The organism is Bradyrhizobium sp. AZCC 1678 (assembly GCF_036924765.1).
Taxonomy (GTDB): Bacteria; Pseudomonadota; Alphaproteobacteria; order Rhizobiales; family Xanthobacteraceae; genus Bradyrhizobium; species Bradyrhizobium algeriense.
The window spans coordinates 3,239,083-3,296,753 of sequence record NZ_JAZHSE010000001.1; the positions used below are offsets into that span (position 1 = coordinate 3,239,083).

Annotated in this window: 47 protein-coding genes (2 of these 47 only partly in view); 27 read left to right on the top strand and 20 right to left on the bottom strand. The window is 63.5% G+C overall.

The window, feature by feature from the left end; translation table 11 throughout:
• A protein-coding gene (locus tag V1294_RS15350; RefSeq protein WP_334498279.1) for a hypothetical protein crosses the window boundary here: on the top strand, window positions 1–24 show its final stretch. The gene continues 303 nt to the left of window position 1, outside the view; the window shows 24 of its 327 coding nt (coding positions 304–327); its start codon lies off the left edge, out of view; its stop codon occupies window positions 22–24.
• A 116-nt stretch (window positions 25–140) separates the two neighbouring features.
• Here V1294_RS15350 and V1294_RS15355 read toward each other — a convergent pair whose 3' ends face one another.
• The 4 genes from V1294_RS15355 to V1294_RS15370 form a co-directional block, all read right to left on the bottom strand.
• Window positions 141–761 carry a flavin reductase family protein gene (locus V1294_RS15355; RefSeq protein WP_334498281.1) on the bottom strand — a complete coding sequence of 207 codons (621 nt, stop codon included), beginning with the start codon at window positions 759–761 and terminating at the stop codon, window positions 141–143.
• A gap of 196 nt (window positions 762–957) precedes the next feature.
• Complete coding sequence (locus V1294_RS15360) at window positions 958–2,232, bottom strand: acyl-CoA dehydrogenase family protein (protein ID WP_108519806.1); 1,275 nt, start codon at window positions 2,230–2,232, stop codon at window positions 958–960.
• 180 nt (window positions 2,233–2,412) lie between these two features.
• Entirely contained in the window at window positions 2,413–3,753 is a 1,341-nt protein-coding gene (locus V1294_RS15365) for an amidohydrolase (RefSeq protein ID WP_334498285.1), read from the bottom strand.
• 58 nt (window positions 3,754–3,811) lie between these two features.
• Complete coding sequence (locus V1294_RS15370) at window positions 3,812–4,192, bottom strand: VOC family protein (RefSeq protein WP_334498288.1); 381 nt, start codon at window positions 4,190–4,192, stop codon at window positions 3,812–3,814.
• Window positions 4,193–4,516: 324 nt separating this feature from the next.
• On the opposite strand from V1294_RS15370, the gene htpX reads away from it, so the two are divergent.
• Window positions 4,517–5,455: a zinc metalloprotease HtpX gene (htpX, locus tag V1294_RS15375; protein ID WP_334498291.1), complete on the top strand. Its 939-nt coding sequence runs from the start codon at window positions 4,517–4,519 to the stop codon at window positions 5,453–5,455.
• Window positions 5,456–5,760: 305 nt separating this feature from the next.
• On the opposite strand, the gene V1294_RS15380 is transcribed toward htpX, so the two are convergent.
• Window positions 5,761–6,540 (bottom strand): SDR family NAD(P)-dependent oxidoreductase, encoded by a 780-nt coding sequence (locus V1294_RS15380; protein ID WP_334498294.1) that lies wholly within the window; start codon window positions 6,538–6,540, stop codon window positions 5,761–5,763.
• Window positions 6,541–6,707: 167 nt separating this feature from the next.
• Between V1294_RS15380 and V1294_RS15385 the strand changes: the two genes are divergently transcribed.
• From V1294_RS15385 to V1294_RS15395, 3 genes are read left to right on the top strand one after another with little or no spacing between them, the layout of a single operon-like run.
• Entirely contained in the window at window positions 6,708–7,499 is a 792-nt protein-coding gene (locus V1294_RS15385; protein ID WP_334498297.1) for an enoyl-CoA hydratase/isomerase, read from the top strand.
• Window positions 7,496–8,485, top strand: coding sequence for a phosphotransferase family protein (locus V1294_RS15390; RefSeq protein WP_334498300.1), 990 nt, complete (start codon window positions 7,496–7,498; stop codon window positions 8,483–8,485). Before V1294_RS15385 ends, V1294_RS15390 begins: the two co-directional genes overlap by 4 nt.
• A 58-nt stretch (window positions 8,486–8,543) precedes the next feature.
• Window positions 8,544–8,918: a DUF6285 domain-containing protein gene (locus tag V1294_RS15395; RefSeq protein WP_334498302.1), complete on the top strand. Its 375-nt coding sequence runs from the start codon at window positions 8,544–8,546 to the stop codon at window positions 8,916–8,918.
• A 124-nt stretch (window positions 8,919–9,042) separates the two neighbouring features.
• Here V1294_RS15395 and V1294_RS15400 read toward each other — a convergent pair whose 3' ends face one another.
• Complete coding sequence (locus V1294_RS15400; protein ID WP_334498304.1) at window positions 9,043–9,822, bottom strand: enoyl-CoA hydratase-related protein; 780 nt, start codon at window positions 9,820–9,822, stop codon at window positions 9,043–9,045.
• A gap of 223 nt (window positions 9,823–10,045) precedes the next feature.
• On the opposite strand from V1294_RS15400, the gene V1294_RS15405 reads away from it, so the two are divergent.
• Window positions 10,046–11,320, top strand: a complete 1,275-nt coding sequence (locus V1294_RS15405) for an acyl-CoA dehydrogenase family protein (protein ID WP_334498306.1) — start codon at window positions 10,046–10,048, stop codon at window positions 11,318–11,320.
• 201 nt (window positions 11,321–11,521) lie between these two features.
• Here V1294_RS15405 and V1294_RS15410 read toward each other — a convergent pair whose 3' ends face one another.
• Both V1294_RS15410 and V1294_RS15415 read right to left on the bottom strand, forming a co-directional pair.
• On the bottom strand, window positions 11,522–13,102 hold the full coding sequence (locus tag V1294_RS15410; RefSeq protein WP_334498309.1) for a fatty acid--CoA ligase: 1,581 nt from the start codon (window positions 13,100–13,102) through the stop codon (window positions 11,522–11,524).
• A 156-nt stretch (window positions 13,103–13,258) separates the two neighbouring features.
• Window positions 13,259–14,131, bottom strand: a complete 873-nt coding sequence (locus V1294_RS15415; RefSeq protein ID WP_334498312.1) for an SDR family oxidoreductase — start codon at window positions 14,129–14,131, stop codon at window positions 13,259–13,261.
• 101 nt (window positions 14,132–14,232) lie between these two features.
• Here V1294_RS15415 and V1294_RS15420 point away from each other — a divergent pair, with 101 nt between their 5' ends.
• The 3 genes from V1294_RS15420 (at window position 14,233) to ppc (ending at window position 19,742) form a co-directional block, all read left to right on the top strand.
• Window positions 14,233–15,048, top strand: coding sequence for a crotonase/enoyl-CoA hydratase family protein (locus V1294_RS15420; RefSeq protein ID WP_334498314.1), 816 nt, complete (start codon window positions 14,233–14,235; stop codon window positions 15,046–15,048).
• 173 nt (window positions 15,049–15,221) lie between these two features.
• A complete protein-coding gene (locus tag V1294_RS15425; protein WP_334498316.1) occupies window positions 15,222–16,763 on the top strand; it encodes an acyl-CoA synthetase in 1,542 nt (513 codons plus the stop codon).
• Window positions 16,764–16,949: 186 nt separating this feature from the next.
• Entirely contained in the window at window positions 16,950–19,742 is a 2,793-nt protein-coding gene (gene ppc / locus V1294_RS15430; RefSeq protein ID WP_334504653.1) for a phosphoenolpyruvate carboxylase, read from the top strand.
• A 126-nt stretch (window positions 19,743–19,868) separates the two neighbouring features.
• Here the strand turns inward: ppc and V1294_RS15435 are convergent, their stop codons facing one another.
• The 4 genes from V1294_RS15435 to V1294_RS15450 all read right to left on the bottom strand — a co-directional run bounded on the left by V1294_RS15435 (window position 19,869) and on the right by V1294_RS15450 (window position 23,750).
• Complete coding sequence (locus V1294_RS15435) at window positions 19,869–20,804, bottom strand: SMP-30/gluconolactonase/LRE family protein (protein ID WP_442895445.1); 936 nt, start codon at window positions 20,802–20,804, stop codon at window positions 19,869–19,871.
• 362 nt (window positions 20,805–21,166) lie between these two features.
• On the bottom strand, window positions 21,167–22,081 hold the full coding sequence (locus tag V1294_RS15440; protein WP_334498321.1) for an SDR family oxidoreductase: 915 nt from the start codon (window positions 22,079–22,081) through the stop codon (window positions 21,167–21,169).
• A gap of 110 nt (window positions 22,082–22,191) precedes the next feature.
• A complete protein-coding gene (locus V1294_RS15445; RefSeq protein ID WP_334498324.1) occupies window positions 22,192–23,331 on the bottom strand; it encodes a thiolase C-terminal domain-containing protein in 1,140 nt (379 codons plus the stop codon).
• Window positions 23,332–23,336: 5 nt separating this feature from the next.
• Window positions 23,337–23,750 (bottom strand): Zn-ribbon domain-containing OB-fold protein, encoded by a 414-nt coding sequence (locus tag V1294_RS15450; protein WP_108519790.1) that lies wholly within the window; start codon window positions 23,748–23,750, stop codon window positions 23,337–23,339.
• A gap of 200 nt (window positions 23,751–23,950) precedes the next feature.
• Between V1294_RS15450 and V1294_RS15455 the strand changes: the two genes are divergently transcribed.
• From V1294_RS15455 to V1294_RS15475, 5 genes are all read left to right on the top strand, one after another.
• Complete coding sequence (locus tag V1294_RS15455; protein WP_334498326.1) at window positions 23,951–25,300, top strand: amidase; 1,350 nt, start codon at window positions 23,951–23,953, stop codon at window positions 25,298–25,300.
• On the top strand, window positions 25,293–25,979 hold the full coding sequence (locus V1294_RS15460; protein WP_334498329.1) for a DUF2848 domain-containing protein: 687 nt from the start codon (window positions 25,293–25,295) through the stop codon (window positions 25,977–25,979). The genes V1294_RS15455 and V1294_RS15460 overlap by 8 nt, the downstream gene beginning before the upstream one ends.
• Before the next feature lie 79 nt (window positions 25,980–26,058).
• The gene (locus V1294_RS15465; protein ID WP_334498331.1) at window positions 26,059–26,799 is read left to right on the top strand and encodes a 2OG-Fe(II) oxygenase; all 741 of its coding nucleotides are present in this window, start codon (window positions 26,059–26,061) and stop codon (window positions 26,797–26,799) included.
• A 12-nt stretch (window positions 26,800–26,811) separates the two neighbouring features.
• On the top strand, window positions 26,812–27,465 hold the full coding sequence (gene alkB, locus V1294_RS15470; protein WP_334498334.1) for a DNA oxidative demethylase AlkB: 654 nt from the start codon (window positions 26,812–26,814) through the stop codon (window positions 27,463–27,465).
• Between the two features lie 89 nt (window positions 27,466–27,554).
• Window positions 27,555–28,790, top strand: coding sequence for an MFS transporter (locus tag V1294_RS15475; RefSeq protein ID WP_334498337.1), 1,236 nt, complete (start codon window positions 27,555–27,557; stop codon window positions 28,788–28,790).
• Here V1294_RS15475 and V1294_RS15480 read toward each other — a convergent pair.
• From V1294_RS15480 to hpaH, 6 genes are all read right to left on the bottom strand, one after another.
• Window positions 28,787–30,415 carry a thiamine pyrophosphate-dependent enzyme gene (locus V1294_RS15480; RefSeq protein ID WP_334498339.1) on the bottom strand — a complete coding sequence of 543 codons (1,629 nt, stop codon included), beginning with the start codon at window positions 30,413–30,415 and terminating at the stop codon, window positions 28,787–28,789. The genes V1294_RS15475 and V1294_RS15480 overlap by 4 nt on opposite strands.
• Before the next feature lie 29 nt (window positions 30,416–30,444).
• Entirely contained in the window at window positions 30,445–31,314 is an 870-nt protein-coding gene (locus tag V1294_RS15485) for a fumarylacetoacetate hydrolase family protein (protein ID WP_334498341.1), read from the bottom strand.
• An 11-nt stretch (window positions 31,315–31,325) separates the two neighbouring features.
• On the bottom strand, window positions 31,326–32,309 hold the full coding sequence (gene hpaD, locus V1294_RS15490; protein ID WP_334498343.1) for a 3,4-dihydroxyphenylacetate 2,3-dioxygenase: 984 nt from the start codon (window positions 32,307–32,309) through the stop codon (window positions 31,326–31,328).
• A gap of 108 nt (window positions 32,310–32,417) precedes the next feature.
• Window positions 32,418–33,953, bottom strand: a complete 1,536-nt coding sequence (gene hpaE, locus V1294_RS15495; protein WP_334498345.1) for a 5-carboxymethyl-2-hydroxymuconate semialdehyde dehydrogenase — start codon at window positions 33,951–33,953, stop codon at window positions 32,418–32,420.
• Window positions 33,946–34,344: a 5-carboxymethyl-2-hydroxymuconate Delta-isomerase gene (locus tag V1294_RS15500; protein ID WP_334498348.1), complete on the bottom strand. Its 399-nt coding sequence runs from the start codon at window positions 34,342–34,344 to the stop codon at window positions 33,946–33,948. The genes hpaE and V1294_RS15500 overlap by 8 nt, the downstream gene beginning before the upstream one ends.
• 30 nt (window positions 34,345–34,374) lie before the next feature.
• Window positions 34,375–35,181, bottom strand: a complete 807-nt coding sequence (gene hpaH, locus V1294_RS15505; RefSeq protein WP_334498351.1) for a 2-oxo-hept-4-ene-1,7-dioate hydratase — start codon at window positions 35,179–35,181, stop codon at window positions 34,375–34,377.
• Window positions 35,182–35,401: 220 nt separating this feature from the next.
• On the opposite strand from hpaH, the gene hpaR reads away from it, so the two are divergent.
• The 4 genes from hpaR to V1294_RS15525 all read left to right on the top strand — a co-directional run bounded on the left by hpaR (window position 35,402) and on the right by V1294_RS15525 (window position 39,606).
• Window positions 35,402–35,866 (top strand): homoprotocatechuate degradation operon regulator HpaR, encoded by a 465-nt coding sequence (gene hpaR, locus V1294_RS15510; RefSeq protein WP_334498354.1) that lies wholly within the window; start codon window positions 35,402–35,404, stop codon window positions 35,864–35,866.
• A 213-nt stretch (window positions 35,867–36,079) separates the two neighbouring features.
• Entirely contained in the window at window positions 36,080–37,165 is a 1,086-nt protein-coding gene (locus V1294_RS15515; protein WP_334498356.1) for a malate/lactate/ureidoglycolate dehydrogenase, read from the top strand.
• A gap of 51 nt (window positions 37,166–37,216) precedes the next feature.
• Window positions 37,217–37,996 (top strand): HpcH/HpaI aldolase family protein, encoded by a 780-nt coding sequence (locus tag V1294_RS15520; protein WP_334482361.1) that lies wholly within the window; start codon window positions 37,217–37,219, stop codon window positions 37,994–37,996.
• An 86-nt stretch (window positions 37,997–38,082) separates the two neighbouring features.
• The gene (locus tag V1294_RS15525; protein ID WP_334482359.1) at window positions 38,083–39,606 is read left to right on the top strand and encodes a UxaA family hydrolase; all 1,524 of its coding nucleotides are present in this window, start codon (window positions 38,083–38,085) and stop codon (window positions 39,604–39,606) included.
• Window positions 39,607–39,615: 9 nt separating this feature from the next.
• On the opposite strand, the gene V1294_RS15530 is transcribed toward V1294_RS15525, so the two are convergent.
• Window positions 39,616–40,578, bottom strand: a complete 963-nt coding sequence (locus tag V1294_RS15530; protein ID WP_334498358.1) for an IS481 family transposase — start codon at window positions 40,576–40,578, stop codon at window positions 39,616–39,618.
• A gap of 282 nt (window positions 40,579–40,860) precedes the next feature.
• Between V1294_RS15530 and V1294_RS15535 the strand changes: the two genes are divergently transcribed.
• The 3 genes from V1294_RS15535 to V1294_RS15545 are packed head-to-tail and all read left to right on the top strand — an operon-like array spanning window position 40,861 to window position 47,562.
• Window positions 40,861–44,136, top strand: a complete 3,276-nt coding sequence (locus V1294_RS15535) for a transglutaminase family protein (protein ID WP_334498361.1) — start codon at window positions 40,861–40,863, stop codon at window positions 44,134–44,136.
• Window positions 44,137–44,164: 28 nt separating this feature from the next.
• Entirely contained in the window at window positions 44,165–46,687 is a 2,523-nt protein-coding gene (locus tag V1294_RS15540; RefSeq protein ID WP_334498364.1) for a circularly permuted type 2 ATP-grasp protein, read from the top strand.
• Window positions 46,684–47,562 (top strand): transglutaminase family protein, encoded by an 879-nt coding sequence (locus V1294_RS15545; protein ID WP_334498366.1) that lies wholly within the window; start codon window positions 46,684–46,686, stop codon window positions 47,560–47,562. The genes V1294_RS15540 and V1294_RS15545 overlap by 4 nt, the downstream gene beginning before the upstream one ends.
• A 7-nt stretch (window positions 47,563–47,569) precedes the next feature.
• Here V1294_RS15545 and V1294_RS15550 read toward each other — a convergent pair whose 3' ends face one another.
• Window positions 47,570–49,276 (bottom strand): methyl-accepting chemotaxis protein, encoded by a 1,707-nt coding sequence (locus tag V1294_RS15550; RefSeq protein ID WP_334498368.1) that lies wholly within the window; start codon window positions 49,274–49,276, stop codon window positions 47,570–47,572.
• A gap of 474 nt (window positions 49,277–49,750) precedes the next feature.
• On the opposite strand from V1294_RS15550, the gene V1294_RS15555 reads away from it, so the two are divergent.
• From V1294_RS15555 to V1294_RS15580, 6 genes are all read left to right on the top strand, one after another.
• Window positions 49,751–50,374 carry a hypothetical protein gene (locus V1294_RS15555; protein ID WP_334498370.1) on the top strand — a complete coding sequence of 208 codons (624 nt, stop codon included), beginning with the start codon at window positions 49,751–49,753 and terminating at the stop codon, window positions 50,372–50,374.
• A 110-nt stretch (window positions 50,375–50,484) separates the two neighbouring features.
• The gene (locus V1294_RS15560; protein ID WP_334498372.1) at window positions 50,485–51,864 is read left to right on the top strand and encodes an ethanolamine ammonia-lyase subunit EutB; all 1,380 of its coding nucleotides are present in this window, start codon (window positions 50,485–50,487) and stop codon (window positions 51,862–51,864) included.
• A 162-nt stretch (window positions 51,865–52,026) separates the two neighbouring features.
• Window positions 52,027–53,613, top strand: a complete 1,587-nt coding sequence (locus V1294_RS15565) for a B12-binding domain-containing radical SAM protein (RefSeq protein WP_334498374.1) — start codon at window positions 52,027–52,029, stop codon at window positions 53,611–53,613.
• A 5-nt stretch (window positions 53,614–53,618) separates the two neighbouring features.
• Window positions 53,619–54,392 carry an ethanolamine ammonia-lyase subunit EutC gene (gene eutC, locus V1294_RS15570; protein ID WP_334498376.1) on the top strand — a complete coding sequence of 258 codons (774 nt, stop codon included), beginning with the start codon at window positions 53,619–53,621 and terminating at the stop codon, window positions 54,390–54,392.
• Between the two features lie 406 nt (window positions 54,393–54,798).
• Window positions 54,799–57,174 (top strand): efflux RND transporter permease subunit, encoded by a 2,376-nt coding sequence (locus tag V1294_RS15575; RefSeq protein ID WP_334482343.1) that lies wholly within the window; start codon window positions 54,799–54,801, stop codon window positions 57,172–57,174.
• Between the two features lie 78 nt (window positions 57,175–57,252).
• On the top strand, window positions 57,253–57,671 hold the 5' portion of the coding sequence (locus tag V1294_RS15580; RefSeq protein ID WP_334498378.1) for a hypothetical protein. 640 nt of this gene lie beyond the right edge of the window; 419 of the gene's 1,059 nt are visible here — the first part of the coding sequence; the start codon lies at window positions 57,253–57,255; its stop codon lies off the right edge, out of view.

The following is a 57,671-nucleotide window of genomic DNA, read 5'->3' on the forward strand; positions in this document are numbered from 1 at the left end:
GCGCATCGGCCGGCGGCGAGTTAACCGCGACTGCGTAGGGTGGGCAAAGCGAAGCGTGCCCACCATCTAACGACGTTCACGGATGAAGATGGTGGGCACGGCGCAAGTGCGCCTTTGCCCACCCTACGAACAGCGCCCGCTTAGGCGCTGGTCTTCGCCCCCTCGGCGGGCGGAAACACTACCCTATCATCCGTCCTGCAATAGCGATCCGCGAACATGCGGCCGATCGGATGGTAGCGCTCCATGTGGACGCGCATCGCGGCGTGGTCCCATAATTCGTCGCGGATGTGGAAGTGAATGCCTTCGCCCATCACCAGCAGCCGGTCGCCGTTGACGTCGATTTCCTTCCAGGTCCTGCATTCCATCGCAAACGGCGCATCCGCCAGCCGCGGTACGGCGATTTTCGTCGATGGCGCCAGTTTGAGATTCAAATAATCCGGCTCGCCGATCTCGGGCGGGAAGTCGCCGCTGCTCTCGTGCATCGCATGCGCCAGCGCCTCGTCGGTCATGTTGACCACGAACTCATTGGTCGCCCGGATATTGATCACGGTATCCTTCACCCGGCCGTCGGGACGCAGATTGGCGGCGAACATGCAGAGCGGTGGATCCTCGCAGAACACGTTGAAGAAACTGAACGGCGCCGCGTTGACCACGCCGGCAGGTCCCATCGACGTCACCCACGCGATCGGCCGCGGTAGCACGAAGGATGTAAGCACCTTGTAGCGCTCGCGGGGTTTCAGGTCGCTGGGGTCGTATTGCATGGGCATTCCCGTTTCGGCGGAGGTCCTTGCCTCGCCCCGCTTGCGGGGAGAGGTCGACGCGCTCGGCAGCGCTCTTGCGCGCCTGAGCGCGGCGGGTGAGGGGGACTCTCTGCGAACTCGCTGCTTATTGCATTTGCGGAGGCAGCCCCTCATCCCGACCCTCTCCCCGTGAAGAACGGGAGAGGGAGATCAGTCACTACGGCATGCTCAGCTCATGCCTTCCGACCACCATCCAGTGCACCTCATCCGGACCGTCCGCGAAGCGCAGGTGCCGCACGTCCTGGTACATCTCGCCGAGCGGGCTCCACTGCGATATGCCGGTGGCGCCGTGCATCTGGATCGCCTGGTCGATGATCTTGCAGGTGCGTTCCGGCACCATGGCCTTGACCATGCTGACCCAGATCCGCGCCTCCTTGTTGCCGAGCACGTCCATCGCCTTTGCAGCCTTCAGCACCATCAGCCGCATCGCCTCGATCTCGCAGCGCGCCTGGGCAATGATCTGCAGATTGCCGCCGAGATGGGCGATCTTCTTGCCGAAGGCTTCGCGGGTGAGCCCGCGCGACACCATCAGGTCGAGCGCCTTTTCGGCCTTGCCGATCGTGCGCATGCAGTGATGGATGCGGCCCGGTCCGAGGCGGACCTGCGAGATTTCAAAGCCGCGGCCTTCGCCGAGCAGCATGTTCTCCTTCGGCACCCGGCAATTGTTGAAGCGCAGGTGCATGTGGCCGCGCGGCGCGTGGTCGTGGCCGAACACGTGCATCGGGCCCAAAATCTCGACGCCGGGCGTGTCTGTTGGTACCAGGATCTGCGACTGCTGCTTGCTCGGCGGCGCATCCGGATTGGTCTTCACCATCACGATCATGATCTTGCAGCGCGGATCGCCAGCGCCGGAGATGTAATATTTCTCGCCGTTGATCACCCATTCGTCGCCGACGAGTTTTGCCGTCGTCGAGATGTTCTTGGCATCCGAGGAGGCGACGTTGGGCTCGGTCATCGCGTAAGCCGAGCGGATTTCGCCGGCCAGCAGCGGCTTCAGCCACTTCTCCTTCTGCGCCTTGGTGCCGACGCGCTCCAGCACTTCCATGTTGCCGGTATCCGGCGCCGAGCAATTCATGGTCTCGGAGGCGAGGGGATTCTTCGCCAGCTCCACCGCGATATAGGCATAGTCGAGGTTCTTCAGGCCCTGGCCGGTCTCGTCATCGGGCAGGAAGAAGTTCCACAGGCCTTCCTCCTTGGCCTTGTCCTTGGCCTTCTGCAGCACCGCGAGCTGTTCCGGCGTAAAGCTCCAGCGATCCTTCTTGTCCTGGCCGAGCCGCACGAACTCGACCGACATCGGGTCGACGGTCTCGCGGATGAACTTCTTGACGTGCTCGTACAGCGGACGGACCTCGTCCGACATCCGCAAATCGTTGAGTTCTTCGCCCGGATTGAGGTTGTAGGTCGTCGTTCGCGGGATGTAGGCGTGTTTCATGGATTATTTCCTCCCATTTGCGCAAGAACGTTCATCTTGCGGGCGCACTCGGCTCGTTGGCCGGCAATGTAGACGGCGGGGAGGGGCTTGCACAAGCGCGGGCGAATGCGCGCGATTTTCCGCCTCATGGCAAGCTGAGGTCTGACACACCGAGATTGGCGAATTACGTTCCTGGTCCCATCATTTGTGCTGGACCTTCTGATCGAAGGCACTGAGAACAGCGAGCGTCATCGCGGTAATCCCGGTCTCGATGGTCGGCTTCGGCACCGGCGCGAACAAGGGCGAGTGGTTGGCCGGCAGCTGCGGACCTTCGCCCTCGCGGGCGGCAGCGACGCGCTCCGGCTCGTAGACGCCGATTCTGAAGAACATCGAGGGCACGCCGGCGTTGATGAACTCCGAATAATCTTCGCTGGGCGTGACGGGCGGTATTGGCCTGAGCTTGTCGCCGAACGCCGCTTTCAGCACTTTTTCTGCCGTGGCAACCACGCCGGGATCATTGATCACGGCCTTGGTGCCCTCGGTGATCGTGATCACCGGCTCCGGCGCATTCGACATGGCGGCGACCGCCTTCGCTGTCCGCTCGATACCAGCGAGCATCTTGGCGCGCACCTCCGGCTTGAAGCTGCGGATGGTGCCTGCCAGCACCACATCGTCGGGAATGATGTTTACCGCGGTGCCGCCGTGGATCGTACCGATGCTGACAACGCCAAATTCGGTCGGATCCTTTTCGCGGCTGACCACACTCTGAACATCGACGACAAAGCGCGCGGCCATCATCACGGGGTCAATGGTTGCCTGCGGCACCGCGCCGTGACCCCCACGGCCGCGGAATTTGATGTAGAGGCCGTCGGCAGTCGAGGAGCCGGCCCCGACGGTATAGAGCACGGTGCCATAGGCGAAGGCGCCATATGCGTGCAAAGCAAAGCCGAAATCGGGCTTCGGAAATCGCGTGAACAGGCCGTCCTCCAGCATGGCCTTGGCGCCCGCCACGATTTCTTCCGCCGGCTGGGCGATGAACATCAGCGTGCCGCGCCAGTGCTCTTTCAGGCCCAGCAGCGTCTTCGCCGTTCCAACCCAGCTCGCCATGTGGATGTCGTGGCCGCAGCTATGGGCGACGAACACCTCCCGACCGTTCCAGCTGGTTTTGTCGCGGCTCGCATAATCGAGGCCGGTCTTCTCTTCCATCGGCAGGCCGTCGAGTTCGGTGCGTACCATGATGGTCGGCCCGTCGCCGTTCTTGTAGATGGCGACCAGCCCGGTCTTGCCGACATTCTCGGTGACCTCGAAGCCGAGCGCGCGCATCTCGGCTGCGAGCCTGGCTGCGGTTTTCACTTCCTGAAACGCAAGTTCGGGATGGGCGTGGAGCTCCTTGTAGAGCGCGTCGAGCTTTGGATAGTCGCTCGCGATCGACGTCTCGATTGCCTTCTTGAGATTGATAACGTCGAGCTCTGCGTAGGCCGGCAGCAGGCTGGCTGCGAACAATGCGGCTGATACCGCCAGGGATCTGACACATGGATTCATGACGTGGGCCCCTTGATTGCGTCGGATGGGTATCGCTTCGCTCCACCCATCCTGCGATTTACGTCGCCATCCGATGCATCGCGCAAATCTTGTTGCCGTCGAGATCGCGCAAATAGGCGAGATAGAGTTTGCCCGCGCTGCCTTCGCGTACGCCAGGCGGATTTTCGCAACTGGTGCCGCCATTGGCGAGGCCGGCTGCATGCCATGCATCGGCCTGCTCAGGAGATTCAGCCGCAAAGCCGATGGTGCCACCGTTCGCCGGCGTCGCCGTCTGGCCGTTGATCGGCTTCGTCACCGAGAACACACCGGTCTTGGTGAAGTAGAAAATGCGGTGGCCATCGACCTTGGCCGGCCGGACGCCGAGCGTGCCGAGCAGGGCGTCGTAGAACGCCTTGGCCTTCTCCAGGTCGTTGGTGCCGATCATCACGTGCGAAAACATTTCTTCAATTCCTCCCCAGTTTTTTCAGGACGAACGGACGCCATTGTCCTGCGCCTTATGCGGGCCGCAAATAGTCCTGCGCGCTGCTCGTTGCCAGTCAATGTAGACGGCGGCGCCGGCGTTGTCCAAGCAGGCCCGCCCGTCCCGGCGGTAAGTCCCGCCAGACCCCCCAAATTACGGATCGTTAATCCCACTCGCGCGTTGGTTCCTCCGCTAACGCGGCGCGACGACGCACCCCGGCATATCTTGAAGGGCTGCCAGGGAAATCACTACCTCTGGGATGCCAGGCCCCGACCTTCGGCCGCGGGCGGCAAGGAGACGACAATGAGCTATTTCAAGACTGCCATTCTTCTGGCCGGTCTCACCGGCCTCTTCATGGGCGTCGGTTATCTGATCGGCGGCGCCAGCGGCGCCGTGATCGCGCTCGTGATCGCGGCTGCGACCAATCTGTTCGCCTACTGGAATTCGGATCGCATGGTGCTGTCGATGTACGGCGCCCATGAGGTCGACCAGCGCACCGCGCCTGATCTTTTCAATCTCGTGGCCGAGCTGGCCGGGCGCGCCGGCCTGCCGATGCCGCGCGTGTTTCTGATGGACGAGCCGCAGCCCAACGCGTTTGCCACCGGCCGCAATCCGCAAAACGCGGCGGTCGCCGTCACCACCGGTCTGGTGCAGTCGGTCAGCCGCGAGGAGCTCGCTGGCGTGATCTCGCACGAGCTCGCGCATATCAGGAATCACGATACGTTGCTGATGACCATAACTGCGACGATTGCCGGCGCCATCTCGATGCTGGCGCAATTCGGCATGTTCTTCGGCGGCAACCGCGACAACAACGGCCCCGGCATCATCGGCTCGATCGCCATGATGATCCTGGCGCCGCTCGGCGCCATGCTGGTGCAGATGGCGATCAGCCGGACCCGCGAATACGCCGCCGACGATCTCGGCGCGCGCATCTGCGGCCAGCCGATGTGGCTGGCGTCGGCGCTGTCCAAGATCGCCAATGCCGCGCATGTGGTGCCGAACCCGGAAGCCGAGCGCAATCCGGCAACCGCGCACATGTTCATCATCAACCCGCTGTCGGGTCACGGCATGGACAATCTGTTCACGACACACCCCTCGACCGAGAACCGCATCGCCGCGCTGCAGCAGCTCGCGGCGGAGATGGGCGCGCACGGCGGCACGCTTTCCGTCAACGCCCGCGGCAATTATCCGCGCCGCAGCCCGTGGGGACGGCCTACGGCCTCGCGCGGACCGTGGGGATGAGCTGACGCGTAGAGGGCAAAGGTCGAGTAGGGTGGGCAAAGGCGCGTCAGCGACGTGCCCACCATCTGTCCGCAGCAATCGCCGTGAATGGTGGGCACGCTGTCGCTTTGCCCACCCTACGCTTCTCCGTCATTGCGAGGAGCGTTAGCGACGATGCAATCCATGTCTCCACACGCCGCGCTATGGATTGTTTCGCTGCGCTCGCAATGACGGGAAGAGAGCTAGCTTCGCCCTTCCTCCTCACCTGAGGAGGCCGCGGAGCGGCCGTCTGGAAGGGCGAGGCCACCGGGCTGCCCCACCCAACCTCAAAACGCCGTATAGCCGCCGTCGATCACAAAACAATCCGCCGTATGATACGACGACGCCTTGCTCATGATGTACACCGCGATGCCGCCGAAATCCGTGGGCTCGCCGAAGCGGCGCACCGGAATCCGCGGCATCACGTTGGCGACAAACTTGTCGTTGGCCATGAGGCCGGAGGTCATGTCGCTCTTGATCCAGCCGGGCAGGATCGCATTCGCGGTGACGCCGTGGCGCGCCAGTTCGACTGCAAGCGCGCGGCACAGCGCGTTCAGCGCCGCTTTGGTGCCGGCATAGTGCTCGTTGCGCGCGGTGCCGAAGAGCGACGCCAGGCTGGAGGTTGCGACCAGCCGGCCGAATTTGTCGCCGGCCTCGGCGCGTTCGGTCATGTGGCGGGCGGCGGCCTGAAACACGTGAAAGACGCCGTCGAGATTGGTCGCGAACATGCGCCGCCATTCCTCCTCGGTACGGTCGATGAAGGCCCGCCGTCCGCCGCCGCCGATGCCGGCATTGGCAAAGCAGCCATCGACCCGGCCGAACGTGTCGAGCGTGGCCCGCATCGCGGCTTTCACCGAAGCAGGATCGGAGACGTCGCAAATCTGCGTATCGACCTTGCCGGGACCGGCCGACATGGTTGCGGCTGCGCTCTTGTTCTTGTCGGCGTTGCGGCCCCAGATCGAAACGTTGCAGCCTTGTGCGTTCAGAGCCTGCGCGATGCCAAGGCCGATGCCGCCATTCCCGCCAGTGATGACCGCCGTGCGGCCGGTAAGGTCAAAGATGCTCATTGGGTGTTCCCATTTTGATTGGAGCAAGTTAGTCGTGCGCCCGGTGGCGGGCAGATGTTCTGCGGCAAGCATGGACAAGCGCGCTCGGAAAATCAAATATGGGTCGAGAACCCCTTCAGATCTTCCGCGCAGCGAAATAGCGCGTAAACACAAGTCATGAGGAAGCAATGCAGTTCAAGCACGTCACGCTCGATTTCGATGGCCCGGTCGCCATTCTCAAGCTTGACCATCAGGAGGTCATGAACGCGGTCTCGATGGACATGCTGGGCGGCCTCGGCGAGGCGCTCGACGCGATCGAGGAGAAGCGGGAAGAGGTGCGCTGCCTCGTGCTGACCGGCGCCGGGCGCGCGTTCTGCACCGGCGCCAATCTGCAGGGCCGCAACAACCAGAAGCCCGGCAAGAGCAACGCCGGGCAATCGCTGGAAATCGGCTTTCATCCGTTCCTGCGGCGGCTGCGCCGGCTGCATTGCCCGATCGTCTCAGCCGTCAACGGCCCCGCTGCCGGCGCCGGGATGAGTTTTGCATTGATGGGCGACATGATCGTGTGCGCGCGCTCCTCCTACTTCCTGCAGGCGTTCCGTCGTATCGGCCTAGTGCCGGATTGCGGCTCGACCTGGCTGCTGCCGCGGATGATCGGCAAGGCACGCTCGGTCGAACTGTCGCTGATGGGCGAGCGGCTGCCGGCGGAGAAGGCGCTGGAGTGGGGCCTCGTCAACCGCGTCTATGACGATGCTGCCTTGATGGAAGAGGCGATGAAGCTCGCGCACGACCTCGCCAATGGGCCGACGATCGCGCTGTCGCTGATCCGAAAGCTCTATTGGGACAGCCCGGAAAACTCCTTCGAGGAACAGCTCAATCTCGAATTCGAATCGCAGCGTATCGCGGGCGCGGCGGAAGACTTCAAGGAAGGCGTCACCGCTTTCCTCGAAAAACGCCCCGCCAAGTTTAGGGGCAAATGATCGAGGACCAACTCGGACGTTGCGTCGCCTCCTGGTATCCGGGAGCGACCGGCGTCATTGGCGCCGCCAAACTTTCCGGCGGCGCCAGCCAGGAGACCTGGACGTTCGACGTCGTGCACGCGGGCGGAACCACCGGCGCCATCCTGCGCCGGGCGCCACCGGGCTATGGCGCGTCGCCGGGACGGGCCGCCGGCCTCGATGCCGAGGCTGTCTTGATGCAGCTCGCGCATGACGCCGGCCTGCCGTCGCCGCGCGTGATGCATGTGCTGAAGCCCGAGGACGAACTCGGTATCGGCTTCATCATGCAGCGCATCGAGGGCGAGACCATCGCGCGCAAGATTCTTCGCGATGAGCAATTCGCCAAGGCGCGGCCGATTTTGGCGCGGCAGCTCGGCAAGGTCATCGCCGGCATTCACGGCTTGCCGTCATCCAAACTGCCGAAGCTGCGCGAGATGAGCGCGACAAAGGAGATTGCCGACCTCGAGCGGGAATACCGCAGTTTCGGCTGGCCACGTCCGGTGTTCGAGTTGGCGCTGCGCTGGCTGCGCGAGCGCGATCCCGGGCCGTCGAAAGAGGTGACGCTGGTGCATGGCGACTTCCGCCATGGCAACCTCATCATCGGTCCCGACGGCGTCCGCGCGGTGCTGGACTGGGAGCTGGCACATTTCGGCGACCCGATGGAAGACTTGGGGTGGATCTGCGTCAACTCCTGGCGCTTCGGCGAGATCGACAAGCCGGTCGGCGGTTTTGGTTCACGCGAAGAATTATTCGCGGGCTATGAGGAAGCCGGCCGCAAGGCCGACCCCGATCGCGTGATGTTCTGGGAAGTGATGGGCACGCTGCGCTGGGGCATCATGTGCTGCGGCATGATGCAGCGCTTTCGCTCCGGCCCCGATCACTCGATGGAGCGCGCCATGATCGGCCGGCGCTCGTCGGAGACGGAAATCGATTTGCTGAGATTGCTCGCTCCGAGAGGGAAGGCATGATCCCGAAAAGTGGGAACCGGTTTTCGGATAAGATCATGCCTAAAAAAGAGAGATTAAGATGCAGGACGAACCGACAGCCACCGAACTGATCAAGGCGGTCGCGGATTTCCTCCGCAACGAGATCACTCCCGTCATCAAGGGCCACAACGCCTTCAAGCTCCGCGTCGGCATCAACGCGCTCGATCTCGTCACGCGGCAGCTGGCGCTGGAGCAGGAGGGCGATGCTGCGGAAGCCGCGCGGCTGAAACAGCTGCTCGGCGCGGACGGTTCGTTGATCGAGCTGAATCGCGCGCTGTCGGAAAAAATTGCAAAAGGGGAGGTCGACCTGCAGACGCCGGGGCTGGCCAAGCATCTCTGGCAGACCACGATGGACAAGCTCGCCGTCGATCAGCCGAACTACGCGTCGTACAAAAGGGAGGTGGAGAATAAGTAGACTGGTCGAGAACCCAACCCCGTCATTGCGAGGAGCGCAGCGACGAAGCAATCCATCTCACAGCAAGCGGATAGATGGATTGCTTCGCTTCGCTCGCAATGACGGGGATAGAGCGTCGGGTGCCTCACCGCCCCAGCCATTTCGGCGGACGCTTCTCCGCAAACGCCTTCGGCCCCTCGATGTAATCCTGCGAGGCCGCCATCGCCTTCACGGCCGGGTACTCGCGCTGCTCGGCGATCGCCTGTTCCAGCGATCCGTCAAGCCCGCGCTGGATCGCCTGCTTGGAGGCACGGATCGACATCGGCGAGTTCTTGCAGATCGTCTCCGCCCAGCGCTCGGCCGCCGCCAGCGCTTCGCCGGCCGGAACCACCTCATTCACAAAACCAAGTTCAAGCCCCTCCTTGGCCGAGACGTGGCGGGCGGTGAGGATCATGCCCATGGCACGCTTCAGCCCGATCTGCCGCGGCAGGCGGTGCACGCCGCCGGCGAGCGCGGCGAGGCCGACGCGCGGTTCGGGCAGCGCAAAGGTGGCATTCTCCGAGGCAATGATGAGGTCGCAGGCCAGCGCGATTTCAAAACCGCCGCCCATCGCCACGCCATTGACGGCGGCGATGATCGGCTTGTCGCAGTCGAACCGCGAGGTGAGGCCGGCAAACCCGCCCTTGTCCCAGCCGCGCTTTCCCCCCGCCGCCTGCCATTTCAGGTCGTTGCCGGCGCAAAAGGCCTTGTCGCCGGCGCCGGTGACGATCGCGACCCATTGCGCAGGGTCCGCGGAGAAATCGTCGAACACCTTGTTGAGTTCGAAATGCGCGTCGATATGCAACGCATTGTACACTTCGGGCCGCGACAGCGTGATGATCGTGATCGGGCCCTTGCGCGTTACCTTGGAGAATTTCAGATCCATGTTTGCTCCCGTTTCGATTTTCTGCGGCGAAGAATATTGACCACGATCATAGCGCCAGCGCGGCGTCTGATACCATTCAATTACGCAACGCCGCCGCGCGTGCCAAGCCTCATTCCGTTGCTTGACTTGGACCGGGTCTTCCAACCTAAATCGATCCGAGCAGGAGCGCTGCATAGCGCCTAAACGCAAATCAAAACAAACGACATTTCCGGGAGAGACTGCCTTGGATTTCAACCTGCCTGCAGACCTTGTCGCCTATCTCGATGAGCTCGACCGCTTCATCGCGCGCGAGATCAAGCCGCTGGAGGAGGCCGACGACAACATCCGCTTCTTCGATCATCGCCGCGAATGGGCGCGCACCGATTTCGAGAACGGCGGCCTGCCGCGGCATGAATGGGAAGCGTTGCTGCGTAAGGCCAAGAACCTTGCCGACGCCGCGGGCCATCTGCGCTTCGCGATTCCGAAGCGCTACGGCGGCAAGGACGGTTCCAACCTCTGGATGGCCGTGATCCGTGAGCATTTTGCCTCGAAAGGCCTCGGCCTGCACAATGATTTGCAGAACGAGCATTCGATCGTCGGCAATTTGCCGATCGTCACCATGCTCGACCGCTACGGCACCGACGATCAGAAGGCGATGATCGACGGCTCGATCACAGGCAAGTATCGCATCACGTTTGGTCTCACCGAGCCCGAGCACGGCTCCGACGCGACGCACATGGAAACTAGGGCCGTTCAAGCGACCCGTGACAACGTCAAGGGCTGGATCATCAACGGCCAGAAGATGTGGACCACGGGCATGCATGTGGCGACGCATTGCGCGCTGTTTGCCCGCACGTCCGGCAATGACGGCGACGCGCGGGGCATTACCTGCCTGCTGGTGCCGGCCAAGAGCCCGGGTGTGAAGGTCGAAGAGTACATGTGGACCTTCAACATGCCGACGGATCACCCGCGCGTCAGCTTCACGGACGTGTTCGTGCCCGACGATGCGCTGTTCGGCGAGGTCGGCCGCGGCCTGTCGCTGGCGCAATGTTTTGTGCACGAGAACCGGATCCGGCAGGCGGCAAGTTCACTCGGCGCAGCCGTCTATTGCATCAACGAAAGCGTCAAATATGCGCGCGAACGAAAGCCGTTCGGCAAGGCGCTGGCCGAGAACCAGGCGATCCAGTGGCCGCTGGTCGAACTGGCGACGCAGGCCGAGATGCTGCGATTGCTGATCCGCAAGACCGCCTGGGAGATGGACCAGCTCACGCAGGCGCAGGTCGAGCACACACTCTCCGATCGGGTCTCGATGTGTAACTTCTGGGCCAACCGCCTGTGCTGCGAAGCCGCCGATCGTGCCATGCAGGTGCATGGCGGTATGGGCTATTCGCGCCACAAGCCGTTCGAACACATCTACCGCCACCACCGCCGCTACCGCATCACCGAGGGCAGCGAGGAAATCCAGAAGCGCAAGGTGGCGGGATTCCTGTTCGGCTACATGGGGGCGGGGAAGCATTGAGCCCTGCCGTCATTGCGAGTGAAGCGAAGCAACCCATATCGCGGCATAACGGATCGATGGATTGCTTCGTCGCTTCGCTCCTCGCAATGACGGAAGAGTCGTAGGGTGGGCAAAGGTGCACTTGCGCCGTGCCCACCATCTACCCAGATCACGACAGCGGATGGTGGGCACGCTTGGCTTTGCCCGCCCTACGAAGCGAGCTTAATTCACCTGCCGATCCTTGCCCGCCCAGTACGGCTCGCGCAAACTCCGCCGCAAAATCTTCCCCGACGGGTTGCGCGGCAGCGCTTCCAGAAAGTCGACCGATTTCGGCGTCTTGAATCCCGCGATGCGCTCGCGGGTGTAGTTGATGATGTCGGTGGCGATCGCATGCTTGCCCGGCTTCATCACCACGATCGCCTTCACCGCTTCGCCCCATTTGTCATCGGGGATGCCGATCACGGCGGCTTCGGCGACGTCAGGATGATCGCAGATCGCGCTTTCGACTTCGGCCGGGTAAATGTTCTCACCACCGGAGATGATCATGTCCTTGATGCGGTCGTGGATATAGAGGTAGCCGTCCTCGTCCATGTAGCCGGCATCGCCGGTGCGCAGCCAGCCGTCGCTGCCGAGCGTCCTCGCGGTTGCCTCGGGCAGGTTCCAGTAGCCGGCCATGTTGGAGCCGGAGCGGGTGGCGATTTCGCCGACCTGGCGCGGCGGCAATCGCTTGCCATCAGGGTCGAGGATCGCAAGCTCGATGCCGGGCAGGGCTTTGCCCGCGGAGCGCATCCGCTCCAGCCCCTCGACGTGGTCCTCGGGCGGAAGGGCTACGATGGTGCCTGTCGTCTCGGTCATGCCGTACAATTGCACGAAGCCGCACTTGAACACCTCGATGCACTCCTTCAAAAGCGCAGCAGGAATCGGCGAGGCGCCGTAGAGCATGTATTTCAGGCGGGAGAAATCGACCTGCCGCGCCCGCGGTTGCCGCACCACGAACTGCATCGCGGCCGGCACCATGAACAGTTTTGTAATTCCGGACTGTTCGAAGAAATCCAAAATTCTGGTCGGATCGAACTCGCGCGCGATCACGCCCTTGGCGCCGTGATAGAGGCCCATGACGCCCCAGCCGGAGCCGCCGATATGGAAGATCGGCATCGCCACCAGCGAGACGTCGTCGCTCGTCCATTTGTTCCACTCGGGCTTCTCGGCCTCGCTGCCGGCGTTCACCAGATTAAGAAAGTTGGCATGCGAAAGCATCGCGCCCTTCGGCTTGCCGGTGGTGCCCGAGGTGTAGAGCTGGATCGCGATGTCCTTCGGGCTGATCGCAACCCTCGGGTCATCGCCGCTGGCAGCATCGCGCCAAGCTGTAAAATCCGACCATTCCGGCGTGCCGCCTTCGGTGGTGATCACGTGACGCACATCTGGCAATTGCGCCTTGATGTTGCGGACCTGGGTGATGAACTCGGGGCCTACAAACAGCACCGGCGCCTTGCAGTCGGCGACGATGAAGGCGACCTCCGGCCCGGCGAGCCGCCAGTTCACCGGCGCCATCACCACCTTGGCCTTCATCGCACCCATCAGGAGCTCGAAATAGAAGTCGCTGTTCTTGCCGAGATAGGCGATGCGCTCGCCCGGCTTGACGCCGAGCGCGATCAGCGCATTCGCAACACGGTTGGTGTTGATGTCGAATTCGGCGAAACTTGTCTGGCGTCCCTCGAACTCATAGGCGATCGCGTCGCCGCGCGTTCTGGCGCGGTCGCGCACCATGTCGGCAAGGTTCGTCAATTGCTGCGAAGCGGACATGTCTCTCCCGTAGGTATTATTATTGTTTACCCGGGAGATGATATTGGCTCGGAGCGTTACAGGCAATCGTCCGTCATTGCGAGCGAAGCGAAGCAATCCACGCTTCCTTCGCGGCGGTATGGATTGCTTCGCTTCGCTCGCAATGACGCGGAGAGATCACCCCCTTGCCGCGCGGTCCTTCTCGTTCTGCGCCTTGATCGAGTCGCGCGCCGTGTTCCAGTCGTCGTCGCTCCAGTCGCGCAACTGATAGAAATTACCCCCCATGGCGAGGGCCTGCGCGCCGTCCATGGCGATGGTTTCGCCGTTGATCCAGTCGCAGCCGCCGGAGATCAGGAACACCGCGAGGTTCTGCAACTCCTCCATGGTGCCGACCCGGCCCATCGGGTTCTGCGCCCGGGTGCGCGCGCCAGCCTCGTCGCCGGGCTTGATGCGCTTGCTCATGCCCTCGGTCGGGATTTCGCCGGGCGCAATGGTGTTGAGGCGGATGCCGTGCTTGCCCCATTCGACCGCCAGCGACATCGTCATGGCGTGGATCGCCGACTTGCTCATCGCCGACGGCACCACATAGGGCGAGCCGTTGCGCACCCAGGTCACGGTGATCGACACCACGTTGCCGGGCAGCTTGGCGGCGATCCAGCGCCGTCCGACCGCGTGCGTCACGTAGAAGGTGCCGTGCATCACGATGTTGGCGACGGCATCGAAGCCGCGCGGCGAGAGTTCTTCCGAGCGCGAGATGAAATTGCCGGCCGCGTTATTGATGAGATCGGTGAGGGCACCTTCGGTCCAGATCTGTTCGATCATTTCGTCGACGGCAAGCGCATTGCGGATGTCGACGCCGTGGCTGACCACGCGCCCGCCATGAAGGTCCATCAATTCGGTCGCGGTCTCGTCGCACACGATTTTGCGGCGGCCGCAGATGTGGACCTCGGCTCCCAGTTGGAGAAACCGCGCGGCCATGGACTTGCCGAGGCCGGTGCCGCCTCCGGTCACGAGAATGCGCCGCCCGGCGAGAAGCTGATCGTTGAACATCGTTTCCACCCACGGGAATTGTCTGTTAATTGGTCGATTGACTAAAACCGGCAACAGCCGTTCTGTAAAGCGCCAAGAAGGAAGTGTGGAGGAGAATTATCATGGAGCAACGCGTTTCGATCTCGATTTCGGACGGCATTGCCGATGTCCGGCTGGTGCGGGCCGACAAGATGAACGCGCTCGACGCCGCGATGTTCGAGGCGCTGGTGGCTGCGACCGAACGGCTTGCCCATGAAAAGGCGGTTAGGGTGGTAGTATTGTCCGGGGAGGGGCGGGCGTTCTGCGCCGGTCTCGATATGGGACGTTTTGCGGCCATGAAAGAGAATGGCGGTAATGGGATCGCCGGTGGCGAGAAACGTGACCTCACTGCACGCACACATGGTGTGGCGAACTTTCCGCAAGCTGCGGTCTGGGGCTGGCGGCAGCTTCCCGTGCCTGTCATCGCCGCGATCCAGGGTGTGGCGTTCGGCGGCGGTTTCCAGCTCGCGCTCGGCGCCGACATGCGCTTCCTCACGCCGGACGCGCGGATGTCGATCATGGAAATCAAATGGGGGCTGGTGCCCGACATGGCCGGCACGCCGATCCTTGCGAGTCTCGTCCGTGACGACATCCTGCGCGACCTGACCTATACCGGGCGCATCTTCTCCGCCCAGGAAGCCATGAGCTACGGCCTCGCGACGCGGATCTGCGACGATCCGCTTGCTGCGGCCTTCGAGGTCGCGCGCGAAATCGCCGGCAAGAGTCCCGATGCGATCCGTGCCGCCAAACGGATGCTGAACAAGCTGTCCGTCGACCCGGCTCCGGCGCTAATGGCTGAATCCGTCGAACAGCAGAAGCTGCTCGGCAGCCCCAACCAGACCGAGGCGGTGCGCGCCAATATGGAAAAACGCGCGCCGCGGTTCGCGGACGCGGGGTAGGTAGTTCCGTCATTCCGGGGCGGCGCGAAGCGACGAACTATGATGTGCAATTGCACATCAGAGAATCTCGAGATTCCGCTATGCGCAATTGTGCATCTGAGGTCTGGTGCTTGCGCACCATCCCGGAATGACGGCCTTTCGTTCCAAACCCGGCAACAGATCGGAAAGCGACAATGTCCACCTCTCTCTTCCACGGCATTATCAGCGGCCCCCGCAAGCGCAGCCACGATGAGGTCGCCGAACGTGCCGACCGCATCGCCGGCGGCTTGCAAAAACTCGGCGTCAAACAGGGCGACAGCGTCGCCATGCTGATGCGCAACGACATCGCCTTCATCGAGGCGGCTTATGCCGCGATGCGGCTCGGCGCCTATGGCGTGCCAGTGAATTGGCACTTCAAGCCGGAAGAGATCAATTATGTGCTGAAGGATTCCGGCACTTCGGTGCTGATCGCGCATGCCGACATGCTGCATCAGCTGCGCGAGGCGATACCGCAAGGCGTCACTTCGCTCAGCGTGCCGACGCCGCCGGAAATTATCACCAACTACAAGATTAATCCCGATCACCTCACCACGCCCGACTTTGCGATCGATTTCGAATCCTGGCTGAAACAGCACCCGCGCTATGACGGGCCGGTGGTGCCGCAGCCGCAAAGCATGATCTACACCTCGGGCACCACAGGCCATCCCAAGGGTGTTCGTCGTTTCGCGCCGACGCAGGAACAGAGTGCCAACGCCGAACGCATGCGCAGCCTGATCTACGGCCTCAAGCCGGGCGCCCGTGCACTGCTGCCGGGGCCGCTTTATCATTCCGCGCCGAACTCGTTCGGCCTGCGCGCCGGCCGACTCGGCGGCGCACTGGCGATCATGCCGCGCTTCGATGCGGAAGAATTTTTGCGGGTGGTCGAGACCGAGAAGATCGACACCATCTTCATGGTACCGACCATGTTCATCCGGCTGATGAAGCTGCCGGAAGAGGTCCGCAGAAAATACGACACGTCCTCGCTGCGCCACATCATCCATGCGGCCGCGCCATGTCCCGCCGACGTCAAACGCGCGATGATAGAATGGTGGGGGCCGATCATTTATGAATTCTATGGCTCGACCGAGTCGGGCGCTGTCACCTTTGCCACTTCCGAGGACGCGCTGAAGAAGCCCGGCACCGTCGGCAAGATCGCCCCGGGAGCGGAACTGCGCTTCATCGGTGACGATGGAAGGGAATTGCCGCAGGGCGAGATCGGCGAAATCTATTCGCGCATCGCGGGCAACCCGGATTTCACCTATCACAACAAGCCCGACAAGCGTTCCGAGATCGATCGCGAGGGGTTCATTACCTCGGGCGACGTCGGCTACATCGACGCGGACGGCTATGTCTTCATCTGCGACCGCAAGCGCGACATGGTGATTTCGGGCGGCGTCAACATCTATCCGGCCGAGATCGAGGCCGCGCTGCATGCGATACCGGGCGCGCATGATTGCGCGGTGTTCGGCATTCCCGACACGGAATTCGGCGAGGCGCTGATGGCCGTGGTGGAGCCGCAGCCGGGAGTGACGCTCGACATCGCCTCCGTCCGCGCGCAGCTCAAGATGTCGCTGGCCGACTACAAGGTGCCAAAACACATCGAGATCCAGTCGAACCTGCCGCGGGAAGATTCCGGCAAGATCTTCAAGCGCCGCCTGCGCGATCCCTACTGGGAGCGGGCGGGGCGGAGGATTTAGGTACGTTCAGCGGGTCATGCCCGGCCTTGTGCCGGGCGAAGAACGTGGATGGCCGGGTCAAGCCCGGCCATGACGGAGTAATCGCAATTCTGGCCGCCCCCATCTTTATCTTGCACTGCGGCAAAAAACTTGCACACTCGGAATGCCGGGCAATTTCTGAGGTAGCCAGCCATGTCTTCCCAGATAGTGTCCTCCCAGACCGTGCCTTCCGAGACCGAGGCCCGGTCCAATCGCAGCGATGACGCGCTGGCGCTGGAGGAAGACGCGCGGCTGCGGACCGATATCCGCCTGCTCGGGCGCATTCTCGGCGATACCGTGCGCGACCAGGAGGGCGCGGATGTGTTCGACCTGGTCGAACGCATCCGGCAGACCTCGATCCGGTTCCACCGCGACGAGGACAAGCTGGCGCGGCGGGAACTCGAGACCATGCTCGACGGCATGTCGACCAGCGACACTCTGCGCATCGTTCGCGCCTTCAGCTATTTCTCGCATCTCGCCAACATAGCCGAGGACCAGAACAACATCCGCCAGATGCGCGGTCGTGGTCCCGGCGGGCCGCGGCCGAGCCTACTGACCCAGACGTTGTCACACGCAAAGGCGGCCGGATTCAGCGCCGCCGACCTGCGCCGCTTCTTTGGGGAGGCCCAGGTCAGCCCGGTGCTGACCGCGCATCCCACCGAAGTTCGCCGCAAGAGCACGATCGACCGCGAGATGGAAATCGCTGGATTGCTCGACCAGCGCGAACGCGTCCAGCTCACGGCGGAGGAAGCCGAAGCCAGCGCCGAACAACTGCGCCGCGCCGTGCTGACGCTGTGGCAGACCAATCTGCTGCGCAGGACCAAGCTGACCGTGCTCGATGAAGTCGCCAACGGTCTCTCGTTCTACGACTACACCTTCCTGCACGAGGTTCCGCGGCTGCATTGCGCGCTGGAAGACCGGCTGAACCAGGAGGAAGGTGGCACGCCCGGCGAACTGGCATCGTTCCTGACCATGGGAAGCTGGATCGGCGGCGATCGCGACGGCAACCCGTTCGTGACGGCCGACGTGATGCGCGGCACGCTGCGCCTGCAGTCGAGCCGGGTGATGAACTTCTATCTGGAGGAGTTGCACGTCCTCGGTTCGGAACTGTCGCTGGCGGCGCATCTTGCCGACGTCTCCGACGAATTGCGCGCGCTGGCCGGACGCTCGCCGGATACCTCGCCGCATCGAAGCGGCGAACCGTATCGGCTGGCGGTGTCCGGCATCTATGCCCGGCTGACGGCGACCGCAGTGCGGCTGGAGGTCGAAACCACGCGCCGGCCGGTGGGAGAGGCCGCGCCTTATGCTAGCGTGAAGGAGTTCAAGGCCGATCTCGATGTGCTCGATCGCTCGCTGATCGCGAACAATTCCGGCGTGATCGCGCGCGGCCGGCTGCGGTCGTTGCGCCGGGCCGTGGATTGTTTCGGCTTCCATCTCGCCCGGCTCGACATCCGGCAGAATTCGGCGGTGCATGAACGCACGGTGGCGGAACTGTTCGACGCGGCGATCCCCGGGATGTCCTATTTGGACCTCAACGAAGAAGCCCGCGTCAATCTGCTGCTGAATGAACTGCGCAGCGCAAGGCCGCTCAGTTCGGCGTTCGTCAAGTACAGCGAGGAGACGCTGGGCGAACTCGCGGTGTTCCGCGCGGCTGCCGAAGCGCATGCCAGGTTTGGCACCGACGTGATCCACCAATGCATCATCTCCATGTGCAAGGGGATGTCGGATATGCTGGAGGTGGCGGTGCTGCTGAAGGAGGTCGGTCTCATCAATCCTTCCGGCCGCAGCGCCATCAACATCGTGCCGCTGTTCGAGACCATCGAGGATTTGCAGGCGTCCTCCGGCATCATGGACCGGATGCTGTCGCTGCATGATTACCGCCGGCTGGTGGACAGCCGCGGCGGCGTTCAGGAAGTGATGCTCGGCTATTCCGACAGCAACAAGGATGGCGGCTTCGTCACCTCGGGCTGGGAGCTCTACAAGGCCGAAATCGAACTGGTCGAGGTGTTCGAACGCCACCATGTGCGGTTGCGGCTATTCCATGGCCGCGGCGGTTCGGTCGGCCGCGGCGGTGGTCCGAGCTATGACGCCATCATTGCGCAGCCCGGCGGCGCGGTGAATGGCCAGATCCGCATCACCGAGCAGGGCGAGATCATCTCGAGCAAGTATTCCAACCCGGAAGTCGGCCGCAGCAATCTGGAAATCCTCGCTGCCGCCACGCTGGAGGCGAGCCTGCTGCATCCGCGGCAGAGCGCGCCGCGCAAGGAATATCTGACCGCAATGGAGCAACTTTCCGCACTGGCCTTCAAGGCGTATCGCGGACTGGTCTACGAGACTGAGGGCTTCGCCGATTATTTCTGGGGCTCCACCGTCATCACCGAAATCTCGACGCTCAACATCGGCAGCCGCCCGGCGTCGCGCAAGAAGACCCGCGAGATCGAGGATCTGCGCGCTATCCCATGGGTGTTCAGCTGGGCGCAATGCCGGCTGATGCTGCCGGGCTGGTACGGCTTCGGCTCGGCGGTCGAGACCTGGATCGCGGAGCATCCGGAGCAGGGCATGCCGTTCCTGCAGGAGCTCTACCGCGAATGGCCGTTCTTCCGCACGCTGCTATCTAACATGGACATGGTGCTGGCCAAGAGCTCGATCGCGATCGCCTCGCGCTATGCCGAACTGGTGCCTGATGTGAAATTGCGCGAGAGCATTTTTGGGCGCATCCGACGCGAATGGCATTCCTCAATCGAGACGCTGCTCGACATCATGGGGCACGAGCGCCTCTTGCAGGGAAACCCGCTGCTGGAACGATCGATCCGCAACCGCTTTCCCTATCTCGATCCACTCAACCACGTGCAGGTGGAATTGCTGAAGGAGCATCGCGCGCAGAACCCGGACGAGCAGGTGCTGCGCGGGATTCAGCTGACGATCAACGGCATTTCGGCGGGGTTGCGGAATAGCGGGTGACGCTGAGCCGCGGCCTCACCGCCGTCATTGCGAGCGCAGCGAAGCAATCCATCTCTCCGCATGCGCGGATGCATGGATTGCTTCGTCGCTCCGCTCCTCGCAATGACGGCGAGGCTTTTCAGCCCGTCACGGCTTCATCGCGCCCTGCGCACTGGTGTAGACCGCATACAGCGATGACGAGCCGCAGATATAAAGTCTATTTCGCTGCTGGCCGCCGAAGCACAAATTGGCGACGGTCTCCGGTATGTGGATCTTGCCGAGCAGATCGCCGTCCGCCGTGTAGCAGCGCACGCCGTCCTCATTCGGATCGCCCCAACCGACCGAGCACCAAAGACGCCCGGCGGTGTCGCAGCGCAGCCCGTCGGTAATGCTGGGCTTCGGCATGTCCGCAAAGACCTTGCTGTTCGAAAGCTTTCCGGCCGCGAGATCCACGTCAAACACGCGGATATGCGACGGATTGTCTGGCCCGTCGGTGAAGCCGGTATCGCAGATATAGAGCTTCTTCTCGTCAGGCGAGAAGCAAAGGCCGTTCGGCTCCACGAAGTCATCGACCACCATCTTGATATCGCCGGATTTCGGATCGACCCGGTAGACGTTTTTCTTGTCCTGCTCGGGCTCGGCCTTGATGCCCTCGTAATAGCCGCCGATACCGTAGGCCGGGTCGCAGAACCAGATCGAACCGTCGGCCGCGACGACCGCATCGTTCGGCGAGTTCAGCTTCTTGCCATTGTACTTGTCGGCGATGATCGTGATCGAGCCATCGAGTTCGGTCCGGGTCACCCGTCGGCCGCTATGTTCGCAGGTGATCAGGCGCCCTTCGCGGTCGATGGTGTTGCCGTTCGAGTTCATCGACGGCTGACGGTAGACGCTGAGGTGACCGTCATCTTCCGAGAAGCGCATGATGCGGTTGTTGGGAATGTCGCTAAACAGAACATATCGCCCAGCCGGAAAGTAGACCGGACCTTCGGCCCAGCGGAATCCGGTTGCGACGCGCTCGACTGCCATGGTGCCGGCGAAGGCCGGAAAGCCTGTCGGCCCGAACGAAACCTTCGGCTTCTTCATCGACTCCAGGCGAGCGTCCGGATAGCGGGCGCCGGGAAGCGGACCGAGTGGCAGGGGCGGCGATGCCGTTGTTGGCGCGCCGGTCTGGCCGAGCGGCGCGACGGAAGCCGCAGAGGCCGTCTTCATCGTTACAGCCGAGGCGGCGAGTGCTGCCGCACCGGTCAATATCTTGCGACGGTCAAAACCGCCGCCGTGCTGTTGGGAATCGGGAAAGGTCAGTGAGCTTGTCATGATTTCCTCCCATGTTTTTTATTGGAAGGAAATCATCAGCCCGCATTCCGGCATAAAGCGGGCGGGTACACTTGAGCAATCGAAGATAGTCGTCCCGGCAACCAGCCGGGACGATCATTTTCATAGAGCCGTCAGATCGGATCCCAGGGGAAGATGTCCGCGGAACGATCGAGCTTGTAGAACGATCCCTTGAGCGCCGGCATGCCGTGCTCGGCAATGGTCTGCGGCGTCCAGCCTTCGCTCCGCTGCACCGAGCGCAGGGGCCGATTCTGGCTGAACAGGAATATCTCGTTCATGCGCACCCCGAAAATCTGCCCGGTCACGTCCTTGGCGGCGTCGCTGAGCAGATAGGCGCAGACCGGCGCGATCTTCTCCGGCCCCATCTGCTGGATTTTCGCCACGCGCGCCTTCTCGGCCTCGGTCTCGGTCGGAATGGCACCGATCATGCGGGTCCAGGCGAAGGGCGAGACGCAGTTCGAGCGCACGTTGAAGCGACCCATGTCGAGCGCGATCGACTTCGACAGGCCGACGATGCCGAGCTTGGCGGCGGCGTAATTGGCCTGGCCGAAATTGCCGATCAGGCCCGAGGTCGAGGTGAAGTGCACGAAGGAGCCGCTCTCCTGTTCGCGGTATATCCGCGCCGCGGCGTGAGAGACGTAGAACGAGCCCATCAGGTGCACCTTGATGACGGCCTCGAACGCTTCCACGCTCATTTTGTGGAAGATCATGTCGCGCAAAATGCCGGCGTTGTTGACCACGCCGTCGAGCCGGCCGAAATGATCGGTCGCCGTCTTCACGATCTTGCTGGCGGGGATCGCCTCCGCCACCGACTCGAAATTGGCGACCGCAGTCCCGCCGCGCTTCTTGATCTCCTCGACCACTTCCTCGGCGGGTGCCGCGCTCGATCCGGCGCCGTCAGCGGCGACGCCGGGATCGTTGACCACGACCTTGGCGCCTTCGGCCGCGCAGAGCAGCGCAATCTCGCGCCCGATGCCACGGCCTGCGCCGGTGACGATGATGACTTTGTCTTGCAGTGATTTTGCCATTGGGGATTCTCCTGTGGTTTCTCCGTCATTCCGGGGCGCGCGCAGCGCGAACCCGGAATCTCGAGATTCCGGGCCTGGTCCTTCGGACCATCCCGGAATGACGAAGAGGGTTACTTCTCGTTCGTAAAGACGATCGTGCCTGATGCCGCGAACATGCCGCCGACGCCGTGACAGACCGAGATTTTCGCGTCCTTGACCTGCGCCGGTGCGATGCCGCGCATCTGGCGCACACTCTCCTGCAACGCGTACATGCCGTACATGCCGGAATGCATATAGCTCAATCCGCCGCCATTGGTGTTGAGCGGCAGCTTGCCGCCGGGGCGGGTGTTGCCGTCGGCAATGAACTTGCCGGTCTCCTCATGCGGCATGAAGCCGAGATCGCCGAGGCCGAAAAGTGGCAGATGCGCAAAGGCGTCGTAGATCATCAGATGATCGACGTCCTTGTGGGTGATGCCGGCTTCCCGGAACGCGGTCGGGCCTGCCACCTTGAAGGCGCGCGAGGAGTTGAACGTCTCCATCTGGCTGACCATCGGCGTTTCGACGCTCTCGCCGGTGCCGAGGATGTAGACCGGCTTGTTCGGAAAGTCCTTGGCGCGATCGGCCGAGGTAAGGATCAGCGCGCCGCCGCCGTCGGTGACGAGGCAGCATTGCAGGATGCGAAATGGGTAGGCGATCATCTTCGAGTTCAGCACGTCCTCGACCGTGATCGGCGCCTTCATGGTCGCGCGCGGATTCTTTGCGGCCCATTCCCGCTGCGCCACGGCGACCATGGCGATCTGCTCATGGGTAATACCGTAGGTCTTCATGTAGCGCAGCACGGGAATCGGGAACATGCTGGGCGGGCCATAGACGCCGAATGGCGACTCGAACTGGCCGTTCAAACTGTCGGGCGGCGTCGAGCGCGGCAGCTTGCCGATCATCGACTTGCCGCTCTCGGCGTGGGTGATCAGCACGGTCTTGCAGAGACCGGCCTCGATCGCGGCCGCGGCATGGCGGACATGCAGCATGAACGAGCAGCCGCCGACGGAAGTGCCGTCGACCCAGGTCGGCGTGATGCCGAGGTAATGGGCGATCTGCTGCGGGGTTTCCACCGCGGTGGCGATGCCGTCGATATCTGACAGTTTCAGTCCGGCATCGGCGATGGCGTTGAGCGCCGCATCGGCGTGGAGCTGGATCTGCGACATGTTGGGGATGACGCCGAGCTCGGTGGTCTCGGCTGCGCCGACGACGGCGACTGCATTTTTGCGCATGGTGCTTAGCCCTTCGCCGGACGGAACAAAGGAAGGGTGATCTTGTCGTCGAGCTTCTCGAACGCGACTTCGAGCTTCATGTCTAGCTCGAGCGCCTCCGGCGTCTGCGGGCAATCGATGATGTTGCTCATCATGCGCGGGCCTTCGTCGAGCTCGACGACGGCGATCGCGTAAGGCGGGGTGAAGCCGGGCGCTGCCGGACGGTGGTTGATGACGTAGCTGTAGAGCGTGCCCTTGCCGCTCGCCTTGAATACGCTGACCTTGCGCGAGGCGCAGGAGGGGCAGAACGGACGCGGCGGGAAATAGACATTGGCGCAGGCGTCGCAGCGCTGCAGGCGCAATTCGCCGGCCTGCGTTCCATCCCAGAAATGTTGCGTTTCAGGGGTGGGTTTTGGTTTTGCGCGCGCAGGCTCCGCCATATCGGCTAATCTCCTTGGAATACGGGCGTCGACCCGCTTGTTGCGGTCTTGATGCGACATTGACCGATCTCCGTCAACGGCCCCAGCAGCGGTGCTGTCGCATGGCCGCATTCCCAGCGCGTGAGAGCGCTTGTATGCCAGCCCGTCATCGGAGATAGTCCGCGCCACGGTAAATCGTACAGGAAGTAATCAAGAACACCATGCCGAACCATCCGACACTCGCCAGCCTGGCCGCCGATCTCGACACTGGGCGTATCACCGCGCGCAAACTGGTCGAGGAATGTCTTGCAAGGATTGCGGATCCCGCCGGCGAGGGCGCACGAGCCTTTATCCATGTCGACAAAGATGCGGCCATTGGCGCCGCCGACGCGATGGATCATCTGCGTAAAGCGCGCGCCGCGCCGTCGCCCTATGCCGGCATTCCCGTGTCGATCAAGGATCTCTACGACATCAAGGGGCAAGTGACCCGTGCAGGATCCCGGGCGCTGGAGGATTCTGCGCCGGCGGAAGCCGATGCACCTGTGGTGGCGCGGCTGCGCCGGGCTGGCTTCATCGTGATCGGCCGCACCAACATGACCGAATTCGCCTATTCCGGCATCGGCATCAATCCGCATTACGGCACGCCGAAGAGCGTGTGGAATCGCAGCGTCGGCCACGTGCCCGGCGGCTCGTCCTCAGGCGCCGCGGTCTCGATCGCCGATCGCATGGCCCACGGCGCGCTCGGCACCGATACCGGCGGCTCGTGCCGGATACCGGCGGCTTATAACGGCATCGTTGGCTACAAGCCGACGCAGGCCCGCGTGCCGCTTGACGGTGGCGTGCCGCTGTCGTTCTCGCTCGATAGTTTCGGCCCGCTCGCGCGCAGTGTCGATTGCTGCGCGGTGCTTGATGCCGTGCTCGCCGATGAAGCCGTGCAACCATTGCAGCCGCGCCCGATCAAGGGCATGCGGCTTGCGGTGCCGACCACGATCGCGCTGGACGATCTCGACGACGAGGTCGCGAAGACATTCGAGCGTGCGCTGACGACGTTGTCGCGGCAGGGCGCGTCGATCGAGCGGATCGAGGTGCCGGAATTTCACGATGTCGGTGTCATGAACAGCAAGGGAGGGTTTGCCGCCGCTGAGAGCTACGCCTGGCACCGCTATCTGCTCACCAGCAAAGGCGAGGTCTACGACCCTCGCGTCCGCGTCCGCATCCTGCGCGGCGAAGGCATCAGCGCGGCGGACTATATCGACATCCTCAAGGCGCGCCGTTCGTTCATTGCGCGAACGGAACAGCGCATCGCGCCCTATGACGCGCTGGTGCTGCCGACGACAGCGAATACGCCGCCCAGGATCGCCGACCTCGCCGACGACCAGGCCTTCGCCACGCAGAATTTGCGCTCGTTGCGCAATTGCACGCTGATCAACATGCTCGACGGCTGCGCGATCTCGCTGCCGGCGCATCGCGAAGGCGAGGTTCCGGTCGGGCTGATGCTCGCCGCCGCAGGCGGATCGGATCGCCGCATCTTCGAATTGGCCGCCGGAATGGAGAATATCATCCGTGTTTGACCTGACCTTCAACGTCGACGACAAGGGTATGTTGACGCCGCTGACGCTTGCGATCGATCAGGCCGTCATCGCCGGCTGGACCGGCCGCGATCCGGTGGCGCGCGACAAGCACATCGCCGAACTCGAAGCGATCGGCATCGCGCGGCCCGCCACGACGCCGATCTACTACCGCTGCTCGGCGCGGCGGATCACGCAGGCCGACCGCATCGAAGTCTCAGGTGGCGATTCCAGCGGCGAGGTCGAGTTCGTGCTGATCGGCTGGCAGGGCCGCATCTTCGTCGGCTGCGGCTCCGACCATACCGACCGCAAGGTGGAAGCCTACAGCGTCACGGTCTCAAAACAGATGTGCGATAAGCCGGTGGCGTCCGTGCTGTGGGAACTGGAGGATGTCATCGCGCACTGGGACCGGCTGATCCTCCGCTCCTGGGCCATCATCGACGGCGCGCGGGTGCTGTACCAGGAAGGTACACTCGATGCGATGCTGCCAGTAAAAGATCTCATCGACCGTGGCTTCGGGGCTAAGGGCCTGCCCGACGGCTGCGCCATGTTCGGCGGCACGTTTGCTGCCAAGGGCGGCATCCGTCCGGCCGATCGCTTCGAGTTCGAACTGGAGGATCCCGTGCTGAAGCGGAAGATCAGTCACGGCTATGATGTGATCGAGATGCCGGTGTTGGGCTGACGCTGCGCTCCAGCGACGGGGATGGAACTCGTCGGAAATCGGGTGGTTTCGCCGTGGCCTGAGTGCGAGATTTACCGCCATGAGAGCAACCGCAAGAAATATCGACCATCCGCCAACCATCGCCGCTCGCGTCGATGCCATCGACTGGGTGCAGGCGACCGCCGATCTCGACGCACAGGGCTGCGCGGTACTGAAGGGATTGCTGACGCCGGAAGAATGCGGCGCCCTGGCCGCACTCTATCCGGATGACGCAAACTTCCGCAGCAAGATCGTGATGGGACGCCATGGCTTCGGCCGTGGCGAATACAAGTATTTCGCCTATCCGCTGCCCGACCTGATTGCGGAATTGCGGCCCACGCTCTATGCGCGGCTCCACCCCGTCGCCAATCGCTGGAATGAGACGATGGGGATCGACATCCGCTATCCTGATCGCCACGAGGCGTTCCTGAAACGCTGCCACGACGCCGGGCAGACCCGGCCGACGCCGCTGCTGCTGCAATATGGTGTCGACGATTACAATTGCCTGCACCAGGACCTCTACGGCGAGCACGTGTTTCCGCTGCAGGTCGCGATCCTGCTGTCGGAACCGGGACGCGATTTCGAAGGCGGCGAGTTCGTGCTGACCGAGCAGCGGCCGCGGATGCAGTCGCGGCCCGAGGTGGTTCCGCTCAGGCAGGGCGACGCGGTTGCCTTTGCTGTGCATCACCGGCCAGTGCAGGGGACGCGCGGGTTCTACCGCGTTAATCTGCGCCATGGCGTCAGCCGGATCCGCTCCGGCCACCGCCACACCGTCGGCGTGATCTTTCACGATGCCAAATGAGTGCGGACTGAGTTGACTGCAGATTTGTTCGAGGCTGTTGCGGATGCGCGTCCGTCACGCGAAGTGATGGCGGAGGGCGCCGTGCTGCTGCGCGGTTTTGCGCGACCGTTCGAAGCCGAGCTGCTTCCGGCGCTGCGCGCGATCGTCAAACAGGCGCCGTTCCGGCATCTGATCGCGCCGGGCGGCCATCGCATGTCGGTCGCGATGACCAATTGCGGCAGCGTCGGCTGGGTGTCGGACAGCACCGGTTATCGCTATGACGCCATCGACCCCGAGTCCAGCCAGCCATGGCCGGCGATGCCGACTGTGCTGCGCAGACTAGCGGCCGACGCTGCGTCGGACGCCGGGTTCAACGGCTTCGAGCCGGAGGCCTGCCTCATCAATCGCTATGTGCCCGGCGCGAAGCTGTCGCTGCATCAGGACAAGGACGAACTGGACTTCGCCGCGCCGATCGTCTCGGTATCGCTGGGCCTGCCGGCGATCTTCCTGTTTGGCGGGCTGAAGCGCGCCGACAAGCCGCGGCGCTACCGGCTGGAGCATGGCGACGTCGTGGTCTGGGGCGGCCCGTCGCGGCTATTCTTTCACGGCGTGGCGCCGCTCGCTGACGGTGAGCACGCGCTGATGGGCCGCCAGCGCATCAACCTGACCTTTCGCAAGGCGCGGTGATCTGCCACCTTCTCCTACAAGGCGAGAAGGGAAGAGGGCGTTCCATCCGTGGTTCCTGTGGTCTATGCTTGATAGGCCGGGGGGCCGACATGACCACATCCGAGGCAACGTTCGAGACCAATACCAGCGCCAACCGCACCGGCGTCTATCTTGCCGTGCTGCAGTTGGTGTTCACGCTGGGCTGGACCACTTACGTCATCTATCTGCCAAAGCTGTGCGCCGAGGTCGGCATCGCGCCGTCATATGTGATTCTGATCCTGATGCTGGATCAGGCGATCTTCACCATCACCGACACGGCTATGGGGATTGCCGCCGACAGGATCGCGCCGTTCGTCGGCAAGCTCGGCGTGTTCGTCGGCGTCCTGACCGCGATCTCCTGTGCGGCCTTTGTCGCGCTGCCGTTCGTGGCGGGCACCGGGCCGGGGGCGCAGGTCTGGTTCATCGGACTGATCCTGATCTGGGTCGTGACGTCATCGGCCCTGCGCGCACCGCCGCTGACGCTACTAGGCAAATACGCCGCACGGCCGGCGATCCCGTTTCTGTCGGCGCTGGCAATGCTCGGCTACGGACTGGCGGGCGCGGTGTCGCCCTATCTCGGTGTGGTCCTGCGCAATCACGATCCGCGGCTCCCCTTCGTGATCTCGGGCGTGGTGCTGCTGATCACGACGCTTGCCTTGTCGAAGGTCGAACGCGATCTGGCGCAGGCACCACCGGTCGCGAAACAACCGGCTGCGCCCGCAAAATCGCTCGGCCAGGTGCCGATGTTCTTCATCGCCTCGATGGTCATCCTGTCGCTCGGCTACCAACTGCATTTCTCCATCAACAGCACGCCGTTCTTCCTGCGCTTCGCCAAGCCGGATGAGCTGCCATGGCTGATGCCGGTGTTCTGGATCGGCTTCAACATCGCGATGTTTCCGGCGAGCGTCGTGGTCAAGCACCGCGGCGGGCTGATCGTGATGGGCGCCGCCGGTCTCCTGGGCGCGCTGGCGGTGCTGGGCGCGGAAATGGCCGGCAATCTCAATGTGCTGATCGCCGCGCAGTTCACCGCTGGTGCTGCGTGGGGCTGCATGCTGATGGCCGCGGTCTCGGCCGCGCTGGCGATCGGGGAGACCGGCGCCGAGGGCAAGGTCGTCGGACTGGTGTTTTCCGCGCTGGCGCTCGCGACCTTTGCACGCATGGCGGCGGTTGCCGGCGGCTTACAAAAACTGCCGGAATATGCACCGCTGCTGCAATGGGCGCCGGTGGCGTGCTGGTCGGTGGCCGGCGCGGGCCTGCTGGTGATTGCGGCCTCGCGGATGCAGCGAAGCATGGCGAGGCAGGTTTAGATATTCTTCGCTGGATGAATGAACGCCCACGGGCTCACTTCCGAATCCGTCGGCACCTCCACCGAGATGACGTAAGGCCCGCCATCGGCCAGCGCCTTTTCCAGTGCGGGGCGGAAATGATCCGGCGAGGTGACGCGCGCCGCGCCAACGCCGAAGGATTCCGCAAGCTTGACGAAATCCGGATTGACCAGGTCTGACGCCACCACGCGTCCGTCAAAGTGCTGGCGCTGGTCGCGGCGCACATTGCCATAGGCGTTGTTGTTGAAGACCAGCGTCACCACGCCGATCTTGAACTGCGCGGCGGTCGATAATTCCTGCACGCCGAACATGAAGCCGCCGTCGCCCGTGATCGCGACCACCGGCCGGTCCGGGTTGGCGACCTTGGCGCCGAGCGCAGTGGGGAAGCCCGAGCCGAGCGTGCCCTGATAGCCCGAGGTAATGAAGGTGCGCGGCTCGTAGATCGGAAAGCCGTACCAGGAGGCGAAGCCGACCTGTGACAGCTCGTCGGTGACGATCGCATTTGCCGGCAGCACCTCGCGCAGGATGTTCAGATACGCCATCTGCGGCTGAACTTTTTGAATTTCCTGCCGCGCCGCCGCCGTGGCCTCGCGGATCTCCGCGCGCCGGACGCTGCTCTTGCTGTAGCCGGCCTTTTTCACCGCCGCCGCCAGATCGGCGGTGCCGGCCTTGGCATCCGCGATCACGGCCGCGTCGGGCACGTAGCGCCGCATCTCCACGGGATCGATATCGATGCGAACCGATTTCAGGCCGTCGGGGCGATAGGGCCAGCGCGACATCGTCGGCAATTCCAGCCGGGTGCCGATCCCGATCATCAGATCGGTGGTCGGCCACAGCCTGTAGGCCGCCGCCATGGTCAGCCCGAGCTCGTGCGCATTGGAGACGATGCCGCGGCCGCTGCGGAACGCCACCACGGGCGCGTCGATCATTTCAGCCAGTTCGAGAATTTCCTCGCGCGCATGGATCGCGCCGCTGCCGACAAAGATCATCGGCCGCTTGCTGTCCTTGATCAATGCCGCCGCGGCCTTGATGCGATCAGGGTCGGGCTGCGGTGCGGGCAGGGTATCGAACACTTTGGCGGGTCCGACTTCGGCGCGCTGCGTAAACACGTCCCACGGCATTTCCAGCGAAACCGGACCACGGCGCCCCGACATCATCTCCTGAAACGCACGCGAAACCATCGCGGGCGCGACATCGGGATATTCGATGCGGTCGGCCCATTTTACAAACGTGCGCAGCGTTGCGAGCTGATCCGGCATCTCGTGCAGATGGCCGCGGCCCTTGCCGAGAAATGCCGTCGGCACCTGGCCGGTGAGGCACAGCACCGGCTCGTTCGAGCCGAACGCGGTGAGCAGCGCCGCACCGGCATTGAGCACGCCGGGGCCGGGCACCACGCTGAACACGCCGGGCCGGCCGCTCGAGCGCGCATAGCCAAAGGCCATGTAGCCGCAGGCCTGCTCATGCCGCGCGCCGATCACCTTCAATTGCGCCTGATGGAAGGCGTCGAACAGCCCGTAGATCTGCGCGCCGGGCAGGCCGAATACGGTATCGACGCCATGCGCGACGAGGCCATTGACGATCGCTTCGCCGCCGGAGGTTGAGGTCATTGCACTATCCACTCGCTTCTCAGGATTGATCAGGCTTCGTCGACGACGCCGTTTTTCAGCACGCCGACACCTTGGGTTTCGACCTCGATGATGTCGCCGGGCTTGAGGTAGCGCGGCGGGTCGAAGCGCGCACCGGCGCCGGTTGGCGTTCCCGTCACGATGACGTCGCCGGGCACCAGCGTTGTAAAGGTCGAGAGGTAGTTGATCAAATAGCGGAAGCCGAAGATCAGTCGCCCCGTGCGGTCGTCCTGCCGGGTCTCGCCATTGACCCGCGTGGTGAGACGGATGTCGGCGATCTGGCTTTCGTTGGTGTAGGGCACGATCCACGGCCCAAGGCTGCCGGTGGAATCGAAATTCTTACCCTGCGTGACGTTGAACTTGGCGTGCCGCACCCAATCGCGGATGGTGCCCTCGTTGCAGAGTGTGACGGCGGCGATGTGGTCCAGCGCGTCGCTCTCCTTGATGTGCCGCCCGGCCTTGCCGATGACCAGCACCAGCTCACCCTCGTAATCGAGCTGCGCGGAGGCGCGCGGGCGGACCAGCGGGGCATTGTGGCCAACGAAGGAGCGCGGCGTCCGCATGAACATGCTCGGATATTTCGGCGCGTCCTGGCCGTCCTTGTATTCGGCGTTGCGGTCCGGGTAGTTGACGCCGATGCAGATGATCTTTTCCGGCGAGGGGATCGGCGGCTGCCAGGTGATCGCATCGAGCGCATGGTCCGGCGCGCGCTTCGCGGCATCTTCGGCGAGTTTCATCAGTGCGCCATCAGCAATGGCTTCGCGCAGCGTCGGAAATTCCGTTCCGAAATGCGCGGAGAGATCGACGATGCCGGAATCGGTCACGGCGCCGTATTTCTGCGAGCCGTTGACAGTGAAAGTCGCGAGGCGGGGAGAGGCCATTTTCTGTTCCGTCAATCCGCAATCGTGACGTCGGCGACGAAGGCGGGTTCGCGCACCGCCTGTCCGGCAAAGGGCGTGCCCTCCTCGAACCAGGAGCGCGGCGCGGGTGCGCCCCACAGTGTCTGCCGGCGCGGGTCCTTCAGCGACCAGCGCAGCGGCTCGTGGTCGTGGTCGCCGGTGAAGTAATCGCTGGTGTAGAGCTCGAGGCGATGGCCGTCGGGATCCCGGACATAGAGGAAGAACGCGTTCGATATGCCGTGACGGCCGGGGCCGCGCTCGATGTTCTTCAGGTAGCCGCTGGATGCCATGACGTCGCAGAGATGCAGGATGTTCATTGCGGTCGGCGTCCAATAGGCCATGTGGTGCAGGCGAGGGCCACGGCCGTTGGTGATGGCGAAATCGTGCACGTTGCCCTTGCGGTGCATCCAGGCCGCCGCGATGCGCCCGTTCGGCCCGTCTTCCTCGCCATATTCGGTCAGCCGGAAGCCGAGCCGGGCGTAGAAATCGACGGTGTTTTGCACTTCAGGCGCGAAGACGTTGAAATGGTCGAGCCGCTGCGGATGGCAGCCCTTGTAGAGGTCGTAGCGCCGCAGCAGATGCGGACGCTTGTCCATCGACGCGTAAAGTTCGAGCTGGAAGCCGGCGGGATCGGTGAATTGCAGCGTGCGGCCCTGGAACGGCTGCTCGACGAAGCCGTAAGTAATGCCGTTCTCGGAAAAGAAGCTGGCCGCCTTGTCGAGATCGCTGTCATTGCCGACCTTGAAGCCGAGCCGGCTGCAGGCGGCGACAGGCGCTTTCCTTAAGACCAGTGAGTGATGCTGATGCTCCTCGCTGCCCCGCAGATACACCGCCATGGCGTCGCTGTCCTCGACATGGAGGCCGACGGTGTTCTCATAGAAGGCGCGGCTCTTGTTGAGGTCAACGACGTCGAGCACGGCATGGCTGCAGCGGATTATGTTGAACGGCGGATCGAAGATATGCGTCGGCACGGGCATGGCGTTTCCTCGGATTCTCTGTCATTCCGGGGCGGTCCGCAGGACCGAACCCGGAATCTCGAGGTTCCGGGTCTGGTCCTTCGGACCATCCCGGAACGACGGTGGTGGTTACACTCCCAGCTTCTGAATCTTGTGCGTGCCTCGCGCCAGCGAGACGTGCTTGGTCTCCATGTAGAAGTCGAACGAGTAGTCGCCGCCGTCGCGGCCGATGCCTGATGATTTCATGCCGCCGAACGGCGTCGGCAGATGGCGGACGTTTTCGGAATTGAGCCAGATCATGCCGGCCTCCAGCGCGTCCGCGACCCGCAGGGCACGGCCCATGTCGCGGGTCCAGACATAGCCGGTCAGGCCGTACTGCACGCCGTTGGCGATCTCGATCGCGTCCTTCTCGTCCTTGAACTGGATCACGGTCAGGAACGGGCCGAACACTTCCTCCTGCGCCACCCGCATTTTCGAATGCGCGCCAGTGACCAGCGTCGGCTGCACGTAATGCCCGCCGCCGGGCCCGTCATGCGGCTTGCCGCCGACCGCGATGGTGGCGCCGTCCTTTTTGGCGACATCGAGATAGCTGCAGACCTTCGCCAGATGCCGCTCATGGATCAGCGGCCCGATTTCGGTGGCGGGGTCGAGCGGATGACCGACCTTCAGCGCCTTCACCCGCGCGGTCAGCTTCTCGATGAATTTTCCGGCGATGCCCTCCTGGACCAGCAGCCGGCTCGACGAGGTGCAGCGCTCGCCATTAAGGGAGTAGATCATGAACACGACCGCATCGAGCGCCCGGTCGAGGTCGGCATCGTCGAACACGATCACGGGGTTCTTGCCGCCGAGCTCGAAATGGACGCGCTTCAGGGTAGGGGCGCCCTGCGCCATGATCGCGGAGCCGGTCGAACTTTCGCCGACGAAGCCGATCGCCTTGATGGCGGGATGCTCGGTCAGCGCCTTGCCGGCTTCCTCGCCCATGCCGTGGACGGTGTTGAGCACGCCGTCGGGGAGGCCGGCCTGTTTCGCCAGCTTCGCCAGCAGGTCCGCCGTTACCGGCGACCATTCCGCTGGCTTGTGCACCACCGTGCAGCCCGCGGCCAGGGCGGGCGCGATCTTCCAGGTCGACAGCATGAACGGCGTGTTCCACGGCGTGATGACGCCGACCGGGCCGATCGGCACCCGGGTCGAGATGTTCCAATGCTCCTCGCTCGGCGTGTTGAGGCCGTCGCGGGCCTCGGCGCATTTGTCGGCGAAGAAGCGAAAATTTTCCGCCGCACGGATCGCGGCCTTGGCCATGAAGCGATGCGCCTGGCCGGTGTCGATGCATTCCAGCACCGCGATGTCGTCGGCGTGGTCCTCGATCGCATCAGCCACCCGATGCAGCAATTTCTTCCGTGCCGCCGCAGACATCTCGCGCCAGGATTTGAAGGCAGCCGCGGCTGCGGTCGCGGCACGGTCGATGTCTTCGGCATGGCCGCGCGCCACCGACGCCAGCACCGCGCCGTCCACCGGAGACTTCGTCTCGAACGTCTGGCCGGAGACCGACGGCACGGTCTTGCCGTCAATCATGTGGCCGATGCCCTCACTCTTTAATTTGGCGAGCAGGGGCGCTGCGCGGTCGCGGTTGGCCTGAAACAGGTCCTTCGGTGTCGCCTTATCCATGGAGAGCCTCCACTTTCAGAGCTTCGTGGATGTTGTTGCGTTTCCAGCTTGTTTCCTTGTCGTTGATCTGCATGTCGAACGACAGCGCGAATTTTTGGTTCACGAACACCGGCTCAAGGTAGGCCGACAAGGCCTTGAATATATGTTCGCCGGCCTTCTTGCGGGTGGCGAGCTCGCGGCCTTCGCCGAGCCGCAGCACCATGTCGAGAAAGCTGTAATCCTGGCGGCCGTCGGCGATCGCATAGTGCTCGCACCTGACGGCGCGGACGCGAATACCTCCGAGCGGGAAGATGCCGGTCTCGACCGCGGCCTTGCGGACCAGTTCCACGACCGCGCCCATGTCGACGTGGCGATCGAGATTGGCTGAATATTCAATCGTGAAGTGCGGCATGTTGCGATGACTCCCGTCTTCCCTAACGCATCAGGCGAAGTAGCAGCTCACGGAACCGTAAGGTCCATAGTCCGCCTGGATCGTGTCGCCCTTGCGGGTCTCGATCGGGCGGATGAATGATCCCGCCAGCACCACCTGTCCGGCTTCCAGCGCCAGCCCGTTCGGCGCGATCTTGTTGGCAAGCCAGGCCACCGATGTCGCGGGATGGTTGAGCACGCCGGCCGCAAGCCCGGTTTCCTCGAGCTGACCGTTGCGGAAGCACAGCGCGCCGATCCAGCGCAGGTCGGCATCCATCGGCCGGATCGGACGGCCGCCGAGTACGATGCCGGCATTCGCGGCGTTGTCAGCGATGGTGTCAAAAATCTTCCGGGTTGACTTGGTCTGCGGATCGACACGTTCAACCCGCGTATCCAGAATCTCCAGCGCCGGCACCACGAAATCGGTGGCGTTGAGCACATCGAACATCGTGCAGTCCGGTCCCGAAAGCCGCGACTTCATCACGAAGGCGAGTTCGGCCTCGATGCGGGTGGCGATGAAACGGTCCGACGGCACGAGCCCGCCATCGGTGAAGAACATGTCGTCGAGCAGGATGCCGGAATCGGGCTCGTCGATGTTAAGCGCGCTCTGCATAGCCTTCGAGGTCAGGCCGATCTTGTGACCCTTCACGACGCGGCCCCCTGCTACTTTCATCTCGACCCAGGCTTTCTGAATAGCGTAGGCGTCTTCGATCGTTATGCCGGGATATTCGAGCGAAAGCTGCCGGATCTGTTTCCGGGTCTTTTCGGCGCGATCGAGCCGTTCGGCGGCATTTCGGATTTCGTCGCTGGAAAGGGCCATCTGCGTCCGGCCTGGCGTTTGGCAAAAAGAGGGTGCTGAAATATGTTTAACATGTTAAGTTATATCCGGCAAACTGATTTGATGCTTGTTGCAGCGCAAAACTTTATCCTTCTCTCGATCAACGATTTCTGATGGCGGACGACTAGAGATGGCAGGCAAGAAATCGCCGAATGGATCGCGTTCGGACCCGGACGGAACGTCGGAGCCTCGCCGCGCGCCGATGCGTGAATTCTCTCGTTCGCTGCCGATGTCGTTGTTGCGCGCCCGTGAAGCGGTCATGCGGCAATTCCGTCCCTCCTTGCGCAACCACGGTTTGACAGAACAGCAATGGCGCATCCTGCGCGCGCTGACGGCGGTCGACACCATCGAGGTGACCGAACTGGCGCGCGTTGCCTTTTTGCTGGGGCCGAGCCTGTCGCGAATCCTGCGCGACCTCGAGGCGCGCGATCTGATCGAGCGGCGGACCGCCAAGGCCGACCTGCGCCGCGGTGAGGTGTCGATCTCGTCCAAGGGATTGAAGCTGATCGAGGCCGTCGCGCCGACGTCGGAAGCAATCTACGCCGAGATCACCAATCGCTATGGTGCGCGCAAACTCGCTGAACTGCAGGACATGCTTGGCGAATTGGAGCGCAGCCTCGCTGCGATGGAAGTGGCCGGCGAGGGCGACGCCGGGCCCGACCAGTAAGCGCAAATTTGCATGATGCTAGTGGCCCGGTGCATAGCGGGCGGCCAAATGATTGCGATCATTTGGCTAATGCGATCGAGGCGAGTAGACATCCGCGCGGTTTTTCGATCAAAGTGCCGGCCAAGCCGGTCATGAAAACCGGTGCGGGAGTTCTCGGGTTTAGCCGCCGACATGCAGGCTTCCCCGATGCAAGGACAGAGCTGAAATCCGGATATGGTCACAATAAAAGTCAACAATCTGATCGATTTCGTTGCAGAGGTTTTTTCCCATTCGGAATCCTCGCCCGAGGAAGCCAGGCGCATCGCGACCTACCTCACGACGGCCAATCTCACCGGACATGACAGCCACGGCGTGATCCGGGTTCCGGTCTACATTCGCTGGAAGAAGACAGGCAACGTCGTTCCCAACCAGACCCCCGAGATTGTCGTCGATACCCCGTCGCTCGCCGTGGTCGACGGCAAGTTCGGCTATGGCCAGACCGTGACGCCGTTCGCGGTGCGGACCGGCATCGAAAAGTGCAAGAAGGCGGGGCTGTCAGCGGTTGCGCTGCGCAATGCCGGGCATATCGGCCGCGTCGGCGACTGGGCCGAAATGGCCGCTGCCGAAGGGCTGGTGTCGGTTCATTTCGTCAACGCCGCGGGCTCGCTGCTGGTGGCGCCGTACGGCGGCGTGCAGAAGCGGCTATCGACTGCGCCCTATTGCGTCGGCATTCCGCGCCGGGGGCAGGACCCGATCGTGCTTGATTTTGCGACCTCGATCGTCGCCGAAGGCAAGGTGCTGGTGGCGAGCCGCGGCGGCAAGAAACTGCCGACTGGCGCACTGGTTGACGCCGACGGCACGCTGAGCGAGGAGCCGTCCGTGCTCTATGGGCCCTACACGCCGGACGGGCCGCGCGACCATACCAAGGGGACGGGCGCGATCCGCGCGTTCGGCGAACACAAGGGCTCGGGTCTCGCCTTCATCTGCGAACTGCTCGGCGGCGCGCTGACCGGTACGGGCGCCACCTCGGGCGGCCGCCAGTTCGCCAATGGCATGCTCGCCTTCTATGTCGATCCCAAGGTGATCGACACCAGCAATTACTTCGACGACGAAATCTCGCGCTATACCGACTTCATCCGGGAGACCAAGCCGATCGCAGGCGTCGATACCGTGCTGGTCCCGGGCGACCCCGAACGCAAGATGCGCGCCGAGCGCACCAGGAACGGCGTACCGCTGCCGGACGATACCTGGGCTGCGATCGTCAACACGGCCCGCGAGGTCGGCGTCAGCGAGGCCAGCATCCAGCGCGCCGCCAGCTAATCAACTCCGCGAACTCCAACTATCGTAACGATCACAAAGGGAAAGCGATCAATGGCAACCAACAACGTCAAGAAAGTATGGGCCTCGGGCAAAGCCGTGGTGAACGCGTGGCTCGCGATTCCGTCCGGCTTCTCGGCTGAAGTGATCGCGCAATGCGGCTTCGACAGTGTCACCGTCGACATGCAGCACGGCGTGCAGGATTACCTCTCGATGGTGCAATGCTTCCAGTCGATGCACGCCCATCCCGTGACCCCGATGGTCCGCGTGCCCTGGAACGAGCCCGGCATCATCGGCAAGGTGCTCGATGGCGGCGCCTACGGCGTGATCTGCCCGATGATCAACACCCCGCAGGAAGCCAGGAACCTGGTCCAGTACGCCAAGTACCCGCCGAAGGGCACGCGCTCGAACGGCCCGATCCGCTCCGGCATGTACGGTTCGGCCGGCTCCTACCAGCAGACGGCCAACGACGAGATCGTGCTGCTGCCGATGATGGAGACCAGGACCGCGGTCGAGAACATGGAAGCGATCCTCGACGTCGAGGGCATCGATGGCGTCTATATCGGCCCGTCCGATCTCGGCTTCTCCTATGGCCTGGTGCCGAAGCTCGACCGCGACGAGCCGGAGATCCTGAAGATCTACGAGAAGATCATCAAGGAATGCGGCACGCGTGGCCTCAATCCCGGCATCCACTGCTCCGGCGCCGAGGGCGCAGTACGCGCCATCAACATGGGCTTCAAGCTCGTGACGCTGTCGAACGAAGTCGGGCTGATGTCGACCTATGCCAAGATGCAGGTGAACCAGACCCGCAAGGATTCGGCCGGGAAGGCGTAAGCGGCGAAGGCACGAAATAGGGAGTGGCGAGGCGCGGATCGTTCAATTCGCCACTCGCTACTCGCCAACCCTGAGGAGGTACCCAAATGACCCCGGCACCCGTCATTCGCCTGCATCCTGACGACGGCGTCCTGATCGCGCGCTCGAGCCTGCCGCCCGGCATGGTGGTGGCCGATGGCGTCACCACGGTCGAGCGGATTCCGGCGGGCCACAAGGTGGCGATCAAGCCGATCGCCGTGGGCGAGCCGGTACGCCGCTACGGCCAGATCATCGGCTTTGCCACCGCGCCGATTGCACCGGGCCAGCATGTGCATACTCAAAACTGCGGCATGGGCGATTTCGCCAAGGACTATGCCTATGGCGTCGACGTCAAGCCGGTGCCGAACTTCGATCTGCCCGCGACCTTCGACGGCATTCGCCGCGCAGACGGGCGGGTGGCGACGCGCAATTATATCGGCATTCTCACCTCGGTGAACTGCAGCGCCCATGTCGCCGGCATCGTCGCCGACATGTTCAAGAAGAATCCATTTACCGGCGATAACCCGCTGGCCGATTTCCCGAATGTCGACGGCGTGGTGGCGCTGACCCACAAGACCGGTTGCGGCATGACGCAGGACGAACCGCTGGCGCTGCTCCGCCGGACGCTCGGCGGCTACGCGCGGCATGTGAACTTTTCTGCCGTCGTGGTGCTGGGGCTGGGCTGCGAGGTCAACCAGATCGGCGGCCTGATGCAGGAACAGAAACTGGCCGGCCGGCTGCGTGCGATGGACATCCAGGAAGTCGGCGGCACTCGCAAGACGGTGGAGGCCGGCATCGCTTTCGTGAAGGAGGCGCTGACCGACGCCAATAAAGTAAAGCGCGAACCCGTGCCGGCCAGCGAATTAACGGTGGCGCTGCAATGCGGCGGCTCCGATGGCTACTCCGGCGTGTCGGCCAATCCGGCACTGGGGGCGGCGAGCGATCTCCTGGTTGCCCACGGCGGCACGGTGATCCTGTCCGAGACGCCGGAAACCTACGGCGCCGAGCATCTCCTGACCCGCCGCGCGGTCAGCCGCGAGGTCGGCGAAAAGCTCGTCGGCCTGATGCGCTGGTGGGAAGAGTACACCAGACGCGAAGGCGCCGAGATGAACGCCAACCCGAGCCCCGGCAACAAGGCCGGCGGCCTCACCACGATCCTTGAGAAATCATTGGGCGCGATGGCCAAGGCCGGCAGCACGAACCTGGTCGACGTGCTCAACTACGCCGAGCCCATCACCAAGAAGGGTTTTGTCTTCATGGACACGCCCGGCTACGACCCGGTCGCCGCGACCGGGCAGGTGGCGGGTGGCGCCAACATGGTCTGCTTCACCACGGGCCGCGGCAGCGTGTTCGGCTGCAAGCCCGCGCCCTCGATCAAGCTCGCCACCAACACGCCGATGTACCAGCGGATGGAAGACGACATGGACGTCAATTGCGGCACCATCCTCGACGGCGAGGAAAGTGTGCAACAATGCGGCCAGCGCATTTTTGAACTGATGCTGAAAACGGCATCCGGCCAGCCGACCAAGAGCGAGAGCTTTGACTTCGGTGGTGCGGAGTTCGCGCCGTGGGTGCTTGGCGCGACGATGTGAGTTCTTGCACTACTCTCGCGTCGCCCCTGCGAACGTGTTCGGTCCCGGGAGATTGGCAAGGGCCTGGATCGGCGCCTGGTAGCCGAGGCATTTTAGGCGGGTTCGATTATAGTCGTGGACGAACTTGCTGAGGAAAGCGTCGCGATCGGCGTGGCAGGTGAAGGTGCGGCGAGCACTGCCGCGTTTGTCCTCGCGACCGATGGCTTCGGCAATGCGCCGGTTGAAGCGTTCGACCAGGCCGTTGGTCTGCGGATGATAAGGCTTGGTCAGGCGATGTTCGATGCCGCGCTGCTGACAGAGGCGATCAAAGGGATGGTTGCCGGAGGGCCGGCCGGGCGGCTTGTTCTTCATGTCGACGGCGAAGCGGTCGGTGAACTCGGCGCCGTTGTCGGTCAGGATGGTATGGACCTCGTGCGGGAAGTGGGCCAGGAAGCGCGCGAGGAAGGCGGCTGCCGTCTTGCCATCCCGCCTGGAATGGACCTCGACATAGACGTAGCGGGTGGCACGATCGATCGCGACAAAGGCATAGCTCTTGTGGCGCTGCAGCGCCGGCAGATGCTTGAGGTCGATATGGATGAAGCCAATACCGGTGGTCTGGAAGACGCCAACTTTTGGCTTGTCAGGTTTAGGGCGTGCGCTGATGCCGTGGCGCTGCAGGCAACGGTGGATGGCGCTGCGCGACAGCTCGGCGTTGACGCATCGCCGCATCACCTCGACGATGTCGTCGAGCGGTAATTGCAGCGATGTCCGCAGTTCGCAGACCAGCCGCTCTTCGATCGCCGACAGACCGGTCTGCAGGGTCTTTGGCGTATGCGGCCGGTCCGCCACGGTGCTGCGGCCGCGCCAACGACGGATCGTGGTCTCGCTGACCCCGAGCTCGGCTGCCAATTCAGCGACCGACCTCTTGCTGCGCTGGATGTAGGCGCGCGTCTTCGGCGTCGTCGCAGCGTTGGCGTGCAGGCTCAGTTCCATGACACGAGGGACTCCCTGACAAAGGCGATGCCTCGTTCTACACCGATTCCATCCAGCCAATCTCCCGGGACCAAACACGTTCGCAGGGGTCCATAACCATCGGCCTTCGTTATTGCGGAAAGTATCGACCAAACTGCCTTCCCGATAGATCACGCGGTATGGGTTCCTGCGTTCGCAGGGACGACTTCCGCACTTCCTGTAGGCACTGGCTGCCCGTTGTTAGTGCTTGATCCTACCCGGAACCAGTGTTCTGCTTAAAAAAGCCGCTGGAGTCTCCGGTCCGTGTCGATCTTCGTCGCACTACACCACGTCACGCACTACAAATACGACCGACCGATCGATCTCGGCCCGCAAACCGTTCGCCTGCGCCCGGCGCCGCATACGCGCACGCCGATCCTGAGCTATTCGCTCAAGGTCACGCCGACAAATCATTTCGTGAACTGGCAGCAGGATCCGCAAGGCAACTGGCTGGCGCGATTCGTGTTTCCGGAGAAGGCGTCCGAGCTGAAGATCGAAGTCGACTTCACCGCGCAGATGGCGGTCGTCAATCCCTTCGACTTCTTTGTCGAGGGTTACGCCACCTCTTTTCCGTTTCAATACACCAACGATCTGAAGACCGAGCTTGCGCCGTATCTCGCGACGTCAGAGCACGGGCCGCTGTTCGCGGCATACGTGAAGGAGCTTCCGCGCGAGGCCGACAGCACCGTCAATTTCCTGGTCGAACTCAACGCGCAACTGCAGAAAAAGATCAGCTATGTCATCCGGATGGAGCCGGGCATTCAGACGCCGGAAGAGACGCTGGCTTCCGGCTCCGGGTCGTGCCGCGACTCGGCGTGGCTGTTGATCCATATCTTCCGCCACCTCGGCCTCGCGGCGCGCTTTGTCTCCGGCTATCTCATGCAGTTGCGGCCCGACATCGATCCGGTCGAAGGCCCGCGCGAGGTCGAAAGCGATTTTACCGACCTGCACGCCTGGGCCGAAGTCTATCTGCCGGGCGCGGGCTGGATCGGGTTCGACGTCACCTCCGGCATGCTGACGGGCGAGGGGCACATTCCCGTCGCCGCCACGCCGCACTACCGATCGGCAGCGCCGATCTCGGGTAGCGCCGGCTTTGCCAATGTCGATTTCGGCTTCGAGATGAGCGTCCGGCGCATCCGCGAGGCGCCGCGGATCACGCGGCCGTTCTCCGACGAATCCTGGGCGCGTCTCGATGCGCTCGGCGAGCAGGTCGATGCCGATCTGAGGGCTGGTGACGTGCGGCTGACAATGGGCGGCGAGCCGACCTTCGTCTCGGTCGACGATCTGGAATCACCGGAATGGAACATCGCCGCCATCGGCCCGACCAAGCAGGCGCTGGCGGACGAACTGATCCGCAAGCTGCAGGCCCGCTTTGCGCCGGGCGGGCTGCTGCATTACGGGCAGGGCAAATGGTATCCGGGCGAAAGTCTGCCGCGCTGGGCCTTCGGCCTCTATTGGCGCAAGGACGGCGTGCCGATCTGGAAGAACGCCGAGCTGATCGCGAAGATCGACAGCCCGCGCAAGGCCGGTATCGCGGATGCTCAAAAACTGATGGAAGGCATCGCCAGGCGGCTCGGCCTCGAACTTGATTACGTGATGCCGGCGTATGAGGACCCCGTGCATTGGCTGCAAAAGGAAGCGGCCTTGCCGGTGAATGTCGATCCCAGCGACTCCAAGCTGGCCGACGCGGAAGAGCGCTCGCGCATGGCGCGGGTGTTCGATGAGGGGCTCAACAAGCCCAAGGGATTCGTGCTCCCGGTTCAGCACGCGGGCGCTGACGGTTCTGGCTGGATGAGCGAGTGCTGGCAGCTGCGCCGCGGTCATCTGTTCCTGATACCCGGCGACTCTCCACTCGGTCTGCGGTTGCCGATGGCATCGTTGCCGCATGTCCCGCCGGAAGAATACCCTTATGTCGTCGAGCAGGATCCGATGGAGCCGCGGCTCGAATTGGCCGTCGAGGACAAGGACGTTGCGGCAGAAGGCGTGCCTTCAAAATTGGCGCCGAAGCCGAAATCGAAGCCCAAGCCGGTGCGCACGGCAACATCAGTCGAAGTCCGCGATGGCGTGTTGTGCGTCTTCATGCCGCCGGTCGAAAAGGTTGAAGACTATTTCGAACTGATTACGGCGGTGGAAGCGACTGCCGAGGAACTGCAAATCCCGGTTCATGTCGAGGGCTACGGGCCACCCTATGACCCGCGCGTCGAGGTGATCAAGGTGACGCCCGATCCCGGCGTCATCGAGATCAACGTTCAGCCGGCGCAGAGCTGGCGCGAGGCGGTCGATATCACTTTCGGCCTGTATGATGACGCCGCAAAAGTCCGGCTCGGCGCCAACCGTTTTCTGGTCGATGGCCGCCACACCGGCACCGGCGGCGGCAATCATGTCGTGGTCGGCGGCTCGACGCCGCAGGATTCGCCGTTCCTGCGCCGCCCTGATTTGCTGAAGAGCCTCGTTCTGTACTGGCAGCGCCATCCGTCGCTGTCCTATCTGTTCTCCGGCATGTTCATCGGCCCGACCAGCCAGGCCCCGCGCATCGACGAGGCCCGGCACGACGGACTCTACGAACTGGAAGTCGCGCTGGCGCATGTGCCGCCGGCCGATATCGAGGCCCCGCTGTGGCTGGTCGACCGGCTGTTCCGGCACATCCTCGTCGATATTACCGGCAATACCCACCGCGCCGAAATCTGCATCGACAAGCTCTATTCGCCGGATGGGCCGACCGGCCGCCTCGGGCTGGTCGAATTCCGCGCGCTCGAAATGCCTCCCGATCCCAGGATGTCGCTGGCGCAGCAATTATTGATCCGCGCGCTGATCGCAAAGCTCTGGCGCGAACCCCAACAAGGCAAGTTCGTGCGCTGGGGCACGGCGCTGCACGATCGCTTCATGCTGCCGCATTTCCTCTGGGAAGATTTTCTCGGCGTGCTCGATGAGCTCCGGCAATCCGGCTACCAGTTCTCGCCGGAATGGTACTCCGCCCAGCTCGAGTTTCGTTTTCCGGCGTTCGGCCGCGTCCATCATGGCGGCGTCGCGCTCGAATTGCGGCAGGCGCTGGAGCCATGGCATGTGCTCGGCGAAGAGGGCTCGGCCGGCGGCACCGTGCGCTATGTCGATTCTTCCGTGGAGCGGCTGCAGGTCAAGGCGACCGGCTTCGTCGAAGGCCGCCATGTCGTGACCTGCAACGGCCGGCGGATGCCGATGACGCCGACGGAACGTTCCGGCGAGGCCGTTGCCGCCGTCCGTTTCAAGGCCTGGCAGCCGGCCTCGGGCCTGCATCCGACCATTCCGGTTCATGCACCGCTGACATTTGACTTAATTGATACCTGGAACGGCCGCTCGCTCGGCGGCTGCGTCTACCACGTCGCCCATCCCGGCGGGCGCAGCTACGATACCAAGCCGGTCAATTCCTATGAGGCGGAAGCCCGGCGGCTGGCCCGGTTTCAGGATCACGGCCACACTCCGGGCAGGATCGAGCCAGCGCCCGAGGAACGCACAAATGAATTCCCTTTGACGCTCGACTTGAGGACGCCGCTCCTGATCTAATCGGGAGCGGCGCTCTCGGGGAATCGGAATGGCAGGCCAAGGCAGCAGTCAAGGCAGCAATCAGGAAAGCAAGGCCCGTCCGGGCCAGCGCCGGATCGCGCAATGGACGCGCGACTATGCGCGGCTGCCCGGCATCCCCGACGAATATATCGGACCGGACGGCGCGCCCCGCGCGGCGTGGACCCGATTCTTCGATGCCTTCGCCGCATTGTCGCCAGCCGATATCGAGCGCCGCTTTGCTTCCGCGGACCGGCATCTGCGCGAGGCCGGCGTCACCTATCGCGCGCCCGGCGAGACCGCCGACCGGCTGTGGCCGCTCAGCCATCTGCCGCTCATCATCGACGAGGCCGATTGGCAGCAACTGACCGCGGGCATCGCCCAACGGGCCCAATTGTTCGAAATGGTGCTGCGCGATCTCTATGGCGAGGGCCGGTTGGTCACCGATGGCGCGGTGCCCGCAGCCGCGATTGCCGGCAGCAACGAATATCTGCGCGCGGTTTGCGGCGTCAAACCGCCCGGTGGCCGCCATCTTCAGCTCTATGCGGCCGATGTCGGCCGCGGCCCCGATGGGCGCTGGTGGGTGTTGAACGACCGCACGCAGGCGCCGTCCGGCGCCGGCTACGCGCTGGAAAATCGCCTGGTGCTGTCGCGCGCCTTTTCCAACCTTTACAAGTCGATGAATGTCGAGCGCGTGGCGCCGTTCTTCGAGGCGTTCCGCGATTCACTTCGCGCCAGCGCCGATCGCGACGAGCCGCGGATCGGATTGCTGACGCCGGGCGCCTTCAGCGAAACCTATTTCGAACATGCGACGCTGGCGCGCTATCTCGGCTTTCTCCTGGTCGAGGGCGACGATCTTGCCGTCAGCGGCGACCGCATCTACATCCGCACCGTCGCCGGCCTGAAGCGGCTCGACGTGCTGCTGCGCCGGGTCGATTCGAATTTTCTCGATCCGCTCGAACTCGATGCGTCGTCGCATCTCGGCGTGCCCGGCCTGATCGACGTGCTGCGCAAGAACGGCGTCGTCGTCGCCAACATGCCGGGCTCCGGCGTATTGGAGGCGAGGGCGCTGCTCGGGTTCCTGCCGAGCTTGTGCCGGCGGCTGCTTGGCGAGAATCCGATCATGCCGCACATCGCGACATGGTGGTGCGGGCAGAAAGCCGCGCGCGAGGAAGTGCTGTCGCGGCTGGAGGATTTTGCGATCGAGGGCGCCTACGGCCGGGCCGTTCCCGGCTTTTCCAGCCATGGGCCGGTACTCGCCGGCGAGTTGCCGCCTGCCGAGCGTGACCGGCTCCGGCAGGCGATCACCGATCGCGGCATCGATTATGTCGGCCAGGAACTGGTGCGGCTGTCGACGACGCCGGTCTGGGAGCAGGGCCGGATCACACCGCGCCCGTTCGTATTGCGGGTGTTCGCCGCGGCAACGCCCCAGGGCTGGACCATTCTGCCCGGCGGTTTCTGCCGGATCGCCGAACAGGCGGATGCGCGCGCGGTGTCGATGGGTGACGGGGCCCGCTCGGCGGACGTCTGGGTGGTGTCCGACAAGGCGGTATCGGCTTCGACGCTGTTGCCGGGTGCCGACAGCGTGCGTATCAGGCGGATCGCGGGCGTCGTGCCCAGCCGCGCCGCGGACAATCTGTTCTGGCTCGGCCGCTATCTCGAGCGCGCCGAGGCGACGCTGCGGCTGATCCGCGCGCTCGGCGCGCCGATGCGCGACCCCGCCAAGGGATCGTCGACCGCGTTGCCCTCGGTCGAGCGCATCCAGCGGCTTCTGGTGACCTGGGGCGCGACCTCGCAGGCGACGCGGACCAACCCCGCGAGGGTCATCGCCGAAGCGCTGCAAAGCGAGGAGAAATTTGGCTCGGCGTTTTCGCTGGTGCGGTCGGTGCAACGGACCGCGACCTCCCTGCGCGAGCGGCTTTCGCCCGACGCCTGGCAGATCATCACCGAGATGGTCGACCGCCTCGCATTGCAGGTCGACGACGACGACAGCATCGTCAGCGCCGCCGAACTGACGTTGCAGGAACTGGCAAGCCTTGCGGGTTTGGCGCAGGAAAACATGAATCGCGCCGCCGGCTGGCGCTTCCTCGACATGGGCCGCCGCGCCGAGCGCGCCATCAACACCGCGCGGTTCGCGCGGCAGTTCGCCTATGACGAAGCCGGCGAGGAAGACCTCGATGTGCTGCTGACGCTGGTGGATTGCCAGATCACCTATCGTTCGCGTTACCTGGTCGGCCCGGCGCTGGCGCCGGTGCGCGATCTCGCGGTGCTCGATCCGTATAACCCGCGCTCGGTCGCGTTTCAGGTGGCGACGCTGAATGATCACATCGCCGCACTCCCGAGCCTGAAGGAGCATGGCCTGATCGAGCGGCCGCAGCGGCTGGCGGTAGCCTTGCAGGCGACGCTGACGACGGCCGAGGCCGCAGCGCTTGACGTCAAAACGCTGTTCGCGCTGGAGCAGGATCTGCTCAATCTCGCCGACGCCATCGGCCTGCATTACTTTCCGCACGGGCCCAATGCGAGCCGGCCGGAGAAGCTGACGGGCCTCGCGTGATCTACGACATCCGTCATGTCACCACATACGCTTACGAAAGCCCGGTGAGTTTTGCGCGGTGCTCGCTGCGGCTGGAGCCGCGCAGCAGCGACGGACAGCAACTGATCTCGCACGCGGTCGAGATCCGGCCGCGGCCGGCCAAACGCGCGGTGCGGCACGATTTTTTCGGAACCCATACCGAGAGCGTGCTGATCGAGGCCGCGCATCGCAACTTGCGGATCGATTCCCGCTCGCGGGTTTCGGTTTCGCGCAAAGCGCCGGCGCGCAAAGCGCCGAGCCCGTCATGGGAAGATATCCGCGATGTGGCTTTCGAGGCCACCAGTCTCGGCCCGGCCTCGCCAATCGGATATGTCTTTGCGAGTTCGTTGGTGCCGGTGCTGGCGCCGCTCACCGGCTATGCCGCGCCAAGCTTCCCGCCGGGCGGCGGCATCCTCTCAGGCGCCGTCGAGCTGATGCACCGGATCCGCAACGACTTCAGGTACGATCCGAAGGCCACGGTAATCTCGACGCCGCTCAGGGAGGTGTTCGAAAAGCGGCACGGCGTCTGCCAGGACTTTGCCCATGTGATGATTGCGGGCCTGCGCGGGCTTGGCCTGCCGGCGGCCTATGTCAGCGGCTACTTGCGCACCATTCCGCCGCCCGGGAAGCCGCGCCTGCAGGGCGCCGACGCCACCCATGCCTGGGTGTCGGTGTGGTGCGGCGCCGAGCTCGGCTGGGTCGGGTTCGATCCGACCAACGACATCATGATCGAGAACGATCACATCATTCTGGCAATCGGGCGCGACTTCTCCGATGTCTCGCCGGTCGACGGCATCATTGTCGGCTCGCGCAAGCAGAGGCTTGGCGTGGCCGTGGACGTGATCCCGGTGGAGTGAGGTTCGATCAGGTCCCGGTCTTGCGCACCTGCTCGGACGAGTCCGCGCGCAGATTGCGGAAGAACTTCTCGACTTCGCGGGAGAGCGTCTCGGCGGTGGCCGTCAGTTCGCTGGATGCGGTGAGGACGGAGGCCGCCGCCGTGCTGGTCGTGCCGATGGCATCGCTCAGCGAACCGATATTGACGACAAGCGTACCGTTACCCTGCGCCGCGAGCTGCGCGTTCTGCGATATTTCGCGGGTCGCCGCGTCCTGCTGCTCGATGGCGCTGGCGATGATCGATGTCACATCGTTGATCTCGCGCACGGCGTTGCCAATTTCGCGGACCGCTTCGACCGAATTCTTGGTCGACGCCTGGATCAGGCTGACGTTCTGGCTGATCTCCGCGGTCGCCTTGGCGGTCTGCTCGGCGAGTGCCTTGACCTCGTGGGCGACGACCGCAAAACCGCGGCCGGCGTCGCCGGCGCGCGCGGCCTCGATCGTCGCGTTGAGCGCCAGGAGATTGGTTTGCTCGGCGATCGCCTGGATCAGGGTGAGCACGCCGTCGATGCGCTGGGTCGCAGCCGCGAGCCCCTCGATCTCGGAGACCGATTTCTCGGTGCGCTGGCCCGCCTGTTCGACGGCGCTAGCCGATTGGCGCACTTGGCGGCCGATTTCCTCGACCGAAGCCGAGAGCTCCTCCGCCGCGCTGGCGACGGCGGAAACGTTGCTGGAAGCCTGCTCGGTCGTGCCGGAAGCCGCCACGGCGCGTCCGTTGGCGTCCGACGAGACGCTGGCGATGGTCTGGGCGGTGCCGCGCATCGAGGCCGCATTGTCAGTGACCGCGCGCAGCACGCCACTGATCGCTTCGCGGAAGGCGTCGACCGAGGCTTCGATGTGACGGGTGCGCTCGTCGCGTGCTTTCGAATCGTCCAGCACCTGCGAATTGAGGTTGCGGTTACCGTCCATCGCTTCCTGGAAGATCTTGATCGCCCGGGCCAGCGCGCCGATCTCGTCGGCGCGGCCGGTATGCGGCACCTCGACGCCCTCGGCGCCGTCGGCGACCTGCTTGATGGTTGCGGTGATGACCGAAAGCGGCCGCGCGATCGAACGGGCTATGATCAGCACGCCGATGACGACCACCACCAGCGCCATGACGCCGAGGCAGGTCAGCACAAAGGCCATCGTGTGGTTGGTATCGGTCTGTTGCGCCAGTCTCTTGCTGCGTTCGGCATAGACCTTGGACAGGGCTTCCAGATCCTTGTTCAGCGCCGTGCGCACTTGGCGGTTGGCGTCGTTGTCACCCCATTCGCGGCCTGCCGCCGCATTGATCTCGACACCGCGGCGAACCAGCTCCTTGCGGAAGTCGACAAACTGTTCGATGCGCTTCCTGAAGGCGGCGAACTGCTGGGCGTCATCAGCCTGGACCAGCGTCTCCCAATTCTTGACGACCTCAAGAATGCGTTCGTTGAACTTGAGCAAGCCGTCGCCGTATTTTTTCACCACCGCCGGATCAGTCGACATGTAGACGCCGCGCGATTCCATCACGACGGCATAGACCAGCGAATTGATGCGCTCGACGTTGAGCGCGGCACGGCTGGCGGTCGAGACCGCTTCGGTAAGTTGGGCATTCTGGCGCGTGTTGTAGTCGGACAAGGCGGTGATGGCGGCGACGAGCAACGCGAACAGCGCGAAGATCGAATACAACTTGGCTGCGAGCGAAAACCGGGATGCCATGGCGTCACCAAAACGAATATGGATTTGACAATTCAGCCGTGCCGGCAGGCTGGAATGGTTTCCAGCGCATGCCGTCGACATACGCAATTGTGCTGAATTTTGATGGAGATTGTCTTAACGCGCGAAAATCTCGCAACTGCAACCAAATAAAATAACCAAGTAATTTCAAATGATTAAGGCGCTCGGGCAAGCTGCATTATCGGGAAAATTCGGAAGCCCACACGACTGCAACGGGTTCTAGTATCTCAGTGCAATTGGAGGTCGCCACTCTAGCGGCCGACGCGGGAGGCGGCGGGAACCTTCTTCCGAAGGGCGGCCAGCGTTGGCGAAACAATTGTGATCGAATCAAGCTAGACAGCGAGCACGAGGACGGAACGTGTCGATTTCGCCTTGCCCGGGCGGCAAGCGCGCAATCCTAAAGGCCATCGCCGGAATCGTCGCGGGGACGCCTGTTGAAGGCGCCACGATGCTTCGATGATGCCTGAGAACGGGGACTTAATGGCTCAAAGTGCTGCCTTGCCGGCCAACGTCGATCTCTATCTTCACGTGCGAGTGCTGATCGGCATCATCCTCGGGCTCAGCGTCACCCGGTTGGTCAGCGGCATCGCGGCATTGGTCGCGCATCCCAGTCGCTACCGGATCTGGCCCGTTCATCTGGGTTGGGTCGCCTGGGCGCTCGTGAACGTGGTCACATTCTGGTGGTGGGAATTTCGGCTGAGCCTGATCCCGCACTGGACGTTTGGCCTTTATTTCTTCGTTTGCGTGTACGCATCGATGTACTACTTCCTGAGCGTCCTGCTTTTCCCCCAGGATCTGGAGGAATATGCAGGTTATCAAGACTACTTTCTCTCGCGTCGCCGCTGGTTCTTTGGGTTTGCGGCCCTTACTGAAGCGCTCGATGTGGTCGACAGTTTGATAAAGGGCGAAGACCACCTGCGATCGCTGGGACTGGAGTATCTCCTGGCGAACGCCGCATTCATACTGGTATGCGGCGTAGCCGCGACAACGCGCAATTTGAGATTCCATATGCTGTTTGCGTTCGGCGCGGCCATCTATGAGATAAGTTTCTTCGCCCGCTATTACGCTACGCTGAACTAGCCCAATTGAAGTCGGGGTTACCTCGATAATCTCGGCTGTAGCGTTGGCTATCCGCCCGGCATAAGGTAGCTCCGCAATGGAGCGCGGGTAGGGGCTGAAGGAAAGTCAGCATGGTCTATCGCCAGATCATCGGTGCCACCTCCTATGTCTTCGGCGATTTGCGCGAGCTGCTCGCCAAGGCGACGCCGCCGCGGTCCGGCGATCGTCTTGCCGGCGTCGCGGCCGAAAGCGCGGAACAAATGATCGCGGCGCGGATGGCGCTCGCCAACCTGCCGCTCAAGCAATTCCTCAACGAGGCGGTGATCCCCTACGAGGACGACGAGGTCACCCGGCTGATCCTCGATAGCCATGCGGCGCAGGCTTTTGCGCCCATTTCCGCGCTGACAGTCGGCGGCTTCCGCGACTGGCTGTTGTCCGATGCCGCAACCAGCGAAACGCTGGCGAAGGTCTCGCGCGGGATCACGCCGGAAATGGCCGCGGGCGTCTCGAAGCTGATGCGCAACCAGGATCTGATCCTGGTCGCGAAGAAATGCGCCGTGACGTCGGCGTTCCGCAACACCATCGGCCTGAAGGGTCGGATGAGCGTGCGGCTGCAGCCCAACCATCCCTTCGACGACGCCAAGGGCATTACCGCTTCGATCCTCGACGGCATCCTCTTGGGATCGGGCGATGCCTGCATCGGCATCAATCCGGCCAGCGACGATCCGGCCGTGATCGGCGAACTGCTGCGGCTGCTCGACGGCATCATCATGCGGCTGCAGATTCCGACGCAGGCCTGCGTGCTCACGCACGTGACCACGACGCTCGGATTGATCGGGCAGGGCGCCCCGGTCGATCTGGTGTTCCAGTCGATCGCGGGAACGGAGGCTGCCAACCGCAGCTTCGGCGTCGATCTCGCGCTGTTGCGCGAGGCGCGTGAGGCCGGGCTGTCGCTCCGCCGCGGCACGGTGGGCGACAATGTGATGTATTTCGAGACCGGGCAGGGCTCGGCGCTGTCGGCCAACGCCCATCACAACGTCGATCAGCAGACCTGCGAAGCGCGGGCCTATGCGGTGGCGCGCGCGTTCGATCCGCTGCTCGTCAACAGCGTGGTCGGCTTCATCGGTCCGGAATATCTGTATGACGGCAAGGAAATCATCCGCGCCGGCCTCGAGGATCATTTCTGCGGCAAGCTGCTCGGCCTGCCGCTTGGCGTCGACGTCTGCTACACCAACCATGCCGAAGCCGACCAGGACGACATGGACAATCTCTTGACGCTGCTGGCCGCCGCCGGCGTCACCTTCATCATGGGTGTGCCGGGCGCCGACGACGTCATGCTGAACTACCAGTCGACCTCGTTCCACGACGCGCTGTATATCCGCGACCTCTTCGGATTGAAGCGGGCGCCGGAGTTCGACGATTGGCTGGTTCGCTCAGGCCTCGCGGACGGCGATTTCCGGCTTGCGGGCGACGCGGGTCTGCCAGAATTTGCAGCGCGGCTGATCGCCTGAGCGCCGGCCGCAGCCCGCTGCTTGCGGATTTTCATGCAACCAATTGAACCCACAGCGAGTTAGGACCCACAATGAGTTAGAATTAACTGTCACAATGTTGAAGAATTTCTGGCCCAACTTTCAATGTCGTGCTTAAATTCATGTCAGCCTTGAGGAAATTTGATGAGAGCTGAAGGCATCGGAACGGTACGGCGTATCCTGTGCGTCTTCCCGCGCTATACCTCCTCTTTTGGTACATTCGAATACGCCTATTCCCTGACCGATGGCGTCCAGGCGTTCATGCCGCCGCAGGGCCTGTTGCTGATCGCGGCCTATCTCCCGGAGAACTGGCCGGTCCGCTTCATCGACGAGAACATTCGCCCCGCCACCAAAGAAGACTTCGAATGGGCCGAGGCGGTGTTCGTCAGCGGCATGCACATCCAGCGCCAGCAGATGAACGACATCTGCCGACGCGCGCATACCTTCGACCTCGCGGTGGCGATCGGCGGACCGTCGGTGAGCGCGTGCCCGGATTACTATCCCTCGTTCGACTATCTCCATGTTGGCGAACTCGGCGACGCCACCAATGAACTCATTGCCCGGCTGGCGCGCGACCCGTCGCGCCCCGAACAGCAGGTAGTGTTGACGACCAAAGACCGCCTGGCGATGACCGAGTTTCCGATTCCGGCCTACGAGCTGGCGGAAGTGAAGAAATATCTGCTCGGCAGCATCCAGTATTCGAGCGGTTGCCCCTATCAGTGCGAATTCTGCGACATCCCCGGCCTTTACGGCCGCAACCCGCGCCTGAAAACGCCTCAGCAGATCATTGCCGAACTGGACAGGCTGCGCGAATGCGGCATGACCGACACGGTTTATTTCGTCGACGACAACTTCATCGGCAACCGCAAGGCCACGCTGGATCTGCTGCCGCATCTGATCGAATGGCAGAAGAGGACAGGCTATGTCGTGCGGCTCGCCTGTGAGGCGACGCTGAATATCGCCAAGCGGCCCGAGATCCTGGAGAAGATGCGCGAAGCGATGTTCGTCACCGTGTTCTGCGGCATCGAGACACCCGATCCCGACGCGTTGCACGCGATGCACAAGGACCACAACATGATGGTCCCGATCCAGGAAGGCATCCACACCATCAATTCCTACGGCATGGAAGTCGTTTCCGGTATCATCATGGGGCTTGATACCGATAAGCCCGGCACCGCCGATGCGCTGCTCAACTTCGTCGACGAATCGCGGATTCCCCTGCTGACGATCAACCTGCTGCAGGCGCTGCCGAAGACGCCGCTGTGGGATCGGCTGGAGCGCGAGGGGCGGCTGGTTGACGACGACGGCCGCGATTCCAATGTCGAATTTCTGATGCCCTACGATCAGGTCATCAATTCCTGGAAGCGATGCATGGAAATCGCCTACCAGCCCGAGAAGCTGTACGCGCGCTACCAGTATCAATGCGACTACACTTATGCACAGCGGATCAAGGTGCCGGTCGCGCCTGAAATGAAGACCTGGCGCAACATCAGGCGCGCGCTGATCATGCTGCGCAATATCTTCTGGCAGATCGGCGTGCTCGGCGACTACAGAAAAGTGTTCTGGAAGTTCGCGCTGGGACGACTCCGTTGCGGCGATATCGAGGGCCTGATTGGCTCGGCGACGATTGCGCATCACCTGATCGAATTTGCGCGCGCTGCCACCAGTGGCCAGCAGAACGCGTCGAATTACTCGATCCGGCTGCGCGAAGCCTCGGTCCCTGCTGAGTAAAGCCCATGAAAACGCCGGCGCCGCCGTCTCGCTCGCTCGACGCCTTGCGGGAGCTGACGCCGGCGCGTGTCGGGCTCGGCCGCTCCGGCGCGAGCCTGCCGACCGATGCCCTGCTTGCCTTCACGCTCGACCACGCGCGGGCGCGCGATGCCGTTCACATAGCTTTCGATGCGCCGCATCTGGTTGCCGGATTGGCCGGTCTGGGCCTGCAGGTCGGCGAGGTTTCCAGCCAGGCGCAGAACCGGCGCGACTATCTGCGCCGTCCCGATCTCGGACGCATGCTGGATGCGGATTCGCGGCGCGCGCTGGAAAAGCAAAGCGGCAGCGCGAGCGAGATTGTGATCGTGATCGGCGACGGGCTGTCGCCGGCGGCCGTCAATGCCCACGCGGTCGAACTGGTTTGCCATCTGGCGCCGCGCCTGACGGAGGCGGGAATCTCGTTGGGCCATGTCGTGGTTGCATCGGGCGCGCGGGTGGCGCTGGGCGACGAGATCGGCGCCGTGCTCGGCGCGCGGATGGTGGTGATGCTGATCGGCGAGCGGCCCGGCCTGTCGGCGCCCGACAGCCTCGGCGCCTATCTGACCTTTGCGCCGCGCATCGGCCTCACCGATGAGAAGCGCAATTGCGTGTCCAATATCCATGGTGCAGGCCTGAGCTACGACGAGGCCGCGTTCAAGATCGCCTGGCTGGTGCGTGAGGGGATCGCGCGGCAGGTCACCGGCGTGGCGCTGAAGGACGAAAGCGGAAACGCGCTCATCTCCGCCAGGCCGATCGATTGAGCCCGAAACGGACCGACGTGCGGCCGCTACGTCGTTCCGGCAAGCGCCGCGTCACTTGCCGGGCGATTTCCTCGCATGCGCCGCTTCCCGAAAAATTGACCGAAGCTGGTCGCGCCGCGCCGTCGCGACTGGCATTGGCGTTAACTGCCGGAACGCCCCCAAGGGCGTGCCGGCGGGTGTGGCAAATCAGAGACTTAACGCGCATTTTCGTCACCTTCGTGTCGATTTCGCCCGCCGCGCGCGCTTGCCGGATGGGGTCCGGCCCTGTAAAACGGCGCCGGTTAATTTACCGCGTGATTTCAATGGCTAGCGCCGATCGGATGGGGGCTGGCAAAGCCGCATTCGCGCCACCAAGCTGCATAAAACCAAGCTGCACAAACAAGCCGACGTGAGAACTGGACAGGGTATGCTCGACAAGAACTCCGAAAGTCACGTCCACGTCGAAGCTATCGAGGAGCCGCCGCCGGGCAAGAGCATCGCCTTCGGGCTCGAGCGCATGGGCCTGATCGCGGTCAAGGCGCCGATCCTGTCCATGATCATTCTCGCCGCGCTGATGGTGGCTGCGCTGTTCGGCATCGAGCGGATCAAGATCGACGACTCGCTGAGCCAGCTGTTCCGCTCCGATTCCAAGGACTACAAGCAATACGAGGCCGTGACCAAGCGCTTCCCGGCGACCGAATTCGACGTGCTGGTCGTGGTCGAGGGCAAGACGCTCTTGGCCCGCGAGAACCTCGAAAAGATCCGCGACATGGTCACCGACCTGCAACTGGTCGAGGGCGTGCGCGGTCTGGTGTCGCTGTTCTCGGCGCGCCAGGCGCCGGAGCCCGGCAAGCTGCCGGCCGCGCTGTTCCCGCCCGAATTGCCGCAAGGCGCCGCCTACGACAAGTTCGTCGAGACCGTCAAAACCAACGAGATCATTCGCGGCAAGCTGTTGTCGGAGGACGGCACGCTGGCCCTGATCGTGCTGTCGCTCGAACCGAAGGTCGTTTCCTCAAACGATCTCGGCAAGGTGGTCGGCGAAATGCGCAAGATCATGGCCGACGATCTGTCGGGCAGCGGTCTTAACGCCCAGCTCTCCGGCGTTCCCGTGATGCAGCTGGAGATCCGCAACGCGGTCAAGCGCGACGGGCTGACCTACAACATCCTCGGCATTCTGGCCGGCTGTATCATCGCGATCATCTTCTTCCGCAAGATATCGTTCATGGTGGTTGCGGCCTTTCCGCCGATCATCGCGATCCTGCTCGCGCTCGGTGGCCTCGGCTGGGCCGGTTTCAATCTCAACATGTTCCTGAACGTGATGACGCCGCTCATCATGGTGATCAGTTTTTCCGACTCGATGCAGCTCACCTTCGCAGCGCGCGACCGCCTGATTGCGGGCCAGGACAAACTGACCGCCTTCACCAACGCCGTGCTGGTGGTGGGCCCGGCTTGCGTGCTGACCCACGGTACCGCCGGCATCTCGTTCATCGCCCTGCAATTCTCCGATTCCGAACTGATCCGAAAATTCGGCGAGGCCGGATTGGCCGCCACCATCATCGCGCTGATCGCGGTGCTTTCGCTGGTGCCGGTGTTCGGCATATTGTTCGTCCGCAACGAGAAGATTTTCGCGGTAAAATTCCAGAGCGCGGATGCCGGCGTGCAGGCGCTGCGCAATTTCTGCTACTGGATCGCGGTGCGCATGGTCGGCCGTCCCGGGCTGTTCAGCCTGCTCGCGTTGCTGCTCGTCGCCGGCCTCGGCTTCATCTACGCCACGCTGGAGCCGCGCTATCGCCTCGCCGATCAGGTGCCGGACAAGCGGCAGGCGGTGGCGGCTTCGAGCCGTCTTGACGCCAAGCTCACCGGCGCCAATCCGATCGACGTGCTGATCGAATTCCCCAAGGGCGCCTCGCTCTATGCGCCGGATACGTTGAAGACGATCGCCGAAGTTCACGCGATGGTCGAGAAATCGGCCGGCGTCGGCAACGTCTGGTCGCTCGAAACCCTGCGCCGCTGGCTCGCTGAAAAGGCCGGCAGCAGCGACGTCGCGACGCTAAAGGAATATGTCAGCGTTATCCCGGAACATCTGGTCCGTCGCTTCATCTCGGCCGATCAGGATGCGGTGGTGGTTTCGGGGCGCGTTCCCGACCTCGATTCCAGCGAAATCCTTCCCGTGATCGACAAGCTCGACAAGTCGCTCGACAAGGTGCGCGCCGAGCATCCCGGCTTCGAAATCGCGGTCACCGGCCTGTCGGCGATTGCAGCGCGCAACAGTGCCAACATGATCTCGAAACTCAATCACGGCCTGACGATCGAGTTCCTGCTGGTTGCGATCTTCATTGGCCTGGCGTTCCGCTCGGTCGTGGTGATGTTCTCCTGCATCCTGCCCGGCATCTTCCCGGTCGTGGCATCGGGCACGGTGCTGTGGATATTGGGCGAGGGGCTGCAATTCGCCAGCGTGGTCGCGCTGACGGTGTCGTTCGGCCTCGGCTTGAGCGCCACCATCCACTTCCTCAACCGGCTGCGGCTGGAGAGCAAGCCCGGCGTTGGCTCGGGGCTGGCGGTCGAGCGCGCCACCGTGCTGGTCGGCCCGGCGCTGATCCTGACCACGGTGGTGCTGGCCTGCGGCCTCGTCGTCACGGTGTTTTCCGACCTGCCGTCGCTGCGGCTGTTCGGCTGGCTCAGCGCGTTCTCGATGATCGCAGCCCTGGTCGCGGATCTCTTCATCCTGCGGCCGACCTCGATGTTCCTGATCAATTTGTCGGAAAAGATTCGCGGCGTCAGTCACGCCAAGCCCACGGAATAGCGGCTTGCCGAACAACAGCCGCTGGTGAACGACAAAAGGCTGCCGGCTAACTAACGGCTGTCGCAGAGAGGCTGAGGAATGACGTCTGCAGGATTAGCCGCGCGCCTTGCGGCCGATGCCGCCGCCTACCGCGCGGTCGAACACATCTATCATTCCTATCTCACCGGGCTGATCCTGATGCTGGCCTCGCGGGCGGGTGCACCGCGCGCGGCCGAGGTGGTGTTTCGAACCTTTCGCCGGCAGCAACTGGCGCGCTTCCTTCCCGGATTGAAGAAGCTCGGCCTCGACCAGCTTCCACATGCGGTGGCGTGCGCCCAATATCATTATCTGTCGAACCAGGTCGGCGGCGTGAAGGTCGAGTATGTCTACGAGAGCGACACCAAGGCCTGGGTGCGCTATCCGCCGCCGCGCTGGATCTGGTCCGGCACCGCGATCTGCGGCATCCCTTCCGAAGTCTCGCGGGCGATGCTGCGCGGATGGCACGCCAATAACGGCGT

Bases quoted from the DNA above. Each gene is read 5' to 3' on its own strand.
- V1294_RS15465 (WP_334498331.1), top strand. From the start codon at position 26,059: ATGAGAGCAACCGCAAGAAATATCGACCATCCGCCAACCATCGCCGCT.
- htpX (WP_334498291.1), top strand. From the start codon at position 4,517: ATGAGCTATTTCAAGACTGCCATTCTTCTGGCCGGTCTCACCGGCCTC.
- V1294_RS15560 (WP_334498372.1), top strand. From the start codon at position 50,485: ATGGTCTATCGCCAGATCATCGGTGCCACCTCCTATGTCTTCGGCGAT.
- V1294_RS15575 (WP_334482343.1), top strand. From the start codon at position 54,799: ATGCTCGACAAGAACTCCGAAAGTCACGTCCACGTCGAAGCTATCGAG.
- V1294_RS15500 (WP_334498348.1), bottom strand. From the start codon at position 34,344: ATGCCGCACTTCACGATTGAATATTCAGCCAATCTCGATCGCCACGTC.
- V1294_RS15530 (WP_334498358.1), bottom strand. From the start codon at position 40,578: ATGGAACTGAGCCTGCACGCCAACGCTGCGACGACGCCGAAGACGCGC.
- hpaE (WP_334498345.1), bottom strand. From the start codon at position 33,953: ATGGATAAGGCGACACCGAAGGACCTGTTTCAGGCCAACCGCGACCGC.
- V1294_RS15395 (WP_334498302.1), top strand. From the start codon at position 8,544: ATGCAGGACGAACCGACAGCCACCGAACTGATCAAGGCGGTCGCGGAT.
- V1294_RS15410 (WP_334498309.1), bottom strand. From the start codon at position 13,102: ATGTCCGCTTCGCAGCAATTGACGAACCTTGCCGACATGGTGCGCGAC.
- V1294_RS15365 (WP_334498285.1), bottom strand. From the start codon at position 3,753: ATGAATCCATGTGTCAGATCCCTGGCGGTATCAGCCGCATTGTTCGCA.
- V1294_RS15455 (WP_334498326.1), top strand. From the start codon at position 23,951: ATGCCGAACCATCCGACACTCGCCAGCCTGGCCGCCGATCTCGACACT.
- V1294_RS15435 (WP_442895445.1), bottom strand. From the start codon at position 20,804: ATGAAGAAGCCGAAGGTTTCGTTCGGGCCGACAGGCTTTCCGGCCTTC.
- V1294_RS15440 (WP_334498321.1), bottom strand. From the start codon at position 22,081: ATGGCAAAATCACTGCAAGACAAAGTCATCATCGTCACCGGCGCAGGC.
- V1294_RS15520 (WP_334482361.1), top strand. From the start codon at position 37,217: ATGGCAACCAACAACGTCAAGAAAGTATGGGCCTCGGGCAAAGCCGTG.
- V1294_RS15420 (WP_334498314.1), top strand. From the start codon at position 14,233: ATGGAGCAACGCGTTTCGATCTCGATTTCGGACGGCATTGCCGATGTC.
- eutC (WP_334498376.1), top strand. From the start codon at position 53,619: ATGAAAACGCCGGCGCCGCCGTCTCGCTCGCTCGACGCCTTGCGGGAG.
- V1294_RS15425 (WP_334498316.1), top strand. From the start codon at position 15,222: ATGTCCACCTCTCTCTTCCACGGCATTATCAGCGGCCCCCGCAAGCGC.
- V1294_RS15390 (WP_334498300.1), top strand. From the start codon at position 7,496: ATGATCGAGGACCAACTCGGACGTTGCGTCGCCTCCTGGTATCCGGGA.
- hpaH (WP_334498351.1), bottom strand. From the start codon at position 35,181: ATGGCCCTTTCCAGCGACGAAATCCGAAATGCCGCCGAACGGCTCGAT.
- V1294_RS15515 (WP_334498356.1), top strand. From the start codon at position 36,080: ATGGTCACAATAAAAGTCAACAATCTGATCGATTTCGTTGCAGAGGTT.
- V1294_RS15415 (WP_334498312.1), bottom strand. From the start codon at position 14,131: ATGTTCAACGATCAGCTTCTCGCCGGGCGGCGCATTCTCGTGACCGGA.
- V1294_RS15525 (WP_334482359.1), top strand. From the start codon at position 38,083: ATGACCCCGGCACCCGTCATTCGCCTGCATCCTGACGACGGCGTCCTG.
- V1294_RS15540 (WP_334498364.1), top strand. From the start codon at position 44,165: ATGGCAGGCCAAGGCAGCAGTCAAGGCAGCAATCAGGAAAGCAAGGCC.
- V1294_RS15370 (WP_334498288.1), bottom strand. From the start codon at position 4,192: ATGTTTTCGCACGTGATGATCGGCACCAACGACCTGGAGAAGGCCAAG.
- V1294_RS15475 (WP_334498337.1), top strand. From the start codon at position 27,555: ATGACCACATCCGAGGCAACGTTCGAGACCAATACCAGCGCCAACCGC.
- V1294_RS15550 (WP_334498368.1), bottom strand. From the start codon at position 49,276: ATGGCATCCCGGTTTTCGCTCGCAGCCAAGTTGTATTCGATCTTCGCG.
- V1294_RS15445 (WP_334498324.1), bottom strand. From the start codon at position 23,331: ATGCGCAAAAATGCAGTCGCCGTCGTCGGCGCAGCCGAGACCACCGAG.
- V1294_RS15480 (WP_334498339.1), bottom strand. From the start codon at position 30,415: ATGACCTCAACCTCCGGCGGCGAAGCGATCGTCAATGGCCTCGTCGCG.
- V1294_RS15400 (WP_334498304.1), bottom strand. From the start codon at position 9,822: ATGGATCTGAAATTCTCCAAGGTAACGCGCAAGGGCCCGATCACGATC.
- V1294_RS15355 (WP_334498281.1), bottom strand. From the start codon at position 761: ATGCAATACGACCCCAGCGACCTGAAACCCCGCGAGCGCTACAAGGTG.
- hpaD (WP_334498343.1), bottom strand. From the start codon at position 32,309: ATGCCCGTGCCGACGCATATCTTCGATCCGCCGTTCAACATAATCCGC.
- V1294_RS15565 (WP_334498374.1), top strand. From the start codon at position 52,027: ATGAGAGCTGAAGGCATCGGAACGGTACGGCGTATCCTGTGCGTCTTC.
- V1294_RS15555 (WP_334498370.1), top strand. From the start codon at position 49,751: ATGATGCCTGAGAACGGGGACTTAATGGCTCAAAGTGCTGCCTTGCCG.
- V1294_RS15385 (WP_334498297.1), top strand. From the start codon at position 6,708: ATGCAGTTCAAGCACGTCACGCTCGATTTCGATGGCCCGGTCGCCATT.
- hpaR (WP_334498354.1), top strand. From the start codon at position 35,402: ATGCGTGAATTCTCTCGTTCGCTGCCGATGTCGTTGTTGCGCGCCCGT.
- V1294_RS15485 (WP_334498341.1), bottom strand. From the start codon at position 31,314: ATGGCCTCTCCCCGCCTCGCGACTTTCACTGTCAACGGCTCGCAGAAA.
- V1294_RS15360 (WP_108519806.1), bottom strand. From the start codon at position 2,232: ATGAAACACGCCTACATCCCGCGAACGACGACCTACAACCTCAATCCG.
- V1294_RS15380 (WP_334498294.1), bottom strand. From the start codon at position 6,540: ATGAGCATCTTTGACCTTACCGGCCGCACGGCGGTCATCACTGGCGGG.
- V1294_RS15450 (WP_108519790.1), bottom strand. From the start codon at position 23,750: ATGGCGGAGCCTGCGCGCGCAAAACCAAAACCCACCCCTGAAACGCAA.